Consider the following 55595-nt stretch of genomic DNA (forward strand, 5'->3'; position numbering starts at 1 on the left):
CGTCGTAGGGGATGCCCATCCGGTCATCGAAGCACGGCGGCACGCCCGGCGCGCACGGCATGCCGGGTCGGTCGTGCGTGGGACGATGGAGGCGTGGACCTGCAGCTCGACATCTTCGGCGACGAGGCGGTGCGGAACGCGCACACGAGCCGCATCGTCGCGCGGTCGAGCGACCGGATCGCGTGGCTGCGGGCCCGCTCGCGCGGCGTGACCGCGACCGACGCGGCGAGGCTCAGCACGGAGCGCTCGGTGCGCGCGGTCGCCGAGGAGAAGCGCGGGTTCGGCCCGCTCTTCGGCGGCAACCGCTTCACCGACCACGGCCGCGCACGCGAGCCGCACATCGCGCGCTGGGTGCACGACCACTTCTCGCTCGCGCCCTCCGACGCGCTCTTCCACTCCGTCGCGCAGCGGCTGCACCTCGCGACGCCCGACTGCATCAGCGACGACGGCGCGACGCTCGCCGAGATCAAGACGACCTCGAAGCCGTTCACGGGCATCCCGAAGCACTACCTGCGGCAGATCTGGTGGCAGCAGCACGTGCTCGGCGCCGAGCGCACCCTCTTCGTCTGGGAGCAGCACGTCGAGTTCGTGCCGATCGGCCGCCCCGAGCACGTGTGGGTCGAGCGCGACGAGCGCGAGATCGCGGCGCTCGTCGACCGCGCCGATCAGCTGCTCGAGCTGCTCGCCCGCTGATGCTGCTCGCGATCCACGGCCTCGGCGGCGACCGCGGCTCGATGCGCGCGTACCTCGAGGGGGCGGTGCCGCCCGGCGTGCAGGTGCTCGCGCCCGACCTGCGCGCCCACGGCGCGAGCCCGCTCGTGGGCGAGCCCGACGACTTCGCGCTCGAGGCGCTCGCCGCCGAGGTGGCGGACGAGCTGGTTCGGGTCGGCGACGGCTCGCCCGTGACGATCGTCGGCGTCTCGCTCGGCGCCGCGATCGCCACGTCCATCGCCCGCTCCGGGCGCTTCCCGCTCGACCGCGTCGCGCTCGTGCGGCCCGCCTTCACCGACGTCTCGCTGCCCGACCACCTGGGCGTCTTCCCGGTCATCGGTCGGCTCCTCGGCGAGCGCAGGCCCGCGCGCGCCTGGGAGGAGCTGCAGCGCACCGGCGCATGGCGGGCGATCGCGCACGAGTCGCTCGCCCACGCGAACGCCCTCGAGCTGCAGCTCACCCAGCCGCTCGCCGCGGATCGCCGCATCCGGCTCATCGAGGCGCCGCGGAACGCCGCCTATCGCCCGGGCGAGCTGCGCATCCCCGCCCCGACCGTCGTGCTCGCGAGCCCGCGCGACCCCATCCACCCACTCCACGTCGCCGAGGCGTGGCGCGACGAGCTCGGCTGCCGGATGCTCGTCTCGCCGCCGCGAGACGCGGGCGAGGAGGCCATGTACGCCTGGTTCCGGCAGCAGCTCGGCAGCTTCCTCGTCGGCATCCGCTGACGCCTCGGTCGTCCGCGACCTCTGTCCTCGCCGGCTCAGTCCTTCGCGGCGTCGGGAGCCAGCCCGAGGGCGGCGCCGCGCGGCAGTCCGCCGCCGGCCGCTGCGGCGCGGGGCCGCGCGGGCGCGGCGTGCGGGATGGCGTGCACGACGACCATCGCAAGCATCCACACCACCCCGAGGCCCGCGGCGACGTACTCGAGGGTCGAGCCGACGTCGGTGTTGCCGCGCGCGAGCGAGATGATGCCGCCGATCGCGGCGACGACGCCGACGACGACGCCGCCGACGGTGGAGAGCCGGGCGACCCAGCGGTCGCTCGCGGTCGCGAACTGCAGCATCGCGACGCAGCCGGCGACGAAGGCGAGCACCGCGGCGGCGATGTGCACGAGGTCGCGCCACTCGGCGCCGTCGGCGAGCAGCGACGGGCAGCCGGGGCTGCAGGGCACCGCCGCGGCGACCGCGAACAGCGCGGCCGCGACCACGAGCGAGGCGGCGGGCGCCCAGCGCCGCAGCAGCGGCAGCGTCGTGCGCTGGTCGCGCACGACGACCGCGACGAGCAGGATGCCGACCACCACCAGGCAGAAGCCCACCTGGAACAGCGGCGCCGACAGCATGTACTGCGCCCCGAGCTCCGAGATGTACAGGTAGCGGTCGACCATCGCCCGGGCGCGGCCGATGAGGGCGGCGCCCGCGACGAGCGTCGCGACGGCCAGCAGGGCGACGACCAGCTCGCCCGCACGGGGTCCGGTGCGCACGCGACGACGCTACCGCGCTTCGCCCGCGCATCCGCACCCGAGCCGTCGTCACATGTCTTCTCGCGGCAACCGGCCGGACACATCCCTGCGATAGCGTCGAGCAGGACGAGGAGGTGCCATGCAGGCAGTGCTGGTGCGGGCGTTCGGCCCGACAGACGGGGTCGAGGTCGGCGAGATCGAGCCGCCGCTGCGGCTGGGCACCGAGGTGATCGTCGACGTGCACGCCGCGGGCATGAACCCGATCGACTGGAAGACGGTCGCCGGGAAGGGCGCCGCGAAGGCCGTCGCACCGCTCCTGCCGTGGGTGCCGGGCGGCGACGTCGCCGGCGTCGTGGCGGAGGCGCCCTACGAGGCCCACGACCTCCAGGTCGGCGACGCCGTCTACGGCATCGCGAACCACTGGCGCACGCGCGGCTCCTTCGCCGAGCAGGTGACCGTGCCGAGCCTGGCGCTCGCGCCGAAGCCCGAGTCGCTGAGCTTCGAGCTCGCCGCGGCCGTGCCGTGCGCGGCGCTCACCGCCTGGGACGCCGTCGTGCGCATCGCCAAGGCGCGGGCCGGTCAGCGCATCCTCGTGCACGCCGGCGCGGGCGGCGTCGGGCACTTCGCCGTGCAGTTCGCGAAGTACTTCGGCGCGCACGTCGCCACCACCGTCTCCGGCCGCAACGTCGACTTCGCCCGATCGCTCGGCGCCGACGAGGTCGTCGACTACACGCGCGACCGCTTCGAGGACGTGCTGCAGAAGGTCGACGTGGTCGTCGACCTCGTCGGCAACGTCTCGGACGACACCGGCACCCGCTCGCTCGACGTGCTCAAGCACGGCGGCCTGTACCTCAACGTGCCCACGGGATCGTGGCCCGAGTACGCCGCCGCGAGCGCCGAGCGCGGCCTGCGCTCGTCGTCGGTGAAGGTCGAGGCCGACGGCTCGAACCTCGGCATCATCGGCCGGCTCATCGACGCCGGCGACGTGCGGGTCGAGCTGCAGCACGCGTACCGGATGGACGAGGTGCACGAGGCGTTTGCCGAGCTGCAGGGCGGCCACGTGCGCGGCAAGCTCGTGCTCAAGGTGCGCTGACGGCCCGAGCCGTGCAGGATGGGCGCATGAGCGACGCGACGAAGCCGCTGCTGGAGGTCCGAGGCCTGCAGGTGGAGTTCACCACGCAGGACGGCCCGGTCACCGCCGTGCACGAGGCGAGCCTCACGCTCGGCGCGGGCGAGACGCTCGCGATCGTGGGCGAGTCGGGATCCGGCAAGTCGACCACCGCCATGTCGATCATCGGCCTCCTCCCGGGCAACGGGCGCGTGACGGCCGGCTCGATCCGGCTCGACGGCCAGGAGCTCGTGGGCGCGAGCGAGTCGACGATGCGCGGCGTGCGCGGCCGGCGCATCGGCCTCGTGCCGCAGGACCCGATGTCGAACCTCAACCCCGTCGCGCGCATCGGCACGCAGGTCGCCGAGACGCTGCTCGCGCACGGCCTCGCCACCCGGAAGGACGTCGACGAGAAGGTCGTCGCGACGCTCGAGGCGGCCGGTCTGCCGGATGCGGCGGCGCGCGCCAAGCAGTACCCGCACGAGTTCTCGGGCGGCATGCGCCAACGCGCCCTCATCGCCATCGGCCTCGCCTGCCGGCCGCAGCTGCTCATCGCCGACGAGCCGACGAGCGCCCTCGACGTCACGGTGCAGCGCACCATCCTCGACCAGCTCGACGAGATGACGCGCGAGCTCGGCACCTCGGTGCTGCTCATCACGCATGACCTCGGCCTCGCCGCCGAGCGCGCCCAGCAGGTGGTCGTCATGCACCGCGGCCGCGTCGTCGAGCAGGGCCCCGCCCGGCAGATCCTCGAGGCGCCGCAGCACCCGTACACGCAATCGCTCGTGAAGGCCGCGCCGTCGGTCGCGATGGCGCGGCTGCGCCCCGAGGACTTCGCCGAGCGCGCCGCCGAGGGCGAGGAGCCCGCGGAGGTCGACGCGATCGTCGAGTTCGACGGGGTCTCGAAGCACTTCCCGGTGCGCGGCTCGAAGGACCCGTTCGTCGCCGTCGACGACCTCTCGCTCACGGTGCCGCGCGGCACGACCGTCTCGATCGTCGGCGAGTCCGGCTCGGGCAAGACCACGACCGCGCGGATGCTGCTCAAGGCCTTCGAGCCGACGAGCGGGCAGGTGCGCTGGGAGGGCAAGGACGTCTTCTCGCTCTCGCGCGTCGAGCAGCGCGAGTTCCGCCAGAAGGTGCAGCCGGTCTTCCAGGACCCGTACTCGTCGCTCAACCCGATGTTCACGATCGAGCGCATCATCGAGGAGCCGCTGTCGTTCTACGGCAAGGGCTCGCGCGGCGAGCGCCAGAAGCGGGTGCGCGAGCTGCTCGACCAGGTGGCGCTGCCGACCGACATGGCGCGCCGCTACCCCTCCGAGCTCTCGGGCGGCCAGCGCCAGCGCGTCGCGATCGCCCGCGCCCTCGCGCTCAATCCCGACGTGATCGTCTGCGACGAACCCGTCTCGGCGCTCGACGTGCTCGTGCAGGACCAGATCCTGCGGCTGCTCGGCGATCTGCAGCGGGACCTCGGCCTGTCGTACCTCTTCATCTCGCACGACCTCGCGGTCGTCCGCCTCATCTCCGACTACGTCGGCGTCATGAAGGACGGCCGGCTCGTCGAGGCCGCGACGAGCGAGGAGATCTTCACGAACCCGCGCGACCCGTACACGCGCGCGCTGCTCGCCTCGATCCCCGGCAACGAGCTGAAGATCGCCTAGCGCGCTGCGCACGACGAGGGCCCCGGATCCGCGGATCCGGGGCCCTCGTCGTCGCTCAGCGCTTGCGCGTGCGCGGATCCATCGCCTCGCGGAGGCTCTCGCCGAGCAGCGTGAACCCGAGCGCGGTGATCATGATGCAGATGCCCGGCAGGAACGCGAGGTGCGGCGCGATCGCCAGCTCGGTCTGCGCGTAGGTGAGCATGCGCCCCCACTCGGCCGTCTCCGGCCGGCCGCCGCCGAGGCCGAGGAACGACAGCGCCGCCGCGTCGATGACGGCGGTCGCGAGCGTCAGCGTGCCCTGCACGATGACCGGGCCCACCGAGTTCGGCAGCAGGTGCGTCATCGTGATGCGGCCCGTGCCGAGGCCGAGCGTGCGCGCTGCCAGCACGTAGTCCGACTCCCGCTGCTGCAGCATCGACGACCGCAGCAGGCGGGCGAAGATCGGGATCTGCGCGACGCCGATGGCGATCATGACGGCGAGCGGCGTGCGGCCCAGGATCGCGGCGATCGACACCGCGAGCAGCAGGTGCGGCACCGAGAGCAGGATGTCGACGACCCGCATGATGAGGGTGTCGACCCATCCGCCGAACGCGCCGGCGATCGCGCCGAGCACCATGCCGCCCAGCAGGCCGAACATCGTCGAGACGATGCCGATGACGAGCGAGGCGCGAGCGCCCCAGATGAGCTTCGAGACGACGTCGCCGCCGAAGCGGTCGATGCCGAGCGGGAACTGGGCGAGCTCGCCGATGCCCGGCAGCGCCGTCGGGCGCAGGAACTCGCGGCCGGGCGACGAGAGCTCCGGGTAGGGCGCGAGCCACGGCGCCAGCAGCGCCACGAGCACGAAGATGCCGACGACCACCGCGCCCGCCCACGCGGCGGGGTTGCGGCGGAGGCGGCGGAGGACGTCGCCCCAGAACGAGCCGGAGCGTGGCGCGGCCGTGGGGCTCTGGTTCGCGTCGCCCGGGCCGGAGGCCGGGGGCAGCACGTCTGCGGCGGTCACTGGACCCTCACTCTCGGATCGATGAAGCTGTACGAGACGTCGACGAGCAGGTTGATGAGCGCGTACGCGACGGCGATGAAGAGCACGAAGCCCTGCAGCACGGGGAAGTCGCGCGCGAAGATCGCGCTCGCCAGGAAGGCGCCGATGCCGGGGAAGGCGAACACCGTCTCGGTGAGCACCGCGCCGGAGATCAGCAGGCCCGCCTGCAGGCCGATGGTCGTGACGACGGGCAGCATCGCGTTCCGCAGCACGAAGCGGTTGCGGATGACGCCCTGCGAGACGCCCTTCGCGCGGCCGGTGCGCACGTAGTCGGCGTTCACGACCTCGAGCACCGAGGCGCGCGTGATGCGCACGATGATCGCGAGCGGGATCGTCGAGAGCGCGAGCGCCGGGAGGATGAGGTGCACGACCGCGTTGAGCGCCGCGTCGAGCTCGCCCGTGAGCAGCCCGTCGAGCACGTAGAACCCCGTCGCGTGCGTCGCGTCGACCGAGCGGTCCTGCCTGCCGGTGGTGGGCAGCCAGCCGAGCTGCACCGCGAACACGTACTTGAGGATGAACGCGAGGAAGAACACCGGGATGGTGATGCCCACGAGGCTGCCGCCGACCGAGAGGTGGTCGATGAGGCGGCCGTGGTTGCGCGCCGCCCAGTAGCCGAGCGGGATGCCGACGCCGACGGCGATGATGAGCGCCATGACGGCCAGCTCGACGGTGGCGGGGAAGCGGTTGGCGAACTCCTCCAGCACCGGCCGTCGGGTCTCGATGGAGTTGCCGAAGTCTCCCTGGATGAGGCGGCCGAGCCAGGTGACGTACTGCTCGGGCAGCGGCCGGTTGAAGCCGTAGGCCTCGTTGATGCGCTCGATCGCCTCCGGGGTCGCGCGCTCGCCGAGGAGCGCCGCGGCCGGCCCTCCCGGGAGCGCCCGCACCCAGAAGAAGAGCAGGACGGTCAAGCCGAACAGGGTCGGGATCAGCAGCAGCAGGCGCCTGCCGATGGTTCGCAGCACGTGGTCGTCTCTCGGGTCGGGGCGGGGGCGGCGCGCGCGGGTCGCGCGGGCGCCGGGGTCCGGACGGGGCGGATGCCGCGGGCCGGGTGGGCCCGCGGCATCCGCGATCGGCTCGCTACTCGCTGAGCTCGATCATGTTGAACACCTCGTCGTTCACCGGGCTGGCCGGGTAGGAGGTGACCCGCGGGTCGAACGCCAGGGAGGGCGCCGGGTGCGCGAGCGGGATGCCGGGGATGAACTCGGCGATCTGCTCGTTGATGGCCTCGTACGCGGTCGCGGCCTCCTCGGGGTCGGGGATCTGCCGCGCCTCGGTCAGCGCCGAGAACAGCTCCTCGTTCTCGAAGCCCCACTCGTTCGAGTAGCCGTTGAAGAAGACGCCGACGAAGTTGTCGGTGTCGTTGTAGTCGCCGGTCCAGCCGAGCAGGTGGATGCCGTGGTCGTCCGTGCCGCGCATCCGGTCGAGGTAGTCCGTCCACTCGTCCGAGACGGGCTCGACCGTGATGCCGACCTCCTCGAGCTGCGACGAGAGGGCCGAGAAGATCTCCTCGGGGTTCGGCATGTACGGGCGCGAGATGTTGACCGGGTAGTTGAACTGCAGCTCGAGGCCGTCCTCGTAGCCCGCCTCGGCGAGCAGCTCGCGGGCGCGCTCCGGGTCGTACTCGTAGTCGGTGACCGAGTCGTTGTAGCCGTTCACGACCGGCGGGATGAACTGCGACGCGACCTCGGTGCCCTCGGGGAGCACCTGCGTGACGAGCGCCTCGCGGTCGATCGCGTGGGCGATCGCCTCGCGCACGAGCGGGTCCTGCAGCTCCGGCACCGTCTGGTTCATGCCGAGGTAGAGGATCGTGAACGGGTCGCGCTGCATCACGTTGAAGCCGGCGTCCTCGAGGGCGGCGGTGTCGGCCGGCGCGACGAGGTCGTAGCCGTCGATGTCGCCCGCCTCGAGCGCCTGGCGGCGCGCGGTGGGCTCGTCGATCACGCGGAAGACGATCTCCTGCACCTGGCCCTGCTCGCCCCAGTAGTCGGGGTTCGCGGAGAGCACGACCTCGCTGCCGGGCGACCACGACTCGAACACGAACGGGCCGGTGCCCGTCGGGTGCGCCTCGCCGTACTCGCTGTACTCGGGGGCCTCCTCGCTGCCGCCGACGTCGTCGGCGCCGTACTCCTCGAGCGCCGTGGGCGACTGCATCGAGAACGCCGGGAGCGAGAGCGCGGCGATGAAGCCCGAGAACGGGCGGGTGAGGTTGACGGTCGCGGTGCTCGCGTCGTCGGCCGAGCACGACTCGTAGAGCGCGTTCTCGTCGCCGGCGAAGCCGCCGAAGAGCGAGCCGTAGTAGTACGAGAGGCTCTCGGTGGCGGTGAGGCCGGTCCAGTTGTACCAGCGGTCGAAGTTGGCGCAGACGGCCTCGGCGTTGAACTCGCTGCCGTCGTGGAAGGTCACGCCCTCCTGCAGGGTGAACGTGTACGAGGTGCCCTCGTCGTTCGAGGTCCACTCCGTCGCGAGCAGCGGCGCCGGGTCGGCGGAGCCGGGCTCGACGCCCACGAGGCCCTCGAAGATCTGCCGCGAGATGCGGAAGGTCTCGCCGTCGGAGGCGAAGGCCGGGTCGAGGCCCGAGGGGTCGGAGGAGGCGGCGAAGACGAACGTCGAGTCGACGTCGCTGGGCGCCGCGGAGTCGCCGCCGTCGTCGCTTCGCTGGCTCTGGATGCAGCCGGTGAGGGCGAGCGTCGCTGCGGATGCCGCCGCGACGCCGACGAGCATGCGCCGTCGTGCTGAGGTGTTCACGGTGCGTGGACCTTTCCTTCTGGGAGCAAGGACGCATGCCGCGCGGCTCGACCGTGAGGCTGCGTAGGGACAACCTAGCGACTTCCCGGAGGCCTGGACGCGTCGGGAGGGTTACGGATGTGTTGCGATGGCTCCGCCCGCCGGGCGGCCCGCCTCGTCCCCGAGGACGAGATCCGGTGGATCCTTGCGTGCGGGGGCATCGCGCGCCGTTAGCCTCCGAGCATGACCTCCTCGACGATCGTGCGGTTCCTGCGCTCCTGGTGGCCCGCTCCGGTCGCGGCCGCCGTGGCCCTGGTCCTGGCCGCCGTGCTCCCCGTCTACACCGCCCTGGTGCTCGTCGCGCTGCTGATCGTCGCCGGCGCCCTCGCGATCGCCGTGCGCTTCCCGCTGCCCGCGGCCGGTGCGGCGGCGGTCGGCGCGCTCGTCGCCGCGAACGCCGAGAGCGACCCGACCTGGGCGCTCCTGCTCGTCGCCTACGGGGCCCTGCTCGTGGCGACGTGGCGCTTCGAGCCCGCCCTGCTGCGGGCCCTGAGCGTCGTGCCGGTGGGGCTCCTGATGGGCATCGTGCTCGCCGCGTACTCGACCACGCAGGAGCGCAGCCCGTTCGGCTCGGCCTTCCAGAACACCGAGGGCCTCGTCGCCTGGATCGTGCTGATGATGGGCTGGGGCATCGTCATCGGCACGCGCGCCCTCCGCGACGCGGCGCGCGCCGAGCAGGTCACCGAGGTGGCGGTCGCGCGCACGACCGTCGTCGAGTCGGAGCTGCGCGACGAACGCCTCCGCGCCGACCTCACGCACGACTTCCACGACGTGATGGCGCACTCGCTCGCGGTGCTCGCCGCGCAGGCCGAGGGCCTCCGGCTCTCGTACGAGCGGCATCCCGAGCGCATCGGCCCGGTGCTCACGACCATCTCCGACACCGCGCGGCTCGCGCTCGTGGAGGTGCGGCAGCTGCTCGAGCGGGTCGACGACGACGCGCGGCGCCCCCAGCCGACGAGCGCCGACATCCCGGGCCTCGTCGCGCAGCTGCGCTCGGCCGGCCCGTCGGTCGTGCTGCACGACAGCGGCACGCACGGGCACCTGTCGCGCATCGCCGACATCGCCGCCTACCGGATCGTCCAGGAGAGCCTCACGAACGCCCTGCGCCACGGCGGGCCCGACGTCGACGTCGTGGTGGCGCTCACCTGGACCGGTCCCGGGCTCACGATCGCGGTCTCCTCCCCCATCGGCGAGCGCGAGGCGCTGCGGCCGGCCGGGCGCGGCATCGCGGGCATGCACGAGCGCGCCCGGGTCGCGGGCGGCTCGCTCGAGATCGACGCCGAGGGCGACCGCTTCGTCGTGAGCGCGCACCTGCCGTACGAGCCACTCCCGGCGGGGCCCACCGCGCCGCTCGGCGAGGACCAGCTGGCGACGCTGCCGGTGCCGGTGCAGCCGGAGGCCGTCGTCGCGCCCTGGATCGTGGAGGCGACGCGGCGGGCCGAGGAGCGCGCCCGCGCGCGCCGCCACGCCGACGCCGCCGGCTGGTCGACCGCGACCACGATCGACCTCGGCGAGGGGCTGCGGCCGCCGTCGGCACCGTCACCCGGCGGGACGTCGGCGCCGGGCCCGGACGGGCGCGTGCCGAACCCGATGGCTCCGCCGCGGCCGCCGCACGGGGCGGGGGGATGATCCGGGTCGCGCTCGTCGACGACCAGCCGCTGTTCCTCGAGGGCCTCGCGATGATCCTCGAGGCGCAGGACGGCATCGAGGTCGTGGGCACCGCCGCCGACGGCGCCGACGCGGTCGCGCTCGTGCGCGGCACCGCCCCCGACGTCGTCCTCATGGACATCCGCATGCCGGGCGTCGACGGGATCGCCGCGACGGCCGCCATCCGGCACCAGCTGCCGGCGCCGCCGCCGCACGTGGTGGTGCTCACCACCATCCGCCAGGACCGCGCCGTGGTGGATGCGCTGCGCGCGGGCGCGAGCGGGTTCCTGCTCAAGGACGCCCGGCCCGAGTTCCTCGTGCAGTCGATCCGCGCGGTCGTCGACGGGCAGCAGGTGATCGCGCCCGCCGAGACGTTCGACCTGCTGCGCGCCTTCGCGCCCGTGCGCGAGGCCCCCGACATGTCCGTGCTCGAGCCGCTCACCGAGCGCGAGCGCGAGCTGTTCCTGCTCGCCGCGCGGGGCCTGCCGAACGCCGAGATCGCGCAGCGGCTGTGGGTCGCCGAGACGACCGTGAAGACGCACATGCGCGCGATCCTCGCGAAGCTCGGCGTCGCGAGCCGCGTGCAGCTCGTGGCGCTCGCGCACGAGCACCGCCTCATCGAGCACTGACCCGCGGCGCGCGATCGCGGACCCCGTCGCGCATCCGGGACCCGCACGACGGGGTCGCGGATGCGCGGAGGGGTCCCGGATCCGTGCGCAAGGCGGACCCGATCGCACGGACCGGACCCCGCACGCGGGGTCCGGTCCGTGGCATCGGGTCCGGGAGGGGCTACGCGCGGCGCGCGCGCCGGGCCGCGATCGCACCGCCGCCGAGCAGCAGGAGCGCGAGCGCGAGCAGCAGCAGCGAGGGCGCCGCGCCCGTCTCCGGGAGCGAGCCGCCCGCCCCCGGCCCGGCCGCGTCGCCGCCGACGCCGCCGGCGTCGTCCGTCTCCACGGGATCCGTCTCGACGGGATCGGTCTCGGACGGGTCGGTCTCGACCGGGTCGGTGCCGGGCTCGCCCGGGTCGGGCGCCTCGTCGACGAGCGGCGTCGTCGTGAGCGTCCAGTTCACCTCTGCGAAGTCGCCCGGGTCGAGGACGCCGCGGTCCACCGAGTAGTCGATGAGCAGCTGCCGCAGCTCGAGCAGGCCGTTCCAGACGACCGGCGCGTCGACGACGTGCGGGTAGCCCGAGCCGCCGGACTGGCGGTAGTTGTTGATGCCCATGACGAACGCGTCGTCGTCGGCGATCGGCGTGCCGTCCGCCTGCTCGAAGCGCACGAGCCGCTCGCCGACCGGCTGCGAGATGTCGAACGCGTACTGGATGCCGTCGACCACGTCGTAGGAGTAGTCGGGGATCGGGCGGTTCGCCGCCGGGTCGAACGCGCCGGCGACGTCGGCGGTGATCGGGGCGCCCTCCTCCTGCTGGATGAAGTAGCGCGCCGAGTGCTCGAGGTAGTCGCGCAGCTGGGCGCCCGTCAGCTCGACCGCGAGCAGCGTGTTCTCGTAGATGTAGAGGGCTGCCATGTCGCGCACGGTGACCGGGCCCTCCTCGACGACCACGTCGCGGTTGAAGGGCGACGCCTGCGAGATGACCGTCGCGTCCTCCCACTCCGTGCCCGCGAGGCCCGCGCGCACCGTCTCGGTCTGGACGGCGTTGACGAAGTCGATGAGGGCCGTGTCCTCGTAGCGGCTCGTCGCGCCCGACATCGTCGCGGTCGCGGTCGCGATCTCGGTGTTCACGTACGCGACGGTCGCGTCGTGCTGCGCCTGCACGGCGGCGACGACTCCCGGGTGCTCGGCGACGTCGCCGGCGGTGTAGCGCTGCACCGCGGTCGGCGCCGCACCGTCGCTCCAGTCGACCTCGAAGCCGTCGCCCGAGGGCACGAGCGTGAGCTGCAGGTCCGAGACGCTGCGGCCCCAGTAGTACGGCTGGGTGATGATGGCGCGACCGCCGTCGGCCTGCTCGACGACCGTCTGCGGCTCGTCCTGGTGCGAGTGGCCCGCGACGACGACGTCGACGCCGGGGACGCGCGCGACGGAGGTCGCGAGGTTCTCCTGGAGCGCGGTCGGGTCGTAGGTCTGCGCCTCGGGGTCGAGTCCCGTGTGGGCGAGCACGACGACGAGGTCGGCGCCCGCCGCCTCGAGCTCGGGCACGTACCGCTCGACGGCCCGCACCTGGTCCTGGAACTCGAGGACGCCCTCGACGATCTGGCGGTCCCACACGCGCACGCCGGGGGTCACCACGCCGACGACGCCGATCTGCACGGTCTGGCCGTCGATGGTGCGCTCGAGCATCGTCGTCGGCGGCAGCACGGGCTCGCCCGTGGTCGCGTCGACGGCGTTCGCGCCGAGCAGCGGCGCCTCGAGCTGCCGGTCGTACGTCTCCAGCAGGTCGAGCCCGTAGTTGTACTCGTGATTGCCGACGACGGCGGCGTCGTAGCCGAGCTCGTTGAAGCCGGCCGCGATCGGATGGGTGTCGCCGGTCTCGGCGACGGGCTCGCGCACGCCCGTGAGGTACGTGAGCGGCGTGCCCTGGATGGCGTCGCCGTTGTCCATGAGGAGCACCGACTCCGCGCCGCGCTCGGCGCGCACGTCGTCGATGATCGTGCCGGCGCGGGCGAGGCCGAGCTCCTCGCCGGCCGGGTACGGCGCGTCGGCGAAGTAGTCCCAGTCGAGCAGGTGGCCGTGGATGTCGGTGGTGCTCAGGAGGGTGAGCTCGATCGGGTCGCCGGGCGCGGCGGTGGCGGCGGTCGTCGGCGCGATGAGCGCGGCGGCGACGACGAGCGCGCCGCCGGTGAGCGTGAGTGGTCTGCGTGCGGGCATGGCTGTGCTTCCTCGGTGTCGGGTACGGTCGCGCTCGTGGCGCGCCGATCCCACCCAACCGCAGATCGGTGTCGCGGACCAGCGTTCCGGATGAACGTCCTGTGACATCTGCGCAGACGACGAAGGCCCCGCCGTGCGGCGGGGCCTTCGTGGTGCGGGTCTCAGATCGCGGTCACGTCGACCGGGATGCCGGGGCCGAAGGTCGTCGAGACCGTGGCCTTCTGCACGTAGCGGCCCTTCGAGGACGACGGCTTGAGGCGGACGATCTCGTCGAGCGCGGCGCGGATGTTGTCGCCGAGCTGCTCCTCCGAGAACGAGGCCTTGCCGACGATGAAGTGCACGTTGGCGTGCTTGTCGACGCGGAACTCGATGCGGCCGCCCTTGATGTCCGTCACGGCCTGCGCGACGTTCGGGGTGACGGTGCCCGTCTTGGGGTTGGGCATGAGGCCGCGCGGGCCGAGCACCTTGCCGAGACGACCGACCTTGCCCATGAGCTCGGGGCTCGCGACGGCGGCGTCGAACTGGGTCCAGCCCGCCGCCACCTTCTCGATGAGCTCGTCGGAGCCGACCTCGTCGGCGCCCGCCGCGATGGCGGCCTCGGCCGCGGGGCCCTGCGCGAAGACGATGACGCGAGCGGTCTTGCCGGTGCCGTGAGGAAGAGAAACGGTACCGCGGACCATCTGGTCAGCCTTGCGGGGGTCGACGCCGAGCTTGAGCGCGACCTCGACCGTGGCGTCGGTCTTCGCCGAGCCGGTCTCGCGCGCGAGGGCCACGGCCTCGGCGGGGGTGTACTGCTTGCCGGCCTCGAGCTTCTCAGCTGCGGCGCGGTAGGCCTTGGACTTCTGTGCCATGTTCTTCTCCTTGTCAGAGTTCGCGGTGCGCGCCTGGCTGGCGCTCCCACTGGTGAGCCCTGGGGCTCGGATGCTGCGGTGCAGCGTCGAGGTCAGCCCTCGACCGTGATGCCCATGGAGCGGGCGGTGCCGGCGACGATCTTCTTCGCGCCCTCGATGTCGTTCGCGTTGAGGTCGGGCATCTTCTGCTGCGCGATCTCCTCGACCTGCGCCATCGTCAGCTTGCCGACCTTCGTCGTGTGCGGGACGCCGGAGCCCTTCTTGACGCCGGCGGCCTTCTTGATGAGCTCGGCGGCCGGCGGGGTCTTCAGCACGAAGTCGAACGAGCGGTCCTCGTAGACCGTGATCTCGACCGGGATGACGTTGCCGCGCTGCGACTCCGTCGCGGCGTTGTACGCCTTGCAGAACTCCATGATGTTGACGCCGTGCTGACCGAGCGCCGGGCCGACAGGCGGGGCGGGGTTCGCGGCGCCGGCCTGGATCTGCAGCTTGATCAGACCCGTGACCTTCTTCTTGGGTGCCATGTCTCTTCCTTCTCGATGTTCGCGGCGCGCGACAGCGCGCGCACCGCTCCTAGCCCCTGGCGGGGACTAGAGCTTGCTGACCTGACCGAAGCCGAGCTCGACCGGAGTCTCGCGCTCGAACAGGCTCACCAGGACCGTGAGCTTGCGGCTCGCCGGCTGGATCTCGCTGATGGTGCCGGGGAAGCCCGCGAACGAGCCCTCGGTGATGGTGATCGTCTCGCCGACCTCGAAGTCGACCTCGACGGCCACCTGGTTCGGCTGCGGCGACGGCGAGGCCTTCTGCGCCTCGGCGAGCTGCTCGTCGGCGATGGGCTTCAGCATCGTGAAGGCCTCGTCGAAGCGGAGCGGCGCGGGGTTGTGGGCGTTGCCGACGAAGCCGGTGACGCCGGGCGTGTGGCGCACGACCGACCAGGTGTCCTCGTCGAGGTGCATGCGGACGAGCACGTAGCCGGGCACGCGGACGCGGTTGACGCGCTTCGCCTGGCCGTTCTTCGTCTCGAGCACGTCCTCGGTGGGCACCTGGATCTCGTAGATGCCGTCGACCTGCATGTTCTCGGCGCGCGAGGCGATGTTCGCCTTGACCTTCTTCTCGTAGCCCGCGTACGAGTGGATGACGTACCAGCGGCCCGGCTTCGAACGCAGCTCGCGCTTGAAGTCCTCGTAGGGGTCGGCCGCGGGCTCGGTCTCGCTCTCGTCGACAGGCACGAGCTTGTCGAGCGCCTCGTTCAGCTCGATGTCGAGGTCGTTGACGTCAGACACAGTCCACCTTCTCCTTCAGTCGCCGGGTCGGGCTCAGCCGCCGAGGCCGAACATCGGCAGGTCGCCGAAGACCCAGCCCACGAACGAGCCGAACAGGAGGTCGAGGCCGGACACCAGCAGCATCATGATCACGACGAACACGAGCACGACGAGGGTGTAGCGGATGAGCTCGCGGCGCGTCGGCGTGACGACCTTGCGGAGCTCCACAAGGACCTCGCGCAGGAACGTCATGAGGCGCACGAACGGGTTGCGAGACGCACCCTCGCGCGTGCGGGGTGCCTCCTCGATCGCGTTCTCAGCCACGGTGACCCTTCGATTCGTTCGGCCCGGCGTGCGCCAGGGCCCATCAGGCGCCCTTCCGGGCGCCTCGAGCAGGGCGGACAGGACTCGAACCTGCAACCTGCGGTTTTGGAGACCGCTGCGCTACCAATTGCGCCACCGCCCTGGGCGGGTGGAAGCCATCCCGACCTGCCCTCGTCGGGCATGGGTCAGCATGGCGGTTGTCAACCACCAAGGGTCAAGACTACGCCGTCCGGGCACCTGCTGTCCACCTGGCGGCGCGCCCCTCCCCCACGGGGCCAGGATCCGCCTCCCGGCGCGCGTCGCTCACTACGCTGAGCACCGTGAACCGCATCGCCGCTCGCATCGCCGCCATCAACGAGTCCGCCACCCTGAAGGTCGACGCCAAGGCCAAGGCCCTCAAGGCCGAGGGCCGCGACGTCATCTCGTACGCCGCCGGCGAGCCCGACTTCGCGACGCCGCCGAACATCGTCGAGGCGGCGCAGCGCGCCCTGGCCGACCCCAAGAACTACCGCTACACGCCCGCCGCCGGCCTGCCGGAGCTGCGCGAGGCGATCGCCGCGAAGACGCTGCGCGACTCCGGCCTCGAGGTCGCGCCGAGCCAGGTGCTCGTGACGAACGGCGGCAAGCAGTCGGTGTACCAGGCGTTCCAGACGATCCTCGACCCGGGCGACGAGGTGCTCGTGCCGACGCCGTACTGGACGACCTACCCCGAGGCGATCGCGCTCACCGGCGCCCGCCAGGTCGACGTGTTCGCCGGCGCCGAGCAGCGCTACCTCGTCACGGTCGACCAGCTCGAGGCGGCCCGCACCGAGCGCACGAAGGCGCTCCTCATGGTGAGCCCCTCGAACCCCACCGGCGCCGTCTACTCCGCCGAGCAGGTGCGCGAGATCGCCGAGTGGGCCGACGCGAACGGCCTGTGGGTCGTGAGCGACGAGATCTACCAGAACCTCGTCTACGACGGCGCCCGCGCGGTATCGGTCGTGGAGGCCGTGCCGGCGCTCGCCGACCGCACCATCCTCGTGAACGGCGTCGCGAAGACCTACGCGATGACCGGCTGGCGCGTGGGCTGGATGGTCGGCCCGGCCGACGTCATCAAGGCCGCCGGCAACCTCCAGTCGCACCTGACGAGCAACGTCAACAACGTCGCGCAGCGCGGCGCGATCGAGGCGCTCACCGGCCCGCAGGACGCGGTCGCCGACATGCTCGGCGCCTTCGACCGCCGCCGCAGGACGATCGTCGAGGAGCTCTCGCGCATCCCCGGCGTCTCGGTGCCGACGCCCGAGGGCGCGTTCTACGCCTACGCCGACGTCACGGGCCTCCTCGGCCGCGAGTGGCACGGGGTGACGCCGACGACAAGCCTCGAGCTCGCCGACCTCATCCTCGAGCAGGCGGAGGTCGCGGCGGTGCCCGGCGAGGCCTTCGGCCCCTCCGGCTACCTGCGCCTGTCGTACGCGCTCGGCGACGACCAGCTGCTCGAGGGCGTGCAGCGCCTGCAGCGGCTCTTCGGCACGGCCTGATCGCAGCGGCCTGATCGTGGACGCGGAGCGCATCGACCCGACGCTCCGCTCGCTGCTGGGCGGGCCACGGCTCGACCTCTCGCGACGCGCGGTGCGCATCGCGGGGCGCATCGGGCCGCGACTCATGCGGGCGCCGCGCGTGACGGGCGTGCGCATCCGCGGCGGCCGGCTCGGCGGCGTGCGCGTGCGCCGGTACGAGCCGGCGACGCGGCGCTCCGAGGCGCGGCTGCTGTGGGCGCACGGCGGCGGGATGGTGATCGGCGCGCCCCGCATGGACGACCTGCTGCTCGGCGAGCTCGCCGCGGAGCTCGGCATCCGCGTCGTGAGCGTCGACTACCGGCTGGCGCCCGAGCACCCGTTCCCCGCGCCGCTCGACGACCTCGCGGCGGCCTGGACGGGGCTCGTGGCCGAGGCGGCGGGCGCGCCCGTCGCGATCGGCGGGCAGAGCGCCGGCGGCGGCCTGGCGGCGGCGCTCGCGCAGCGGGTGCTGGCGGAGGGCGGCCCGCAGCCGGCGGCGCAGCTGCTGCTGTGCCCGATGCTCGACGACCGCACGGCCGCCGACCGCTCGCTCGACGCGGTCGACCACGCGGTCTGGCGCAACTCGAGCAACCTGCTGGGCTGGCGCGCGCTGCTCGGCCACGAGCCCGGCGCCGAGCGCACGGCACCGTTCGCCGTGCCGGCACGCGCCGACGACCTCGCGGGCCTGCCGCCGACGTGGATCGGCGTCGGCGACGTCGACCTGTTCCACGACGAGGACGTCGCGTACGCCGAGCGGCTGCGCGCCGCGGGCGTCGAGGCGGAGCTCGTCGTCGTGCCGGGCGCGCCGCACGGCTTCGAGACGCTCGTGGCCGACGCGCCGCTCGCGGTGGCCCAGCGGGCGGCCGCGCGCGCGTGGCTCGCCGCGCGCCTCGGCCTCGCCTGACCCCGCGCCGCCCGGCTCCCGCATCCGAACCCACCGATCGGTGGATGCCGCGGCGCCCGCGCGGGACGAGCCTGGAGGCATGGAACAGGCACCCGCGGTCGTCGTCGACCGCCTCACGAAGCGCTACGGCGCACGCACCGCCGTCGACGGCGTCTCGTTCGAGATCGCGCGCGGCGAGACCTTCGCGCTGCTCGGCCCGAACGGCGCCGGCAAGTCGACCACCGTCGAGATGCTCGAGGGCTTCCGCACCCCCACGAGCGGCACCGCCAGCGTGCTCGGCGTCGACCCCGCCCGCGCCGACCGCGCCTGGCGCAGCCGCATCGGCGTCGTGCTGCAGACCACCGGGCAGGCCGGCGCGCTCACCGTGCGCGAGGTCGTCGCGCACTTCGCACGCATCTTCCCGGACGCGCGCGACGTCGACGAGACCATCGAGGCCGTCGGCCTCACCGAGCACGCCGGCCGCCGGGTCGCGAAGCTCTCCGGCGGCCAGCAGCGCCGCGTCGACGTCGCGCTCGGCATCATCGGCCGCCCGGAGGTGCTCTTCCTCGACGAGCCGACCACGGGCTTCGACCCGCAGGCGCGCAGGGCCTTCTGGGACCTCATCCGCGGCGTCGCCGCCGACGGCACGACCATCCTGCTCACCACCCACTACCTCGAGGAGGCGGAGCAGCTCGCCGACCGCGCCGGCATCATCGCCGGCGGCCGCCTGCTCGCCCTCGACGCCGTCGCCCGCATCGGCGGCGCGGCGGCGCGCACGCCCATCGTCCGCTGGACGGATGCAGGCGGCCGCCACGAGGTGCGCACCGACGAGCCCGCCGCGGTCGTCCGCGCCATCGCCGGCGAGCCCGCCGACCTGGAGGTCGTGCGCCCCTCCCTCGAGGACGTCTACCTCTCCCTCATCGCCGACACCGAGCCCGAGGAGGCCGCAGCATGAGCGCCACCGCCGTCCGCCAGGACACACGTCCGCGCAGCCTGCCCGCCGGGCACGTGCTGCGCTGCGCCGCCGATCGCGTGCGCGTCGAGCTGCTGCAGTACGTGCGGCGCAGCGACGCGCTCGTGTTCACGTTCCTCTTCCCCGTGCTGCTGTTCTCGATCTTCGCGAGCGCCTTCAGCGCCGTGCCGCCGCTCATCGAGATGGGCGGCGAGGCGGTGACGCAGCCGGAGAGCTACCTGCCGGCCATGCTCGCCGCGGGCGTCTTCCTCTCGGGCGTGCAGAACCTCGGCGTCGAGATCGCGGTGGAGCGCAACGACGGCACGCTCCAGCGGCTCGCGGCGACGCCGCTGCCGGTGCTGTCGTACTTCCTGGGCAAGGTGGGGCAGCTGCTCGTCACCTCGCTCGTGCAGGCGGGGCTGCTGCTGCTCGTCGCGACGACCGTGTTCGGCATGGCGCTGCCGACGGAGCCGGGGCGCTGGCTGACGCTCGCGTGGGTCTTCCTCGCCGGGCTCGTCTGCTTCGCGGTGCTGGGCGTCGCCGTCGCGCAGCTGCCGCGCACGGTCGCGAGCGCCTCGGCCGTGATCATCCCCATCGCGCTCGTGCTGCAGTTCATCTCCGGCATCTACGTGCCCTTCGTGGCGCTCCCCGACTGGCTGCAGACGGTCGCGAACCTCCTCCCGCTCGCCTGGGTCGGGCACGGGATGCGCGCGGCGCTGCTGCCCGACATCGCCCGCCACCTCGAGGTGGGCGGGGTCTGGGACCTGCAGACCGCAGCGATCGCCCTCGGCGGCTGGGCGCTCGTGGGTACCGTGGTGGCGGCGGCGACGTTCCGCTGGATCAAGCGCAGCTGAGGCTGCCCGACGAGGAGCGAGCATGAGCGACGCCGCCGTGCGCCGGCCGCCGACGGAGGACCCGCGGATGTGGGACGCCTTCGTCGGCATCGGCCTGGCCGTGCTCGCGGTCGTCGCGTGCTTCGCGGCGGCGCCGCTGCCGACCGCGCTCGGCATCGGGGCGGTCGCCGTGCTCGCCGCCGCGTACGTCGGGCTCGCGCGCCGCGCGATGCTGCACGACGTGCCGAGCACGGCCTTCCAGGTGGTCGCGGTGCTCGCCGCGGGCGTCGCCGCGTGGGCCTACGGGCCGATGGGCGCCGTGCAGGCGCTCGTCGCGCCGCTGCTGTGGGCGACGTCGGGGCCGAGCATCCGCCGCGCGGTGGTCGCGAACGTCGGGCTCTTCGGCGCGGTGTTCGCGGCGTTCGCGCTCGAGGGCGCGGCGGTGTGGCTGCTCGCCACCACGCAGGCGCTCAGCTTCGCGTTCAGCATGGTCATCGGGCTGTGGATCTCGGGGCTCGCGCGCGCCAACGAGGAGCGCGCGAGCCTCATCGCCGCGCTCGAGCGCGCCCAGGCGTCCGTCGCGCGGCTCAGCGGCGAGCAGGCGACGGCGGCCGAGCGCGCCCGCATCGCGCGCGACCTCCACGACACCATCGCGCAGGACCTCGCCGCCATCGCCATGCTCGCGCAGCGCGGCACGCCGGACGCCGCCGTGCTCGCCGCCATCGAGGAGACCGCGCAGCGCTCGCTCGCCGAGGTCCGCGGCCTGGTCGCGGCGAGCGCGGGCGTGGGGCTCGACGACGGCCTCGCCGTCGCGCTCCAGCGGCTCGGGGCGCGCTTCGAGGCCGAGACGAGCATCCCCGTCGCCGTCGAGGCGGCCGCGGTCGACCTGCCCGTCGACGCCGAGGTGGCGCTGCTGCGCACTGCGCAGGAGGCGCTCGCGAACGTGCGGAAGCACGCCGAGGCGGCCGGCGTGCGGCTCTCGCTCGCCGCCGAAGGGCCGGATGCGGTGCTCGTCGTCGCCGACGACGGCCGCGGCTTCGACCGCGCCACCGTCACGCGCGGCCTCGGACTCGTCGGGCTCGACGAGCGCGTCTCGCTCGCGGGCGGCACGCTCGAGATCCGCTCCTCCGCCGCCGGCACCACCGTGACGGCACGCATCGCGGGCGCGGAGGCGGCCCCGTGATCCGCGTCGTCGTCGCAGACGACCACCCCGTGGTGCGGGGCGGCCTCGTGGCGCTGCTGCGCGAGGCGCCCGACCTGGAGGTGGTGGGCGAGGCCGCCGACGGCGAGGCGCTCGTCGAGGTCGCCCTGCGGCTCGCGCCCGACGTCGTGCTCACCGACCTGCGGATGCCGCGCGCGGGCGGCGCCGAGGCCACCCGGCGCATCCTCGCCGCGCTGCCCTCGATCCGCGTGCTCGTGCTGACGACCTACGACACCGACGCCGACATCCTCGCCGCGACCGAGGCGGGCGCCACCGGCTACCTGCTCAAGGCGGCGCCGCCGCTCGAGATCTATGCGGCCGTGCGCGCCGTCGCGCGCGGCGAGCGCGCGATGGCGCCGAGCGTCGCGCGGGCGCTCGCGGAGCGCGCCGCCGCGCCGTCGCCGGCCGCGCTGTCGACCCGGGAGCTCGAGGTGCTCGCTCGGATGCGCGCGGGCGAGACGAACGCCGCCATCGGCCGCGCCCTGCACATCGGCGAGGCGACGGTGAAGACGCACCTGCAGTCGATCTTCGCGAAGCTCGGCGTGCGCGACCGCACGAGCGCGGTGGCGCTCGCGATGGAGCGCGGGCTGCTCTGAGCGGCGGCTCGCCGAGCTTCCACGCGTCCGTGAGCGGTCGCGCCCGCCGGCTCCCCCGCCCGAGCGGTCAGCTGCGGCTGCTCCAGTGCGCCCGCGGCAGCCGCACGTGACCGCTGACGGACCGGCGCTCGCCTCGCGGCCGTGGTCAGCGGATGTCGGTCGACGGGTCGAGCGCAGCCCGCAGCGTCGCGCGAGCACGCGCATAGCGGCTGCGGATCGTGCCGGCTGGCCGCCTGAGGTGCCTGGCGACGTCGGCGAGCGAGAAGCCGTCCCAGTGGACGAGGCGGATGATCTCGCCGTCGATCGGATCGAGGTTCGCGAGGGCATCGGCGAGCGACGGATCGTGCGGCTCGGCGACACCGGGCCGCACGAGCGCCTCGGCGCGAAGGCGGTCGGCGAGCGCGTGCCGTCGCACAGCGCCGCGTCGGCTCGTCGCGAGCACGCGCCGCGCCACGCCGAACATCCACATCCGAGCCTGCTCGTCGTCCTGGGGGAGCGAGATCGCCCGGCGCCATACGACGAGCAGCGTCTCGCCCAGCAAGTCGGCGGCGTCCGCTCGGTCGGCGCGGCGCTCGAAGTACGCGAGCAGCGCCGCCGCCTCGCGCCGCACGGCGTCCTCGACGCGCCTGCGCACGGGATCCTCGACGCGCGCCGCTTCGGCAGCGTCGGCTCGATCTGCCTCGCCGATCATCCGATGCCCGGCACGCAGGTGACGGCCCACCCGTGGAGCGACGGCGAGCCCTCTGCCCAGCGGATGCCGGGAAGGGCCGGGTCGAGCTCCGCGAGCAGCTGCACTTGGATGGCGGTCGACTCCGCCGCTTCGGTCTCCGCCGTCATGCGGGCGACGACCGCCGAGGCGAAGGCCGTCGGATCCGTGGCTTCCCAGACGGCATCGACCGCAGCTGCCTCCGCGGCGCTCGCGCCGCCGAGCTCGACGTACAGCCGGCAGTCCTCCCCGCGATCCGCGCCCATCAGCGGCGAGTACGGCAGGCCGTGCGATGTGCGGCTGGTGCCGACGTCGAGGGTCATGAACGGCGGCTGCGAGAGCAGGTACGCCTCGATGTCCGTCGCGGCGACCGCGACGCCGACGACCGCGACGGCGGTGCCGAGCGCCGCGAGCGGCATCCAGCGACGGCCGCGGGGCCGCCGCGGCTGAGCGATGAGCGTGTCGATCGTGGCCTCGAGCGTGCGCGGCTGCGCCCCGGCAGGGTCGTTCGCGCGCAGCCGTCGGTCGAGCTCGGTGTCGTCCATGGTGGTCCTCCAAGGGTTCCTACCAGGGACATGGCCGGATGGCCGCGGACCGTTGCGCGACGCGCGCAGCTGTCCTCGAGATCGACCGCGCGATGCACATGTGCAGGAAGTGGCCGTTCTGGCGCGCGCGGAGCAACCACTTCCTGCACATGTGCGACCAGGGGCCTCGGTGCGGCGGCGCGGGGCGCGGGTCAGACGTGCGTGGCGTACGAGCGGTAGCGCTCGAGCAGCATCGGCCAGTCGGCGTGGGCGCCGCGGCCGTGCTCGTTGGAGTCGTCCCAGCCGCCGTGCTGCAGCAGCACCCGGGTGCCGCCGTGCGGCAGGTCGGCGAACGTGAGCGTCACGCGCGACGGGCTGCCGTCGTGCGAGCGCGACAGCGTGTGGCTGAAGCGCGAGCCGGCCTCGGCCTCCAGCACCTCGCCCCACACGATCTCGCGCCCGTCGCGGGCGTGCTCGACGATCCGGCCGCCGACGTGCGGCTCCAGGTCGATGCGGTCGAGGCCCGTGCCGCTCGCGGTCGAGCCCTGCGGCCACCACTCGCCGAGCCCCAGCACGTAGGCGTCGTAGGCGCGGGCCCGGCTGACGGGCACGTCGACGACGTGCTCGATGGGCGCTCTCGGGTCGTCGTGCAGGCCGACGCCCTGCGAGTCGTGCGGCGCGAGCGGCGCCTGCTCGTGCGGATCGGTGTGCGGCTGGTCGTCCATGTCGTCCCCCATCACCTCGACCATCCCACTCGCGCCTGGGAGGTTCAACCGTGCGCGGCAGATCCCTCGCCCCGAGCGCCGCTCGTACCGAAGCCCTCCTGCCCGGATCGCGCATCCGCGGTCTCGAGCTCCTGGAAGAGCGTCAGCGTCAGCCCTGCCGGCGCCTCGAGCCGGGCGTTCCTCGAGCGCCACGGCGTCTCGCGCGGCTCGGCGACGACGGTCGCGCCGGCGGCCTCCAGCCTGCGGGTCGTGCCGTCGGCGTCGGCCACCTCGAAGGCGACGCGGATGCGCGGGCTCTCGAGGCCGTCGGTCTCGACCCGGTCGATGAGGCGGCGCTGCGCGGGGTTCGCGAGCTCGAGCGTGGCGCGGCCGGCGTCGAGGATGACGACCCGCGCATCCCCCTCGCCCTCGTACGCCTCCTGCTCGGGCAGGCCCAGGGCGTCGCGGTAGAACGCGAGCGCGGCCTCGAAGTCCTCGGCCTCGACGACGAGGCGGAGCTGGACGGGGGCGTCGGCTGCCATGGGGAGCGCAACGCCGCCCGTCCGCGCGCCATTCCGGCGCGCCGCGGCGCAGCGGGCGGGCGTCAGCGAGCGGCGCCCATGGCCGCGAGCATCGCGCGGGCGATGCCGTGCTCGATCTCGACGGGCACGCCCTGCGGGCCCGGCTCCAGCCCGCCGGCCGCGACGCGCTCGAGCGAGCGCGCCTGCAGCAGGAAGCCCAGATCCATCGACTGGATCGAGTTGCCCTTCGGGTTCGGCCCGGCGAGGTTGAACATGCGGCCCTCGGCGAGCAGGATCGCGTGCTTCCCGCCGCGCTCGATGCGCTCGATCGCGGGCGCGACCTGCGTCGTGCGGGCGCCCGCGCGCAGCGCATCCACGTCGATCTCCCACGGGAAGTGGCCGATGTTGGCGAGCACCGCGCCGTCGGCGACGTGCTCGAGGGCGGATGCGGGCAGCGCGTCGGGGCGGCCGGTGGCGGTGACGACGACCTCCGCCCACGGCAGCAGCTCCTCGAGCGTGCCGACGCGGTGCCCGTCGAACGCGGCCTCGAGCGCCGTGACGGGATCGCGCTCGACGACGCCGACCTTGCCGCCGAGGGCGGCGAGGTACTGCGCGACGCCGCGGCCGCACCAGCCGTAGCCGATCACGAGGAAGCGGCTGCCGGGCACCTGCAGGTTCGTGATGCGCATGAGCGACTCCACGGCGCTCTGGCCGACCGCGTGGCGGTTCTCGCCGATCGCCTTGATGCGGGAGTCGTTGATGACGATGACCGGGAACGGCACGGCGACGCCCTCCTCGCGCAGCCGGAAGCCGCCGGAGGTGGTCTCCTCGGTGCCGCCGACCACCTCGTGGGCGAAGCCGTGCGCGACGGTGCCGAGCGCGAGGTCGGCGCCGTTGTCGAGCAGCATGTCGGGGCGGGCGGCGAGGGTGCGCTCGAGGTTGGCGCGGTGGTCGTCGAGCGTATCGTCGCGGCGGCCGAAGAGCTCGATGCCGGATGCCTGCAGCGCGGCGACCACGTCGTCCTGCGTGGAGCCGTGGTTGCCGGTGCCGACGATGCGGGCGCCGCCGGCGGCGAGCGTCTCGACGAGCACGGCCGTCTTCGGCTCGAGGTGCAGCGAGACGCCGATGGTGCGGCCCGCGAACGGCTGCGTCGTGGCGAGCTCGTCGCGGAGGGCAGCGAGCAGCGGCATGCGCGAGCGGATCCAGGCGATGCGGGCGGCGCCCTCGGCGGCCGGCCCCGCGGCGGCGTCCGGCCCGGCGCCAGCGGTCGAGGTGTCAGGTTCGACGGCCGGGTCGATGGTGGGGTCGATCATGGGGTGGCCCTTCCGCCGCGAGCGCGGCGCTCGGGTCGTCGCGCGGCGGGGCGTCCCGCGTCGGTCGCGACGGATGCGCATCGTCGCATCCCGGAGGAGCGGATGTCCCGCACCTGGCGTCGATCCTGCCACGCGGCGCGGCGTCTCCGCGCCGCGCTCAGGCGCCGTCGCTAGACGACGAGCCCGACGAGCACCGGCTCGGGCACGAGGTGCACGCCGAACTGGTTCTCGACCCGCATCTGCACGTAGCGCGCGAGCTCGGCGACCTCCTCGCCGGTGGCGCCGCCGCGGTTCGTGAGCGCGAGCGTGTGCTTCGACGAGACGGCAGCGCGCGAGCCGGGCAGCGTGAACCCGCGCTCGATGCCCGCCTGCTCGATGAGCCAGGCGGCCGAGAGCTTCACGCGCGGCACGGGGCGGTCGAGCGACGGGACAGGCGTGTCGGCGTCGAGCGGCAGCACGGTGGCCGACGGCTCGGGCGCCACCGACCATCGGGGTGCGTCCTTCGGCAGCTCGCCCGCGAAGCGCGCCGAGACGACGGGGTTCGTGAAGAACGAGCCGGCGCTCACGGAGTCGGGGTCGTCCGAGAGCACCATGCCCTTCGCGGTGCGCAGCGCCAGCACCGAGGCACGCACGTCGTCGAGCGGCACGCGCGTGCCGAGGTCGACGCCGAGCGCGGTCGCGAGCTGCTGGTACGCGACCGGCTGGCTGCGGCGGTCGGCGCTGCGCCGCAGGCGCAGGTCGACCGACAGCACGACGCCGCGGAGGTCGCCGCGCTTCAGCGCGGAGTCGCGGTAGCCCAGGCGCAGCTCGGCGGCGGGCACGTGCCGCACCTCGAGCGTCTCGGCGTCGAGCAGCTCGATCGCATGCAGCGTCGAGGCGAGCTCCTGCCCGTACGCGCCGATGTTCTGGATGGGCGCGGCGCCCACCGAGCCCGGGATGCCGCTGAGCGCCTCGAGCCCGGCGAGGCCGTCGGCGACGGTGCGGGCGACGAGGGCGTCCCAGCCCTCGCCGGCCTCCACGCGCAGCACGACCGACTCGTCGGCCGGCGGCTCCTCGCCCTCGGGGCGGTGGGGCGCGGGCGGGGCGGGCAGCTCCTGGATGCCGCGGGTGGCGATGCGCAGCACGGTGCCGTCGAAGTCGTCGCTCGAGGCGACCGTGTTCGACCCGCCGCCGAGCAGCACGTGCGGCTCGTCGGTCGCGAGCAGCTCTGCGTACGCCTCGACCGCCTCCTCGCGGGTGGTGGCGTCGATCCAGCGCGCGGCCTCGCCGCCGACGCGCATCGTCGTCGCGTCGGCGAGCGCGCGCCGCTCGCTCATCGGTCGGTCGCCACGACGACCTGGGCCTTGCCGAGCACCGTCTGCTCGCCCGCGGTCACGGTGAGGTCGATGCGCGCCGTGCCCTCCTCGACCTTGCCGACGGTGGCGACGACGCGCAGCGCGGCCCCCGCCTCCGGGTCGACCACGACGGGGCGGGTGAAGCGCACCTGGTAGTCGAGCACGCGGCCGGGGCCGGCCCAGTCGACGACCGGCTGCACTGCGGCGCCCATGGTGAGCATCCCGTGCGCGAGCACGCCCGGCAGGCCGACGGCCTCGGCGACGTCGTCGCGGTAGTGGATGGGGTTGAAGTCGCCGGATGCGCCCGCGTACCGGACGAGCGTCTCGCGCGTGAAGGCGAGCTCGCGCTCGGCGACCACCTGGCCGACCTCGAGGTCCTGCAGCTGCGCCATCACGCGTCCCCTCCCACGACGAGCGACGACGTGGCCGTGACCACGTGGGCGCCCTCCGCATCCGTCACGACCGTCTCGCAGGTCACCATGTCGTTGCCGCCGAGCGAGCGCACGCGCGTCACCGTGAGCTGCGCGGTGAGCTCGTCGCCCGCGACGATCGGCCGCGTGGCGGTGAAGCGCTGGTCGCCGTGGACGATGCGCGAGAGCACGATGCCCGCCTCCGGGTCGTCGAGCAGCTGGTTCCAGGTGAGCTGCTGGATGACGATCGGGAAGGTGGGCGGCGCGACCACGTCGGCGTGGCCGGCGGCGCGGGCCGCCTCGACGTCGTGGTGCTCCGGGTGGGTCGCCTGCACGGCGCGCGCGAACTCGCGCACCTTCTCGCGGCCGACCAGGTACGGGGCCGTCGGAGGGTACTGGCGGCCCTGGATCTCGGGGTTCACTGGCACGCGCCAAGCCTAGCCACCGGCTCGCGCCGCGCGGTCAGTGACCGTCGTCGCCGGAGCAGTCGTGCGCGACCGCGATGCCCATCGTCGACGAGCTCACGCCCCGGACCGCGCCGGACTCGTTCGCGACGTCCCATCCGACTGCCGTGCCGTCCGCCGCGGCGTCGATCGGCCGGACGCGGACGACGACCATCACCGTCTCGCCCGCGGGGACGGTCGCCCCTGCGGCCGGGACGCGCTCCCAGGAGCGTCCCGACGCCCACGGATCGGTCACCGCGCCGATGGCGTCCTCCGTCCCGGTGACGACGGCCTCGACCAGCTCGAGGTTGTCAGCGCCGCGCAGCGCGACGCCACGGATCACGGCGTCGTCGGCGCCGTCGTTCGTGTGCGCGTTGCCGAACCAGAAGTCGGATCCCTCGTCGAGGGCGGCGGGGATGCACGCGCGCGACCCGCTCGATGCCTCGGCCCAGGGGACCCCCGGCGGGGCCTGCTGCTCGCCGCCTGCGGTCAGCGGACCGCGCGGCGCAGCGCAGCCGATGAGCACGAGGCCCGCGCAGGCGGCGACGACGAGCGCCGACGCGGCTCGCCCGATGGACCGTCGCATGCGCCCTCCCCCGTGGCCGCATCGGCACGGCACAGCCAGAGGATCGCATGCGCGCCTTCGCAGGCGCGACGACGCTCCGGACATGCAGAGGACCCCCGGAGCCTGACGGCGTCCGGGGGTCCTGCGGCGGTAGCGAGGGCGGGGTTCGAACCCGCGACCTCACGATTATGAGTCGTGCGCTCTCACCAACTGAGCTACCCCGCCGCGACGCCCGCCCAGGCGCGAAGCACCAAGCGGACGAGAGCCCCGAGCGAGGATTGAACTCGCGACCCCTTCCTTACCATGGAAGTGCTCTACCACTGAGCTATCGGGGCGCTGCCGTGCGACGGCAACCGGACGATCATAGCACCGCGCCGCGGCCCGCTTCGACCTCACCGGCGCGGCGCGGGAGCGATCTCGGCGGCGCACGCGCGCAGCGCCTCGAGCGCGTGGCGCACCACCGCGCGCTCCGCCACCTCCGGCCGCGCGAGCGCGCTGATGACGCGCCCAGTGGCGACGCCGCGCAGCGGCAGGAGGCGCACCCCGGTCGACGGACGGGTGCTGAACCGCGGCAGGATCCCCATCCCGAACCCGGCCTCGACGAGCGCCTCGACCAGCCGGTTGTCGCGCATCCGCTGCACGATGCGGAACGGCTCGCCCGCCGCGGCCTCGATCGCGAGCCGCAGGTCGTCGAAGGGGTAGCCCTCGGGCACCCCGATCCACCGCTCCCCCGCGATGTCGGCCGGCGTCACGGCCTCGCGCGCGGCGAGCGGATGCGCGGCGGGCAGCGCGATGTCGAGCGGCTCGCGCAGCAGGTCGACGACCCGCAGGTGCTGCCAGTCGCGCCGGGGCTCGGGCGACATCCGGTGCCCGATGACGAGGTCGTGGTCGCGCGCGAGCGCCGCGTAGTCGGCCTCGGCCACGTCGTGGTCGTGCACGCGCACCTCCACCTCGGCGCCGAGGCGCCCGAGCAGCGCCGGCAGCAGCACGACGCCCGCGCTCGGCAGCGCCGCCACGTCGATCCGACCCGCGATGCCGCCCTGGAACGCGGCGAGCCGCGCCTCGACGCTCGCGACGACCGCTGCGACCTCCACCGCCCCGGTGGCGAGCAGCCGCCCCGGCTCCGTGAGCCGGACACCCCGGCCCACCGGCTCGGTGAGCGGCAGGCCGAGGGTGCGCTCGAGGGCGCGGAGGCGCTGGGAGACGGCGGAGGGCGTCACCGACAGGGCGCGAGCGACGGCCGTGAGGCTGCCCCGCTCGTCGAGCTCCCGCAGCAGCACCAGGTCGCGCAGCTCCATGCAGCAACGCTACACAGATGGTCAAGCAACGTTCGCTTGTGCTGCATGATCGTTGTCTGATCTCCTCTCGGCATGATCCAGCGCGCGATGTCCACCCGGGAGCGGCTGCTGGCGATCCTGGTGGCGGTGCTGTGGGGGCTCAACTTCCTCGCGATCCACCTCTCGCTCGAGCAGTTCCCGCCGTTCTTCCTCGTCGCGCTCCGCTTCGCGCTGCTCGCGGTGCCGACCGTGCTGCTCATCCCCCGCCCCGACGTGCCGCTGCGCTGGCTGCTCGGCTACGGCCTCGGCTTCGGCACGCTGCAGTTCCTCTTCCTGTACTGGGCGATGGCGACCGGCATGCCGACGGGCCTCGCCTCGCTCGTCCTGCAGTCGTCGGCGCCGATGACGGTGCTGCTCGGCGCCACGCTGCTGCGCGAGCGCCTCGACCGCGGCCAGGTGATCGGCATCCTGCTCGCCGTCGCGGGCCTCACCGCGATCGGCTGGCAGCAGCTCGGCACCGCGGCGCTCGGACCGTTCCTGCTCACGCTGCTCGGCGCGCTTGGCTGGGCGCTCGGCAACCTCTCGAACAAGCTGGCCCGGCCGTCGAAGCCGATGCACCTGACGCTCTGGATGTCGGTCGTGCCCGTGCTGCCGATGCTCGCGGTCTCGCTCTGGGTCGAGGGCCCCACGGCGATCGGCGCCTCGTTCGTCGGGCTCGAGACCCAGACAGGCCTCCTCGCGCTCGCCGGCCTCGGCTACACGATGCTCTTCGGCACCGTCGTCGGCAGCGGCATCTGGACCTGGCTGCTCACCCGCCACCCCTCGTCGCGCATCGCGCCGTTCTCGATGCTCGTGCCCGTCGTCGGGCTGCTCACGGCGTGGGCGGTGCTCGGCGAGACGCTCACCGCGGGCGAGCTCGCCGGGGCGGGCGTCGTGGTGCTCGGCGTGCTGCTGGGCTCGGGCGCCGTGCCGCTGGGGCGTCGACGACCCGACCCCGAGGCGGCGCTCGCGGAGCCCGCGCCGCTCCGCGACGAGGCCGGCACCGAGCCGATCGGCGTCGTCGGCGCGCGCTGACCCCGCGACGCGGAGCCTGCGGCACGGCCTACGCCTCGGGCATCCGACCCGTCCGGCGCCAGCCGTCGCCGTCGCGCTCGATCGCGCCCGCCGCCGCGAACGCCTCGAGCCAGCCGCCCATCGGCCACCACCCCCACCGCTCGGCGAAGCGCGCACCGTTGCGGAGGATGTCGTCGAGGTGCTGCCACGGGGGGCTCGAGACCGGATGGTGCTGGTGGTACGCGTGCGCGCCGCCCACCCACGCGAGCGGCACGCCGGCGGCCTGCGCGCGCATCGCGAAGTCGGTGTCCTCGCCGCCGTAGCCGACGTAGCCCTCGTCGAAGCCGCCGATCCGACGCCACGTCTCGGCGGTGGTCGCGAACGACAGCGACCAGAAGAGCACCTGCTCGTCGGGACGCGCCACCACCACCTCGCCGTCGGGCGGCGACGGCCGGGCGGGATGCGGCGCGGTGCGCGCGGCGAGGTCGGTGCCGGTCGAGACGAGGTCGCCCTCGCGGAGGTACGTGACCGGTCCCGCGAGCAGCGCACCCGGGTGCGCGCGCAGCGCCGACGCGTAGCGGTCGAGGAGGGCCGGGCCGGGCACGCAGTCCGCGTCGAGCAGCACGACCCCCGTCGCGCCGGCCGCGAGCGCCGCGGCGGCGCCTGCGTTGCGGGCGGCGGCGAGCCGCATGCCCTCGGCGGCAGGCGGCACGTGCAGCACGGCGGTGCCGGGGACGTCGACGGGCGGCGCCGCATCGAGCCAGACGACGACCCGCTCGAGGCCCCGCACCGGAGCGAGCCGCTCCTGCTGCCGCGCGAGGTGGTCGCGCCGCGCCTCGGAGGCGAGGGTGACGGTCGCGAGCGTCATGCCGCGACCCGCCCGGTGCGCGCGACGCGCGCGACGACGGCGGCCAGCCGCGCGGCCGCGCCCTCCACGCCCCAGCCCGTCCAGTCGGGCTCGAGCGCCGCGGCCGCGTCGACGAGGCGCTCGAGCCCGCCGGCGTCCGGGAGGTCGTCGGCCACGACAGCGAGGCCGAGCCCGCCGAGCAGCGTCGCGGTCGCACGCTGCTCGGCGAACGGCCGCGGCCTCGGCAGCACGACGGCGCGCGCGCCCGCGGCGGCGACGTCGGCGATCGCGTTCTGGCCCGCCGCGGTGACCACCACCTCCGCCTCGCACAGCGCGGTCCACGGGTCGTCGAGCCAGGCGCCCGCGCCCGCGATGCGCCAGGTGCGCCCGCTGGCGCCTGCCGCGGCCGCGACGAGCGCCGTCCACTCGGGGTCGTGAGCGCCGCCGCCGAGGGCGAGCACCGTGCCGGGCCGCGCCGCGGCGGTGCGCGGGCGCCCGGCGTGGCGGGAGATGCCGCCGACGTGCTCGAACGGCGAGCCGGTCGGATCGCCGGCGGGCGTCGGCCAGGGTGCGACGATCGCCTCCGCGAGTCGGCGGCCGAGCGCGTGCGGCGCGTCGGTGCGCTCGCCCGGCTGGGCGACGAGCACCACCGGGAGGCCGAGGAGCCGGGCGAGCGCCGTCACCTCGACCGAGACGTCGACGACCATCGCGTCGAGCTCGGGGGCGAGCGCCGCGATCGCGGCCAGCCGACGCGCGTGCCCGCGATGGCGCAGGGGCGCCCAGTGCAGCGAACCTCCTGCTGTCGGCGAGGCCAGCGCCGGGGCGCCCTCGCCCTCGTCGTGGTCGTCCCGCGGCAGCTCGATCCACTCCGCGCCGGCGGGCAGCCCGGTCGGCCGTGGGAGCGAGCTGAGCGCGACGACGCGGGCGTCGAGGTGGGGGCGGACGGCCAGGAACCGCGCGAGGTGGCCGTGCCCGTGGTGGTGCACGTACCAGCCGATCGCGGTCACGCGCCCGCCTCCGCCCCGTCGCCGGGATCCACGATGCGCAGCAGCCGCGGGGCGAGCGAGGCCGGCACGGGCGGTGCTGCCGCACGGGTCGGGGCTGCGGCGACGCCCGCCTGGGCGACGAGCCGCGCGATGCGGCCGGCGCTCGAGAACCGCTCGAGCGCGCGCTCGCGGATCCGCGCGCGCTCGGCGGCGCCGGGCGATCCCAGCCGCAGCGCCGCGGCGGCGAGCGCGCCGACGTCGCCGGGCGGCACGAGCGCCGCGCCGGGCAGGTCGCCGACCACCTCCCGGATGCCGCCGCGGTCGAACGCGACGACCGGCGTGCCGGTCGTGAGCGCCTCCGCCACGACGAGCCCGAACGGCTCGTCCCAGCACGGCGTCACGAGCGCGCATCCGCTGGCGCCGACGAGCCGCGCGAGCCGCCGGCGCCGCAGCGGCCCCACGTGCCGCACGGCACGGCCGAGGCGCGGCGCGATGGCGCGCTCGTGGTACTCGACGTCGCCCACCCGCCCCGCCAGCACGAGCCGCCGGCCGAGCGCCTCCGCGGCCTCGATCGCGAGGTGCGGCCCCTTCTCGGGCACGATCCGGCCGAACCACACGAGCCTCGTGCCGCCGCGACCGAGCGGCCAGGCCTCCGCGTCGACGACGTTGGGCTCCACGGTCGACGCGACGCCGCTGCGCCGCCACTCGCTCGCGGTATGCGCGCTCACCGAGACGAAGGCGTGCCCGGGGCCTGCGGCGACCGCCGCCTCGACGAGCTCGGGCAGCGGCGGCGTGTGCAGCGTCGTGCGCATGGGGATGCCGTGCTCGGCCGACCGCGCGATCGGGATCGGGTGAAGGCTGTGGTTGTCGATGAGGTCGAACGCGCCGGGATCGGCGGCGAGCCGGTCCATGAGCTCGTCGAGCACGCGGGCGACGCCGTCGAGGTAGCCGGGCGGGTAGACGGCATCCGACGAGCGCGTCGCGCCCCAGACGACGGCGGGCATCCGCAGCGCGTCGGGCGTACGGTCGAGGAAGTCGGAGCCGTGCGAGGCGACGAGGACCGCGTCGTGGCCCGCGGCCCGCAGCGCGCGCACCCGGTCCCAGACGGCCGCCTCGAGGCCGCCCGCGTGCGGCTGCCGGATCGGGTGGCGGGAGGGCGCGATGACGAGCACCCGCAGCCGCCGGCCGGCCGCAGCGGTCACCGGCGGCCTCCGGCGACGACGCGGCGGTAGAGCTCGAGGTGCGCGTGCGCGACGAGCTCGCGCTCCGCCGCGCGCCTCCGCGCGCGATGCGCGACGAGCCGCGCGCGCTCGGGGGTACCCGCGGGCGGGGCCGCGGCGAGCGCCGCGAGGGCCGCCGCGCCCGCGCCGTCCCAGCCCTCGAACCCTGCGTAGTCGCCCGGGTGCTGGCGCGCCATCGGCAGCCCGGCGGGCCCGAGCACCGGGATGCCGCGGTCGTGGCACAGCTCGACCCAGCCGGAGTGGGTGCCGTGGCCGTACGGCAGCAGCGCGAGGTCGAGCGCGTCGAGCTCGGCGAGGAGGGCCGCGTCGTCGGGCCGGGGCCGCACGACCACCTCGCACCACGGCCTGTCGGCGAGGTCGTCGACGAGGCGTGCCGCGCGGGCGTCGTCGCGGGTGCGCTCGTTGAGGTGCAGGCGCGCGATCGCGGGCGTGCCGGCGGCGCGGAGCGCCGAGACGGCCGCGAGCAGGCCTCGTGCCGCGCCCTCGGCGTCGATGCTGGGGCGCAGGTCGCGCAGGTGGGTGCCGACGACCACCTGGTCGCCCGTGCGACGTGGCGCCGGGGCGGCGGTCGCGAGCAGGGTCGGGTGCGGCAGCACGAGCGCCTCCCGGCCCCAGGCGTCCCGGATGCGCCGGGCCGCCTCGTCGGTGAGCGTCACGAGCGCGTCGGCCCGCGGCACGATGCGGTCGAGGTCCGCGCGATGCGAGCGCTGGTCGTGCAGCTGCGGGTTGTCGAGGTCGTGCACGGTGTGCACGAGCGGCACACCGGCTGCCTCGAGCGCGTCGAGCGCCGCGTCGAGCCGGCCCGGCGGCAGCGACTCCATGCCGAAGTGCACGTGCACGAGGTCGAGGGCGTCCGCGTGCTCGGCGATCCACTCCGGCTCGAGGACCGCCGGCGGCCACCAGCGCTCGGGATGCGCGGGGTCGACCACGGGATCCGGCAGCACCTCGATGCCCGACGCGGCCGTGACCGCGCGCACGTAGGGATGCGCGGCGGGCACGGCGGCGATCCGCACGGGGTCGCGGTCCTCGAGCAGGAGCGCGCGGCTGGTCGTCGCAGGGTCTCGATCCAAGGCGTGCTCCTCCAGGCAGGCGTCAGCTGGGACACCGGCGTGGGGCACCGTCGATGCGCTCAGGGCGTCTGGGGCCGCCCGCGCCTACAGTAGCCAGCACGACCCTGGATGTCCCCCGAATCCGGGGGACGGATCCGGCCCGAGACGGAGGAGGCCCCGTGGCCGACGAGGACGGCAGGCGCCGCCACTACGCCGACCTGTACGAGCCGTCGGCCGACGACGGGCCGGTCGGCGTCGTGCTCGGCAACTGCCAGGCGGAGTCGCTGCGGCAGGCGCTCGAGGGCATCGACGTGCGCCTGCTCCGGGTGCCGCCCGTCCACGAGCTCGTCGCGGACGACGTGCCGCACCTGCAGCGGGCGCTCGCCCGGGCCGCGGTCGTGGTGGCGCAGCCCATCCGCGACGACTACCACGGGCTGCCGCTCGGCACCCGGCAGCTGTTCGCCGCCGCACCCGCGGGTGCCCGCACCGCCGTGCTGCCGGTCATCCGCGATGCGAGCGCCTACCCCTGGCACGCGATCGTGCGCCCACCCTCGGATCCCGGCGCGACGCCGCCCGTCGTCGCCTACCACGACCTCCGCACGCTGAGCGCGGCGGCGGGGCGCCCCGCGGCACCGCTGCCGAGCGCCGACGCCCTCCGGGCGATCGGCGCCGCCTCGCTCGAGGAGCTGCGCTCGCGCGAGCAGCGGCACGGCACCGTGCCGGTCTCCGACCTGCTCGCCGAGCCGAGCTTCGAGCGCATGCGCACCATCAACCATCCGGGCAACGCGGTCTGGGAGCCGGTGGCGCTGCGGGTGCACGAGGTCCTCGGCACGGGCGGCGAGCCCCGCCGGCTCTCGCGCCCGCTGCTCGACGCCGTGCACGCGCCACGGGAGGCCGCCGTGATCGACCTCCTCGGCATCGACGCCGAGCCCCGCGACCACTGGATCGTCGACGGCCGCAGCGTGGACCGCGGCGAGGTGCGGGAGGCGCACCTCGCCTGGTACCGCGAGCACCCGGATGCCGTGCGCGCGGGGCTCGAGCGGCACGCGGCCGCGCTCGGGGCGCTCGGCCTGTGAGCGCCCCGCCGCTCCTCGTGCACCTCGGGCAGCCCGAGCACGGCGTCGACCGCTGCGCGCGGGCGATCGGCGCCGCCGCGGCGGCCCTCGACGGGCGCGCGACGCTGGTCGAGGCGAGCGCCGACGCCCTCGGCGCGGCGCGCCTGCACCTCCACTTCACCGACCGGTTGTGGGGGCCCGATCCGGATGCGGCCGCCGCGGCGGTCGAGCGGTTCGCGCGCCGCGCCCGGGTGTCGGTCACGCTCCACGACCTGCCGCAGCCCTCCGACGGCGCTGCCTCGATGGCCCGGCGCGCTGCGGCGTACCGGAGGGTCGTCGAGGCCGCCGAGGTCGTCGTCTGCAGCAGCGAGCACGAGCGGCGCCTGCTCGACGCGCTGCTGCCCTCGTCCCGCGTCGTCGACGTCATCCCGCTGCCGGCGGCCGCGCCCGACCTGACGCCCGCGCCGGAGCCGCTCCGGGAGCTCGCCGTGCTCGGCTTCTTCTACCCCGGCAAGGGGCACGCGGAGGCCGTCGAAGCCGCCGCGGCCTTCCACCCGCCGCTCGCGGTGACGGCGATCGGCAGGCCCTCGCCGGGCCACGAGGCCGAGCTGGAGGCGCTCCGCGCGCACGCCGCCTCCCGGGGCGTCGCGCTCGCAGCGACCGGCTTCCTCGACGACGCGGCGCTGCTCGAGCGCGCCCGCCGGGCCGCGGTGCCGCTCGTCGCGCATCGGCACGTGTCGGCGTCCGGATCGCTCAACGACTGGCTCGCGGCGGGCCGCCGTGCGGTCGTCGTCGAGAACGACTACTTCGCCGAGATGGCGGCGCTGCGCCCGGGCACCATGACGCTCGTGCCCGTCGAGGGGCTGCGGGGCGCCGTGGAGGCAGCCCTCGAGGACCCGGGGAGCACCTGGCTCGGCCCCGACGCACGCACCGAGCCGCACCTGGCGCAGACGGCCGCCGCCTACCTCGAGCGCTGGAGCCGCTGGTGACCGCGCCGTTCGGCGCACCGCTCGTCGGCAACGACTGGTCGGCGGCGCTGGTCGACCCGCCGGCGCCGCGGCGCGTCTCGGTGGTCGTCGCGCACTTCGATCAGCAGGCGCAGCTCGAGCGGACCCTCGCGGCGCTCGCGCGGCAGACGCATCCGGCCGACCTGCTGGAGGTGGTCGTCGCGGACGACGGCTCGCCCGAGCCGCCGCGGGTGCCGGACGGCGTGCGGCTCGTGCGGCAGGAGGACCGCGGGTTCCGCCTGTCGGCGGTGCGCAACCTCGGCGCGCGCGCCGCGACGGGCGACGTGCTCTGCTTCCTCGACGCCGACACCGCGCCGGAGCCCGCGTACGTCGCGCGGCTCGCGGCCATCCCGTCCGCCCTGCCCGACGTCGTCGCGGTCGGCCGGCGACGGCACGCCGAGCTGGACCGCGCCGGCCCCGCGGAGCCCGTCGAGGCGGCCGGCCCGCGGCTCGAGCTGCCCGAGCCGGCCTGGCTCGCCGACGCCTACCGCGGCTCGCGCGACCTCCTCGACGCCGACGCGCGCTCCTACCGCTTCGCGATCGGCGCGGTGCTGGCCTGCTCGCGGTGGCTGCTCGACGACGTCGGCGGCTTCGACGAGTCGTTCGACGCCTACGGCGGCGAGGACTGGGAATGGGCGCACCGGGCGTGGCTCGGAGGCGCGGGCCTGGCGCACGTGCCGGGCGCCGTCGCGTGGCACGACGGCCCCGACTGGGCCGGCCGCGACGAGGCGGAGCGCGTGGAGCGCAAGAACGCCGAGACCGCGCGGCTGTGGGCCGCGATCGGCGCGCCCGGCGGCATGGGCGGCTCTCTGCTGGGCGCGGCTGCCGACGTCGTCGTGCGCCTCGAGCGCGCCGCGACGCCCGCCGCTGGCGCGGTCTGCGTCGACGCCGTGCTCCGCGCGATGCCGACGGCCCGCGTCGTCGCCCCCGACCACGTGCGCGCAGCGCTGCCCCCGGATCCGCGCGTCGTCGCCGCCTGGCCCGGCCCGGCGCGGGTCGTGCTCGCGCTGCGCTCGCCCGTCGCGCTGAGCGCGGCGGGCGCCGCGGCGGTCGCGGATGCGGTCGGCGCGGTCGGCGTCGGCGACCTCGGCGTCGTGCGGCTCGGCGACGCGGCCACCGCGACGGCCGTGCGCGCGACCGCGCGCGATCGGCGCTGGGGCGGGCCGACGGGCTGGCGCACCGAGCAGCGCGGGGACGCAGGCCTCGTGGCCGTGCCGGACGCGGCCGACCTCGAGGCGTACCTCGGCGGCTGGTGGCCGGGCGGCTGACACCGCCGCCATCGCGCGAGCACCGCTGCCGCCGTCGGCGCCGGCCCCGCCGACGGACCCCGACGCACGAACCGGACCCGGCACACGGGGTCCGGTCCGCGGGATCGGGTCCGCGAGGCAGGCGGAGGCTCAGCCCTCGCCGTGCACGTCCTTGCTCCAGGCGGCCGTCTCGGTGGGCGCGGCGGGCTCGCCGTGGGCGAGCGCCGAGTCCTGCGCCGCGTTCTGGTCGAGCAGCTCGCGCTCGGCGAGCTCGGCCGCCTCGTCGGCGACGGGCACCGCGACGCCCGGCAGCGACCACGCGCTGAACGACGGGCCGGATCCCGTGAGCCGCAGGCCACCGGCACCGAAGGCCGTCGCGCCGCCCTCGCCCCACAGGAGCGCGGGCTCGCCGTCGACGACGACGTCGCCCTCCTCCACCACCACGTCGTAGAACCCGCGCGCCGCGACGCACAGCACCGACGACGCCGCGGCCTCGCGCACCCAGACGAGCACCTCCTCGCCCACGTGCAGCCAGCGCATCCCGCCGCCGCGGAGCGCCGGCTGCCCGGCCCGCAGCGCGAGCAGCTCGCGGTGCACCGCGATCGTGCCCTGGTGCTGGTCGATCGCGTCCCACGGCATCGGCGTGCGGGAGTCCTCGCCGTTGGCGCCCGTGAGCCCCAGCTCGTCGCCGGCCCACACGACCGGGATGCCGGGCATCGAGACGGCCATGCCGAGCGCGACCGGCACGGCGCCCGGCAGCGCGTTCGTCGCGAACCGCGGGGTGTCGTGGGTGTCGAGCGCGTTCATGTTGTGGAGGCGCGTGCGCCACGGGATGCCGGCCACGAAGCGCTGGTGCTGCTGGTGCACGTCGACGCCCGTGTACGAGGGGATGACGGAGCGGGCCATGCCGAGGCCGCCGAACGCCGCGGAGCCCGGCACCGACAGCCAGCCCCACACGGGCCGGGTGAAGTTCGCGTACGTCATCGCGCCGTGCCAGGCGTCGCCCTGGAAGTCGTCGGTCGCGTCGTTCGTCGACTCGCCCAGCAGCAGCGTGTCGGGGTTGATCTCGACCATGGTGCGGCGGATGATCTGCCGCACCTCGGCGTTGAGGTCATCGCCCTCGTACCGCCCGGTCATGTTGGCCACGTCGATCCGCCACCCGTCGAGCGAGAAGGGCGGCCGCAGCCAGCGGCCGACGACGGAGTCGGGGCCCTCGATGAAGCGGTCGCGCAGCTCCTGGCTGTTCCAGTTGAGCTTCGGCAGCGAGGCGTGGCCGAGCCAGGAGGCGTAGGTGCCGCCCTCGTGGAAGTAGTAGAAGGCGCGCTCGGGCGCGTCCTCGGAGGCCTGCGCCGCGAGGAACCACGCGTGCGTGTCGCCCGTGTGGTTGCTCGTGAGGTCGCCGAGCACCTTGAGGCCCTTCGCGTGCGCGGACTCCACGAGCGAGACGAGCGCCTCGTCGCCGCCGAGCAGGGGGTCGACCTCGTCGAAGGTGGAGGCGTTGTAGCGGTGGTTCGACTCGCCGGGGAAGACGGGCGTGAGGTAGAGCACCGTCGCGCCGAGCCCGACGAGGTGGTCGAGGTGCGCCTCGACGCCCGCGAGGTCGCCGCCGTAGTACTGCTCCGAGACGCCGGGGCCGGAGCCGACGACGGGCTCGTCCCAGCCGGCCGCGACCGCCCAGGCGGGCGTCGGTCGCGCATCGGCGGCCTCGGAGCGCGCGAAGCGGTCCGGGAACACCTGGTAGAGCACGGCGTCGGTCGCCCAGGCGGGCGGCGGCTCGTGCGCGACGAGCGCGAAGTCGGCGTCGTCGCGGGTCTCGATGCGGTGCACGCCCTCCTGGTTGATCCAGTGCGTCAGGCCCGACTCGTAGTGCACGAGCCAGCGGTAGCGGTGCACCGGGTTCGCCACCCGGATCTCAGCCTCCCACCAGTCGTGGCCGCCGGCGGTGCCGAGGTGCACCGCCTTGTTGAAGAACGGCTCGCGGTCGGGGCACGACCGCACGAGCACCTCGAGCGGCGCGTCGGCGCCGACGGGGATGCGCAGGCGGACGGCGACGACGTCGCCGAGCGCGGGCGCGAGGGTGGAGACGTGGAGGGCGGAGCCGTCGTGGTGGGGCTGGAGCACGAGGCGAGACTAGGGCATCTCGCGAGGGGCGCCCACGGCGCGCCGCGGCGCCCGTCCGCGCCGGGCGCCGGCGCGTCGCGCGCCGCCGCTCAGCGCGGCGTCGGCGCCATGTCGTACGTGACCCACCGGGTCTCGGCCGCCTCGCGGTCGTAGAGCGAGCGGGCGTCGGCGTTGTCGCTCGCGGTGATCCACCGCACGACCGAGCGCCCCTGCGCCGCGGCGTCCTCCCGCAGCCGCGCCAGGAGCGCGGTCGCGGCGCCCGAGCGGCGCACCGAGGGGTCGACGAAGAGGTCGTCGAGGTAGGTGCCGATGGTGCCGGTCGACGGCCGGTGGAACGCGCGGTGGTTGGCGAGGCCGACGAGCTGCCCGTCGCGCTCCGCGACGATGCCCTCGACCACGGTGGTCGCATCCTGGATCCACGCCCACACCCGGTCGACGACCGCGTCGTCCGGGTCGAGCCGGTAGAAGTCGCGGTAGCCGCGGTAGAGCGCCTTCCAGGCCGCCTCGTCGGTCGCCTCGACCGCCCGCACCGTCACCGTCGCGTCGCCCATGCCCGCTCCCCTCGTCGTCGTGCCCACGCTACGCGACGAGGGCCGCCCGGCGCCGCGCGCGGCGACCGGACGGCCCTCGGGCGATGCGGGTCAGTGCTCGCTGGCCTTCTCGGCACCGGCACCCGTGAACGAGCGCACCTCCATCTCGGCCTGCTTCACCGCGTGGTCAGCCGACGGCTTCGTCACGAGCGTGCCGACGATGCCGAGCACGAACGCGAGCGGGATCGACACGATGCCCGGGTTGGACAGCGGGAAGATCGCGAAGTCGGCGTCCGGGAACATCGACGTCTCGCGCCCCGAGACGGCGGGCGAGAGCACGATGAGCAGCACGCACGAGATGAGCCCGCCGTACATCGACCACAGCGCCCCGCCGGTGTTGAAGCGGCGCCAGAACAGCGAGTAGAGGATGGTCGGCAGGTTCGCCGAGGCGGCCACCGCGAACGCGAGCGCCACGAGGAACGCGACGTTCTGGTTCTGCGCGACGATGCCGCCGACGATCGCGATGATGCCGATGACGACCACCGTGATGCGCGCCACCTTCACCTCGGCACCCGGCGCGACGTCGCCGCGCTTGATGATCGAGGCGTAGATGTCGTGCGCGAACGAGGTGGCCGCCGTGATCGCGAGGCCCGCGACCACCGCGAGGATCGTCGCGAACGCGATCGCCGAGATCACCGCCATGAGCACCGGCCCGCCGAGCGCGAGCGCGAGCAGCGGCGCCGCCGCGTTCTCGCCGCCCGCCGCCCCGGCGATCGTCTCCGGGCCCACGAGGGCGCCGGCGCCGAAGCCGAGCACGAGCGTGAAGAGGTAGAAGATGCCGATGAGCCAGATGGCCCACACGACGCTGCGCCGCGCCTCCTTGGCGCTCGGCACCGTGTAGAAGCGCATGAGCACGTGCGGGAGGCCCGCGGTGCCGAGCACGAGCGCGAGGCCGAGCGAGAGGAAGTCGATCGGGTTCGTGTACTTCAGGCCCGGCGCGAGGATCGCCTCGCCCTCGGGCGACTGGTCGATCGCCCGCTGCAGCAGCTCGTTGAAGTCGAACTGCACGATGAACAGCACCATCAGAGTGAGGATGCCGGCGCCGGCGATGAGCAGCACGGCCTTGATGATCTGCACCCAGGTGGTGCCCTTCATGCCGCCGAAGATGACGTAGACGATCATGAGGCCGCCGACGATCGCGATCGTGATGTCCTTCGCGATCGGGTCGGTGAACCCCATGAGCAGCGCCACGAGGTTGCCCGCGCCCGCCATCTGCGCCACGAGGTAGAAGAAGCAGACCGTGAGCGTCGCGAGCGCCGCCGCCATGCGCACCGGGCGCTGCTTGAGGCGGAAGCTCAGCACGTCGGCCATCGTGAAGCGGCCGGTGTTGCGCAGCAGCTCGGCGACGAGCAGCAGCGCCACGAGCCACGCGACCAGGAAGCCGATCGAGTAGAGGAAGCCGTCGTACCCGGCCACGGCGATCGCGCCGCAGATGCCGAGGAAGCTCGCGGCCGAGAGGTAGTCGCCCGCGATCGCGATGCCGTTCTGGCGGCCCGAGAACGACCGCCCGGCGGCGTAGAACTCGTTCTCGGTCGCCTTCCGGCGCGAGACGCGGAACACGATGAAGAGCGTGACCGCGACGAACGCCGCGAACACGACCATGTTGATGACGGGGTCGACCTGCTGCAGGTCCGGCGTCGCCGCGGACGCGAGCTCCGCGCTCATCGGGCCGCCTCCGCCCGCTCCATCTCGTGCGCGAGCGGCTCGGCGATGGGGTCGTAGGTGCGGTTCGCCCACCGGCTGTAGAGCATCGTGATCGCGAACGTCGTCACGAACTGGCCGAGCCCGAAGAGCAGGCCGAGGTTGATGTTGGAGCCGCCGATGCGGATGGCGAAGAAGTCGGGCGCGAAGCCCGCGATGAGCACGTACGCGAGGTACCAGGCCAGGAAGACGATCGTCATCGGCAGGATGAAGGTCATGAACGTGCGCCGTAGGCGCTGGAACTCGGGCGAGCGCTGCATGGCGACGCTGCGCTCGGCGATCGGATCGGACTCGGGCATCGGGACGCTCCTCTTCCCAGGCGCGACGCTGCGCCTGCTTCACCGTCGAAGTGGGGCCACACTATCCGCGCGCGCCGGAACGGCCGCGCGACCCGCCCACAGGCCGGATCGCGGATCCGCTTCCGTCGGCTACTTGACGGCGCCGGCCGTGAGGCCGCTCACGATGTACTTCTGGAGGTACAGGAACAGCAGCACGACCGGGATGGCGGCGAGCACCGCGCCGGCCGCGAAGACCGGGTAGTTGGTGTTCGTCTCCTCCGAGACGTAGCGGAACAGGCCCACCGCGAGCGTCAGCCTCTCGGGGCTCGTGAGGATGACCGAGGAGATCACGAAGTCGTTGGTCGTGCCGATGAACGACAGCAGCCCGATGACCGCGAGGATCGGCGCGACGAGGCGCAGGATGATCGTGAAGAAGATGCGCGCGTGGCCCGCCCCGTCGAGCTTCGCCGCCTCGTCGATCGACGACGGCACGGTGTTGAAGAAGCCGTACATGAGGTACGTGTTCACGCCGAGCGCGCCGCCGAGGTACACCATGATGAGGCCGAGCAGGCTGTCGAGGCCGATGGCCGGGAACACCTCGCCGATGCCGCGCATGAGCACGTAGATCGCGACGACCGCGAGCAGCTGCGGGAACATCTGCACGAGGATGAGGCTCAGCAGGCCCGCGCGGCGGCCCGTGAACCGCATCCGCGAGAACGAGTAGGCGGCGAGCGCGCCGAGGAAGACCGTGCCGATCGACGTGGCGATGCCGACGATCATCGTGTTGCCGAACCAGGCCGCGTAGGGGCGGTTCGGATCCGAGAGCAGCTTCACGTAGTTGTCGAGCGAGAGCGCGCGGAAGAGCTGGTTCGAGCCCGTGAGCGTGCCCGTGGGGTTGAACGAGGCGCTCAGCACGTAGATGAGCGGGAACGTGGCGAAGATCGCGACGGCGATGCCCACGAGGTGCCGCCAGCCGAGCGTGCGCACCCACCGGCCGAAGGGCATGCGCGGCTGCGGGGCGGGCTTCGGCTCCTTGGCCTCGGGCGTGGCCGCGGCGGCGTCGAGGGCGCGGGGGTCGATGGGAGTGCTCATCAGTGCAGGTCCTCCAGCGCCTTGGTGCGGCGGAACGCGATCGCCGAGACGGTCGCGACGATGATGAAGATGAGGATCGAGAGCGCCGACGCGAGGCCGTAGTCGCGGCCCGTGCCCGCCTCGAACGCCGTCTTGTAGACGAGCGTGATGAGGAGGTCGGTGTGGCCGACGTTCTCGTCGACGCCCGACATGCGCGGCCCTCCGCGGGTGAGCATGTAGATCGTGTTGAAGTTGTTGAAGTTGAACGCGAACGACGAGATGAGCAGCGGTGCCGTCGAGACGAGCAGCAGCGGCAGCTTGATGAGCCGGAAGACGTCCCAGCCCTTCGCGCCGTCGACCGTCGCGGCCTCCGTCAGCTCCTCGGGGATCGACTGCAGCGCACCCAGGCAGATGAGGAACATGTAGGGGAAGCCGAGCCACACGTTCACGAGCAGCACCGAGACCTTCGCGAGCACCGGGTCGGTGAGCCACGGGATGTCGGCCGAGCCGAACAGCACCTCGTTGACGAAGCCGAACTGCGTGTTGAGCAGGCCCAGCCAGACGAGCGCCGAGAGGAACGACGGGAAGGCGTACGGGAGGATGATCAGCACCCGGTAGACCTTGCGCGAGCGCATCCTCGGGTCGTTGAGCGCGATCGCGAGGAACAGGCCGAGGATGAACGACAGGCCCACCGTGAGGATCGCGAACGCGAACGTCCAGATCGTCACCGAGACCAGCGCCGCGCCGAACTGCTGGTTCTGGAACGGGTAGAGGAAGTTGTCGAGGCCGACGAGGATCTGCCAGCCGGTGCCGAGCACCTGGCCGTCGTCCGACTCGAACTGCCCGTTGCCGCGGTCGGTGTAGACCGTGCCGGTGGCCGAGTCGGTCATCGTGCCGGCCGCCTCGTCGTAGACGAAGGTCGACTGGAAGACGAAGGCGTTCACCGCGTCCGTCGTGCGCAGGAAGCCCTCGGAGAGGTCGTCGCCGAGCGGCACCTGGAGCGCCGCGACCTCCTGCTGGCGCTGCAGGATCTGCTGCTGCGGGAGGCTCGTCCAGCCCTCGGCGGCGGTGGCGCGGCCGGCCTCCTGGGTGACGGAGGCGGGGTCGAGCGGCTCGAGCGGCTGCTCGGCCGTGCCGACGAGGAACTCGCCGTCGGGCGAGGTGGCGAGCAGGCCCAGGCCGCCCGCGCCCTCGACCACCGTCACGCGGTAGGCGGGCGAGCCCTCGACGCGCTGCGTGTTCTGGAGGACGATCGCCGCGACCGCGTCCTCCTTCGTGGAGTTGTGGCCGTCGCCGTAGTTCGTGAACGCGATGTAGCAGGAGTAGACGACGACGAAGACCTGGAAGATCGCGAGGAAGATGAGGCCCGGCGTCAGGTACTTCGCCGGGAGCAGGCCCGGGTGCAGGTAGACGACGTTCACGAGCAGCGTGCCGAGCAGCAGGATGCCGAGCACGAGCCAGCTGCCCTGGAAGAAGAGGATGCTCGCCGCGAAGACGGCGATGGCGTCGACGATCGCGAGGAGCGCGATCTTCACCAGGATGACGCGCAGGCTGGGCGGCGCGGAGGCGAGGCTGCGGCGGCGCGCAGGGGCGGGGGACGTCGTCGTCACGTGGGCTCCGGTCTGGAGGCGGATCGGGATGCCGAAGCAGGGGTGCCCGCGGGCCGGGGGATCGCTCCCCCGGCCCGCGGGCGACGGCTCAGCCGTCGAGCGTGGACTGGATCTTCTCCGCCATGGCGGTCCAGGCGGCGCCCGGGTCGGAGGCCTGGCCGCCGATGATCTGCGCCTGCGTGGTGCCCCAGTCGGCCCAGAGGGCGTCCATCTCGGGGATGTTCGGCATCGGCACGCCCTCGGCGCCGACCGCGCCGAAGCCGGCCACGTCCGGGTTCTCCTGGGCCGCCTCGAACGCCGACGAGAGCGCGGGCGCGCGCTGGCCGGTCTCGTAGATCGCGGTCTGCGCCTCCTCGCTCGCGATGTAGTCGGTGAGGAACTGCGTCGCGACGATCGGGTTGTTCGCGTAGGCCGAGACCATGAAGCCCTGCACGCCCACGAACGGCGTGGCGGGCTCGCCGCCGGCCGACGGGATCGGGTCGATCGCATACTCGACGCCCGCCTCCTGGAAGTCGGCGAGGTTCCACGGACCGGTGATCGTGTACGGCGAGGCGCCGTTCGCGAACTGCTCCTTGGCGATGTCCTGCGAGATGTTGAGGTTGATGATGCCGTCGGCGCCCCACTGCGCGAGCGCGCCGGCGAACTCGACGTTGCCCTCGTTGCCGATCTCGAGCTCGTCGGCGTTGTAGGAGCCGTCCTCGTTGATGCCGAAGACCGGGCCGCCGTAGGAGGCCTGCAGCGGGTACAGGTGGTACGGGTCCGACGTGTTCGGGTCGATGCCGACGAGCAGCGGGAACTCGGCGTCGCCCGACTCCACGGCCGCCTGGCCGGTCGAGACGAGGTCGTCCCACGTGGCCGGCGCCTCCGGCGCGAGCGCGGTGTTGCGGACGAGCGCGATGTTCTCGATCGAGACCGGCACGCCGTAGACGGAGCCCTCGTAGGTCATGGCGCTGATCGAGACGTCCTCGAAGTCGCCGGCGATGTCGCCGAGCTCGACGGGCGCGACGACGCCGTTCTGCACGAGCTTGCCGATCCAGTCGTGGGCGCCGACGACGACGTCGGGGCCCTCGCCCGAGGGGGCCTGGGTGGTGAGGTCGTCGCGGATCGCGCCGAAGTCCTTCACGACCACCTCGACCGTGGTGCCGGTCTCGGACTGGAACGTCTCGATGACGTCGGCGAGCGCATCCGCGCGGTTCTGGTCCATCCAGATGACGAGCTCGCCGCCGCCGGCCGCCTCCGACTCGCTCTCGGCCGGTGCGGGCGTGCCGCCTCCGGCGCACGCCGCGAGCGTGAGCGACAGCGCCCCGACCCCGGCGATCTTCATGACGCTGCTGCGCTGCATGGTGCCTACTCTCCGTTGAGCGGCCCTCGCGCCGACGTCCCTCGTCGGCTGGGCCTGGCACATCGTGGCCGGGCGCCGTCCCCCGCCGCAACCGGCGCACGGGTCCGGATCGCGATCGTTGGCATTTCGTGACCTTCTCGGCCGCATCCCCATAGCCTTGGTCGCATGACCGACGCCTCGACGCAGTCCGCAGCGCACGCGACCGCCGGCCACGACAGCCGTGGCGGCGAGTGGTGGCGCACCGCCGTGATCTACCAGATCTACCCCCGCTCGTTCGCCGACGCCTCGGGCGACGGCGTCGGCGACCTCGCCGGCATCACCGGCCGGCTGCCGCAGGTCGCCGAGCTCGGCGTCGACGCGATCTGGCTGAGCCCCTTCTACACCTCGCCGCAGAAGGACGGCGGCTACGACGTCGCCGACTACCGCGACATCGACCCGCTCTTCGGCACCCTCGACGACTTCGACCGGATGCTCGACGCGGCCCACGGCCTCGGCCTCAAGGTGATCGTCGACCTCGTGCCGAACCACTCCTCCGACCAGCACGAGTGGTTCCAGGCGGCGCTCGCCGCCGCGCCCGGCTCGCACGAGCGCTCGCGCTACATCTTCCGCGACGGCAAGGGCTCCGAGGGCAGCCTGCCGCCCAACAACTGGCAGTCGGTGTTCGGCGGCCCCGCATGGACGCGCGTGCCCGACGGCCAGTGGTACCTGCACCTGTTCGACTCCTCGCAGCCCGACTTCGACTGGGCGAACCCGGAGGTCGGCGACATGTTCGTCGACGTGCTGCGGTTCTGGCTCGACCGCGGCGTCGACGGCTTCCGCGTCGATGTCGCCCACGGCAACGTCAAGGCCGTCGGCCTGCCGGACGTCGACGCCGAGATGGTCGAGGCAGGCTCGATGGAGTCGCCCTTCTTCGGCCAGGAGGACGTGCACGAGATCTACCGCCGCTGGCACGAGGTGCTCGCCGCCTACGACGGCGACCGCGTGCTGTGCGCCGAGGCCTGGGTGTCGCCGCTCGAGAAGATGGCCCGCTACGTGCGCCCCGACGAGATGCACCAGGCGTTCAACTTCGTCTACCTCGAGACGCCGTGGGACGCCGCGCGGCTGCGAGACGTGATCGACCACTCGATCCGCGCCTTCGGGGAGGTGGGGGCCCCGAGCACGTGGGTGCTCTCGAACCACGACACGATCCGCCACCGCACGCGCCTCGCGCTCGTGCCGCCGCCCACGCACGGCGCCGGCATCGGCCCGACCTCGGCGTCGAAGGCCGACCCGACCGTGTCGCTCCGCCGCGGCCGCGCCGCGACGGCGCTCATGCTCGCGCTGCCGGGCAGCGCCTACGTCTACCAGGGCGAGGAGCTGGGCCTGCCGGAGGTGACCGCCATCGAGGCGCACCAGCGGCAGGACCCGACCTTCCACCGCACCGCGGGCGAGCTGTGGGGCCGCGACGGCTGCCGCGTGCCGATCCCGTGGGAGGCGGACGCCCCGGCGTACGGCTTCAGCGAGGCCGGCGCCTCGTGGCTGCCGCAGCCGCCGCTGTGGGCCGAGCTCGCGCGCGACCGCCAGGAGGGCGACGCGGGCTCGACCCTCGAGCTGTACCGGAGCGCGCTCGCGCTGCGAGCCGAGCACTCGCTCGGCTCGGGCGAGCTCGAGTGGCTCGACGTGGGCCGCACCGCCCTCGCGTTCCGCAACGGCGACATCACCGTGGTCGCGAACCTCGGCCACGACGCGGTCGACGTGCCGCGCGGCGAGATCGTGCTCGCGTCCTCACCGCTCGACTCGGCCTCGCTCGCGGCCGACGAGGTGGTCTGGGTCAGGACGCACTGAGCGCTCCCCCGCTGGTCGAGGAGCGCGGCCGCTCCCCCGCTGGTCGAGGAGCGCGCGGCCGCTCCCCCCGCTGGTCGAGGAGCGCGCGGCCGCAGGCCGCTCGCGTCTCGAGACCACCACCCCGACACGACGAAGGGCCCCGCCTCCCGGCGGGGCCCTTCGTCATGCGTCAGTACGGGCGGTGCTCCAGGTTCTGCTCGCGCGTCTGCAGCCAGAGCACCGGGTCGAACGACACGTAGTCGCTGTTCTTCAGCTCGAGGTGCAGGTGCGGTCCGGTCGAGCGGCCCGAGTTGCCGACCTGGCCGACGACGGTGGTGATGTCGACGACCTGGCCGACCTCCACCTGGATCGAGCCGGGCAGCATGTGCGCGTACCACGACTGGAAGAACTCGCCGTCGATGTTGTGGTCGATGAAGACCGCGTAGCCGCCGCCGCCCGGGTTGTTGCCCTGCCAGACGGCCGACACGACGCCGTTCGCGATCGGGCGGATCTCGGTGCCGAGGCCGGGGGTGAAGTCGGAGCCGCCGTGGAAGCCGCCCGGCCGGTAGCCGAAGCCGCTCGAGACGGGCACCTGGTCCATGTGGGGCAGCGGCGTCTGCACGTAGCTCGTCTCGAGCATCCCCCACACCTGCGGGAACGCCGGGTCGCCCGTGTACGACGGGCCGGGTGCCTCGCCGTCGGCGACGGCCTGGTACGCGGCCAGCTCGCCGGGTGCCATGCGCGCGGAGGCGATCTGGTCGTTGACCACGACGTCGTCGCGGGCGAGGAACTGCGTGGTGCCGTTCGCGGAGCCCTCGAGCGTCTGCGCCTCGGCGGCGCCCTCGATCTGCGCGACCTCGGGGTCGAGGCCGCCCGGCGACTGCACGGCCTGCGCCGGCAGCGACGTGACCACGACGAGCGAGCCGATGAAGAGCAGGGCGCCGGCCGCGGTGATGCGCTGCGCGAGGCGTCGCGCGGCGCGGGGTGCGCGCGGCGGCGCCGCGGGGGCCGAGGAGAGCACGCGCGGCGAGAAGGCGCGCGGCTGGCGCACGCCCAGGCTCTCGATGCGGATGCTCTCGCCCGCCCCGAGCGCAGGGGCGTCCACGGTGAGGCGCGGCGCCACGTAGGTGGCCTCCGCCATCTGCACGGGCAGGTCCTCGGCGGCGCGGGTGGCCGACTCGCGCATCGCGCGGCGGCTCGTGTACAGGGGTGCGGAGCCCTCGATCAGGGTGACGCGCTCGGCGGCGCGTGCCTCGGAGGTCGTGACCGCGATCGACTCGGCTGCCCGCTCGCGCTCGCGCAGCTCGCGGCGCGTCGGCTGGGCCTCCGGGCTCGTGACACCGTCAGCTGACGAGCCCAGGGCTCGTCGGGTGGGGTGTGTCACAGGGATGGCCGTCCTTCTGGATCTCGTTCAGGTCGTCTCGAGCGGGTCGAGGACGCCGATCGGAATCGAGACCGATCGTCGCATGGACCCGCGTCGGAGGGCAAAGGCGCGCGGGGTGCGCGGCGGCTGCTCGCTCCAGCGCACCAATGTAACGGAACGGTAACGCTGTGGCAAGGGCTATCAGACTTCGTTGGCCCGCAGGGGCTCGAGGATGGCGGCCAGGTCGTCGGCGAGCGCAGGGGCCGCGGCGAGCAGGAAGCCGGTGCCCGCAGGCTCGCCGCGCCAGCCGCGCACGGCGCCGCCCGCCTCCTCGACGACGAGCGCGCCCGCCGCCATGTCCCACGGGTTGAGGCCGGTCTCGTAGTAGGCGTTGAGCCGCCCTGCTGCCACGAAGCAGAGATCGAGCGCGGCCGATCCGCCGCGGCGCACATCGCGCACCTCGCCGATGAGGCCCTGGAGCACCGCGCCCTGCCGACTGCGGCGCGCCGCGTCGTAGCCGAAGCCGGTGCCGACGAGCGCGACCGCCGGATCCACCGCATCCGCGACCCGCATCTCGCGGCCGTCGAGCCGCGCGCCGTGGCCGCGCAGCGCCTCGAACCGCTCCCCCGTCGCGCCGTTGACGACGGCGCCCGACAGCCCGCGCCAGGTGGCCGGATCCGGGTCGCCCTCGACGAGCGCGATCGAGACGGCGTAAGCGGGGATGTCGTAGAGGTAGTTGACGGTGCCGTCGATGGGGTCGATCACCCACGTGAGGCCGCTCGTGCCGGCGACGCTCGTGCCCTCCTCGCCGAGCACGCCGTCGTTCGGGCGGGCGGCGAGGATGCGGTCGACCACGAGCCGCTCGACCTCGCGGTCGGCCTCGGTGACGATGTCGACGATGCTCGTCTTGCTGGCGGCGATGTCGACGCCCGCGGCGCGGCGCGTGCGCGCCAGGTCGGCGGCCTCGACCGCCAGGCCGACGACCAGGTCGTGGAGCTCGCGCATGCTGCGAACCTATCGCGGATGCGCGCGCGGCCTCGCCGCTGCGGCGGGTGCCGGTGGACGGCGCCCGACCCCGGAGGAATCGGCCGCCTGCGCGCACATGGCTGCGATATGCGGTCATGCGGCCACAGGGAGCCGATTCCTCCGGGCTTCGGCCGACGACCGCCGCGACGCGCGGTCGTCGGAGGCGGACGGCGGCGGATGTTAGGATCGTCCTCGGCCCTCGGGCCACGGCGAGTTACCCAAGCGGCCAAAGGGATCTGACTGTAAATCAGCTGTCATCGACTTCGGGGGTTCGAATCCCTCACTCGCCACCATCGCGAAGCCCCGCCTCGGCGGGGCTTCCGGCGTCTTGGGGCGAGCCCGGGCGTCGGAGCGCGCGCCGGATCTCGGCGGCAGCCTCCGACGGATCGCCGTCGGCGACGACGCGGATCCGCTCCTCGCCCCAGGTCGCGAAGCCGTCGCGGCGGCCCTCGACCGACGCCCAGGTGGGCTCCGGGAAGCCCGGCAGGTCGCGGGTCCGGGCCGCGAGGCGCGCGCGGTGGGTGCCATCGTCGGGGGCGAACACCTCGACGAAGCGGAGGTCGACGCCCTCCCCCGCCGCGAGGTCGCGCCACTGCTGGCGCGCGGCCCCCGCGTCGTTGACCGCGTCGACCACGACGTGGTGCCCGAGCCGCAGCTGCTCGCGCGCCACCGCCTCGGCCGCCACGTAGGCCGCGAGACCCGTCGGCTGGTCGGCAGCGATGCCCGCGCGGTGCATCGCCGCCTCGATCGGGTCGACGGCGATGACCGCGCAGCCGATGCTGCGCGCGAGCGCCGCGGCGATCGTGCTCTTGCCGCTCCCGGGCAGCCCCGCCATGACGATCAGCATGCGGCCACGCTACGGGAGCGCCGCGGGGAGCTCAGTCTTGGAGGCTGTCCTCTACGAGCCGTCGGAGGCTCCGTAGACGAAGCTCGCCGCGAAGCCCTCCGCCGCCGCGAGCCGGGCGACCTCTCGCTCCGCGGCCGCGACGCGATCGTCATCGAGCGCGTCGCGCTCGGCGTAGACGCTCACCACGAGCACGGCCCGGTCGTCGGGGCTCGGCCCGTTGCCGCTCCCCGAACCGAGGGTGCGCCGCACCTCGTCGATCACCGAGCGCTGCAGCGCTTCTGACGGCGCGGCGGCGGCCTCGGCGGTCGTGGGCGCGACGTCAGCGGTCGCGGTGGGCCCCGCATCCACGGACGACGAGTCGGCGGGCTCCGTGCCGGCCGAGCATCCGGTCGTGACCACGATCGCGGCGGCAGCGAGGACGAGGGCGAGGCGCTCCATGGCCAGAGCATGCCGGACGCGTGTGGCTGCCGGCGAGCGGCGCGCGAGGAACCTGACTCCTGCTCGCCTTCTCGCGCGATCGGTGCCACGCTGGCCGCGTGACCTCGATCCCCCGCACCGGCGCGGCCGTGACCGCGGCTGCAGCCGTCTCGGCGCTGGTCGCGTGCTCGTCCATCGATCCATTCCGGGGCGCGCCCGATCGGACCGACTCGGTCGCGACGGACGAGCAGGACGCGATCTGGAGCGTGCCGGCCGACGCGTGCGACGACGACGTGGTGCGCACCACCGTCGAGGACGCGCTCGCCTCCGGCGCCGAGGGTCCGGGGAGCTCGCTGCTCGCGACCCCGGACGAGGTGCCGCGCGACGCCCGCGAGCGCCAGGCCCGCGCCTGGCACGACCTCGATGCCGAGGCGCTCGCGTTCCAGCTGTGCCTGCGCGCGCTGCAGAACGGCGACGTGTTGGACCGGTGAGCCCGCGCCGACCGGGCAGCGCGCGGCCTCCTGCTCGCGACTGCGAGACTGGATCGCGTGGCGGGCTTCCATCATGTCGAGGTGTGGGTCGCGGACTTCGCGCAGGCGAGCGGCGAGTGGGGCTGGTTGCTCCGCGAGCTCGGCTTCGAGCGCTCGAGCCAGTGGCCCGGCGGCGAGTCCTGGGCGGCCGGTGGCGCGTACCTCACGCTCACCACGTCGCCGAACCTCGCTGGCGAGGCGCACGACCGACGGCTGCCCGGCGTGAACCACCTCGCGTTCAAGGCAGGCGCGCGCGCTCGAGTGGACGAGGTCATCGCTGCCGCCGAGCAGCACGGATGGCGGCCGCTGTACCAGGAGCGCTACCCGCACGCCGGAGGGCCGGATCACTACGCGGGCTGGTTGGAGAACTCCGCGGGCTTCAAGGCCGAGCTCGTCGCGGACGAGTCGTGATGACGGGGCCGCGGCGGCCTTGAGCGCACGACGGGCGCCGTGCAGGGAACCCGCATAGGATCTGCGCATGGCAGATTCCAGCTTCGACGTGGTCAGCAAGGTCGACAAGATGGAGGCCGACAACGCGGTCAACCAGGCGCGCAAGGAGGTCGAGCAGCGCTACGACTTCAAGGGCGTCGGCGCCGACGTCTCCTGGAGCGGCGAGAAGGTGCTGCTCAAGGCCAGCACCGAGGAGCGGGTCAAGGCCGTGCTCGACGTGCTGCAGACGAAGTTCATCAAGCGCGGCATCGACCTCAAGATGCTCGACCAGGGCGACCCCTACCCCTCCGGCAAGGAGTACCGCATCGAGGTCGGCATCAAGGACGGCATCTCGAGCGAGAACGCCAAGAAGGTGTCGAAGCTCATCCGCGACGAGGCGCCCAAGACGGTCAAGAGCCAGATCCAGGGCGACGAGGTGCGCGTCACCTCGAAGAGCCGCGACGACCTGCAGGCGACCATCGCGCTGCTCAAGGGCGCCGACCTGGACATCGACCTGCAGTTCGTCAACTTCCGCTGAGCCGGCGCAGACGCCTGCCGTGATCCAGGAAGTCGCCCAGGCGCTGTACTGGCCCTGGATCATCCTCGACGTCGCCCTGCGACTCCTCGCGCTCGCCGTCGTCCCCTACAACCGCCGGCCCGCGGCCGCGATCGCGTGGCTGCTGGTCATCCAGCTGCAGCCGATCCTGGGATGGATCGTGTTCGGGATGCTCGGCAACAACCGGCTCCCGCGAGGCAGGTTCGCGAAGATGGCCGCCATCCGCGACCTCATCGCCGAGAGCACCTCCGACATCGACGACGCGCCCGCCCGCCGCGACCGGCCCGAGTGGCTGCCCGGCGTGCTCGAGCTCAACCGCGCCCTCTCGTCGATGCCGCACGCCGGACCCGCCGACGCGATCGTGTGGGGCGAGTTCGACGCGCAGCTGGAGGCGATGGCGCGGCGGATCGACGAGGCCGAGTCGTTCGTGCATGTCGAGTTCTACCTCATCGTCGCCTCGGAGCGCACCGAGCCGTTCTTCGCCGCGCTCGAGCGCGCCGCGGCGCGCGGCGTGACGGTGCGCGTGCTCGTCGACCACCTCACGAGCGTGCGCTACCCGCGCCGCAAGGAGACCGTCGCCCGCCTCGAGGCGATGGGCGCCGAGCTGTGCGACATGCTGCCGCTGCGGCCCTGGCGCGGGCAGTGGCAGCGGCCCGACCTGCGCAACCACCGCAAGCTCGTCGTCATCGACGGCAGCGTCGGCTTCACCGGCTCGCTCAACCTCGTCGACCCCTCCTACCTGATGAAGAAGAACATCCGCCGCGGGCTGCAGTGGCGCGACACCTGGGTGGAGCTCACCGGCCCGCCCGTGCGCGAGCTCGACGTGCTGTTCTGGTCGGACTGGTGGGCCGAGTCGAACGAGCTCGTCGAGCAGTCGGCGGCCGAGCCGGAGCCCGGCGGCGACCTGCTCGCGTCGATCGTGCCCTCCGGCCCCGGCTTCGAGGGCGAGCTGAACCTCCGCGTCTTCCTCGAGCTCGTGCACGCGGCCGAGGAGCGCATCATCATCGTCTCGCCGTACTTCGTGCCCGACGACTCGATGCGGTACGCCATCACCTCCGCCGCGCTGCGCGGCGTCGACGTGGAGCTGTTCGCAAGCGAGATCGGCGACCAGTTCTGGACGCACCACGCGCAGCGCTCGTACTACGAGGAGCTGCTCGAGGCGGGGGTCAAGATCACGCTCTTCTCGCCCCCGACGGTGCTGCACTCCAAGTTCATGGTCTTCGACGACCAGGTGTCGGTGATCGGCTCGTCGAACATCGACCTGCGCTCCTTCAGCCTCAACTTCGAGGTGTCGATGCTCGTCGAGGGCCGCGGCATGGTCACGCAGCTCGACGGCATCGCAGAGGGCTACCGGCGGCAGTCGACCACCCTGACGCTCGAGGACTGGATGGCGCGCCCGCGGGTGGCGCAGCTGTTCGACTCGATCGCGCGCCTCACCTCCGCGCTGCAGTAGCGCGGCGGCTCAGCCGAGGAGCATCGAGAGGGCGACCGCGAGCGCGAAGCCGATCACGACGACGCGCAGCACCCAGCTCGGGATGCGGCGGGCCACCCGGCCGCCGATGATGCCGCCGAGCAGCGACCCGGCGAGCATGATGCCCGCGACGCCCCAGTGCACGAGCGGCGAGAACGCGAGCACCAGCACCCCCGAGCCGTTCACGACGAGCGCCGTGAGGTTCTTGAGGCCGTTGTGGTGCTGCAGGGTGTCGTGGATGACGACGCCCAGCACCGCGAGCATCATGATGCCGATGCCGGCGCCGAAGTACGCGCCGTAGACGCCGATGCCGAGGAACGCGATCCGCACGCCCCAACCGCCCGTGGCCTCCGGATCCGGCTCCCCCGCCGAGCGCTCGCGCACGACGCGGGTGACGAGCGGCTGCAGCGCGAAGAGCGCCGCCGCGGTGAGCACGAGCCACGGCACGATCGCGGTGAAGGAGTCGGAGGGCGTCACGAGCAGCAGGATCGCGCC

The 55595-nt window shown here is 73.9% G+C and carries 56 protein-coding genes, 4 tRNA genes and 1 pseudogene (2 of these 61 running past the window's edge); 22 read left to right on the forward strand and 39 right to left on the reverse strand.

Annotation, left to right across the window (positions count from 1 at the left end; all coding sequences use genetic code 11):
- Positions 1-19, reverse strand: partial view of a phosphotransferase enzyme family protein gene (locus tag IEW90_RS11685; protein WP_188718458.1) — the 5' portion only. The gene continues 977 nt to the left of window position 1, outside the view; only the first 19 of its 996 coding nucleotides appear in the window; it begins with the start codon at positions 17-19; its stop codon lies off the left edge, out of view.
- Between the two features lie 74 nt (positions 20-93).
- Between IEW90_RS11685 and IEW90_RS11690 the strand changes: the two genes are divergently transcribed.
- Complete coding sequence (locus IEW90_RS11690) at positions 94-693, forward strand: YqaJ viral recombinase family protein (protein WP_188718459.1); 600 nt, start codon at positions 94-96, stop codon at positions 691-693.
- On the forward strand, positions 693-1436 hold the full coding sequence (locus tag IEW90_RS11695; RefSeq protein WP_188718460.1) for an alpha/beta fold hydrolase: 744 nt from the start codon (positions 693-695) through the stop codon (positions 1434-1436). Before IEW90_RS11690 ends, IEW90_RS11695 begins: the two co-directional genes overlap by 1 nt.
- A 35-nt stretch (positions 1437-1471) precedes the next feature.
- Here the strand turns inward: IEW90_RS11695 and IEW90_RS11700 are convergent, their stop codons facing one another.
- Entirely contained in the window at positions 1472-2188 is a 717-nt protein-coding gene (locus IEW90_RS11700) for a DUF998 domain-containing protein (protein ID WP_188718461.1), read from the reverse strand.
- Positions 2189-2306: 118 nt separating this feature from the next.
- Here IEW90_RS11700 and IEW90_RS11705 point away from each other — a divergent pair, with 118 nt between their 5' ends.
- Positions 2307-3260: an NADP-dependent oxidoreductase gene (locus IEW90_RS11705; protein WP_188718462.1), complete on the forward strand. Its 954-nt coding sequence runs from the start codon at positions 2307-2309 to the stop codon at positions 3258-3260.
- A gap of 26 nt (positions 3261-3286) precedes the next feature.
- On the forward strand, positions 3287-4933 hold the full coding sequence (locus tag IEW90_RS11710; protein ID WP_188718463.1) for an ABC transporter ATP-binding protein: 1647 nt from the start codon (positions 3287-3289) through the stop codon (positions 4931-4933).
- A 55-nt stretch (positions 4934-4988) separates the two neighbouring features.
- Here the strand turns inward: IEW90_RS11710 and IEW90_RS11715 are convergent, their stop codons facing one another.
- From IEW90_RS11715 to IEW90_RS11725, 3 genes are all read right to left on the reverse strand, one after another.
- Positions 4989-5933 carry an ABC transporter permease gene (locus IEW90_RS11715; RefSeq protein ID WP_188718464.1) on the reverse strand — a complete coding sequence of 315 codons (945 nt, stop codon included), beginning with the start codon at positions 5931-5933 and terminating at the stop codon, positions 4989-4991.
- Positions 5930-6934, reverse strand: coding sequence for an ABC transporter permease (locus IEW90_RS11720; RefSeq protein WP_188718465.1), 1005 nt, complete (start codon positions 6932-6934; stop codon positions 5930-5932). The genes IEW90_RS11715 and IEW90_RS11720 overlap by 4 nt, the downstream gene beginning before the upstream one ends.
- Before the next feature lie 115 nt (positions 6935-7049).
- Positions 7050-8693: an ABC transporter substrate-binding protein gene (locus IEW90_RS11725; RefSeq protein WP_188718847.1), complete on the reverse strand. Its 1644-nt coding sequence runs from the start codon at positions 8691-8693 to the stop codon at positions 7050-7052.
- Between the two features lie 246 nt (positions 8694-8939).
- Between IEW90_RS11725 and IEW90_RS11730 the strand changes: the two genes are divergently transcribed.
- Positions 8940-10385, forward strand: a complete 1446-nt coding sequence (locus IEW90_RS11730) for a sensor histidine kinase (RefSeq protein WP_188718466.1) — start codon at positions 8940-8942, stop codon at positions 10383-10385.
- The gene (locus IEW90_RS11735; protein ID WP_188718467.1) at positions 10382-11032 is read left to right on the forward strand and encodes a response regulator; all 651 of its coding nucleotides are present in this window, start codon (positions 10382-10384) and stop codon (positions 11030-11032) included. The genes IEW90_RS11730 and IEW90_RS11735 overlap by 4 nt, the downstream gene beginning before the upstream one ends.
- Positions 11033-11192: 160 nt before the next feature.
- Here IEW90_RS11735 and IEW90_RS11740 read toward each other — a convergent pair whose 3' ends face one another.
- From IEW90_RS11740 to IEW90_RS11765, 6 genes and pseudogenes are all read right to left on the reverse strand, one after another.
- On the reverse strand, positions 11193-13226 hold the full coding sequence (locus IEW90_RS11740) for a bifunctional metallophosphatase/5'-nucleotidase (protein ID WP_188718468.1): 2034 nt from the start codon (positions 13224-13226) through the stop codon (positions 11193-11195).
- Between the two features lie 161 nt (positions 13227-13387).
- Positions 13388-14077: a 50S ribosomal protein L1 gene (gene rplA / locus IEW90_RS11745; RefSeq protein ID WP_188718469.1), complete on the reverse strand. Its 690-nt coding sequence runs from the start codon at positions 14075-14077 to the stop codon at positions 13388-13390.
- 92 nt (positions 14078-14169) lie between these two features.
- Positions 14170-14601 carry a 50S ribosomal protein L11 gene (gene rplK / locus IEW90_RS11750; RefSeq protein WP_188718470.1) on the reverse strand — a complete coding sequence of 144 codons (432 nt, stop codon included), beginning with the start codon at positions 14599-14601 and terminating at the stop codon, positions 14170-14172.
- Positions 14602-14667: 66 nt separating this feature from the next.
- A pseudogene (nusG, locus tag IEW90_RS11755) lies at positions 14668-15270 on the reverse strand (transcription termination/antitermination protein NusG); the annotation flags it as partial.
- Between the two features lie 123 nt (positions 15271-15393).
- The gene (gene secE / locus IEW90_RS11760) at positions 15394-15591 is read right to left on the reverse strand and encodes a preprotein translocase subunit SecE (protein WP_229679698.1); all 198 of its coding nucleotides are present in this window, start codon (positions 15589-15591) and stop codon (positions 15394-15396) included.
- Positions 15592-15732: 141 nt separating this feature from the next.
- Positions 15733-15805, reverse strand: a tRNA-Trp gene (locus tag IEW90_RS11765).
- A 169-nt stretch (positions 15806-15974) separates the two neighbouring features.
- On the opposite strand from IEW90_RS11765, the gene IEW90_RS11770 reads away from it, so the two are divergent.
- The 6 genes from IEW90_RS11770 to IEW90_RS11795 all read left to right on the forward strand — a co-directional run bounded on the left by IEW90_RS11770 (position 15975) and on the right by IEW90_RS11795 (position 21663).
- Positions 15975-17180, forward strand: coding sequence for a pyridoxal phosphate-dependent aminotransferase (locus IEW90_RS11770; protein ID WP_188718848.1), 1206 nt, complete (start codon positions 15975-15977; stop codon positions 17178-17180).
- A 16-nt stretch (positions 17181-17196) separates the two neighbouring features.
- A complete protein-coding gene (locus tag IEW90_RS11775) occupies positions 17197-18102 on the forward strand; it encodes an alpha/beta hydrolase (RefSeq protein WP_188718473.1) in 906 nt (301 codons plus the stop codon).
- 79 nt (positions 18103-18181) lie between these two features.
- On the forward strand, positions 18182-19036 hold the full coding sequence (locus IEW90_RS11780; RefSeq protein ID WP_188718474.1) for an ABC transporter ATP-binding protein: 855 nt from the start codon (positions 18182-18184) through the stop codon (positions 19034-19036).
- Positions 19033-19887: an ABC transporter permease gene (locus tag IEW90_RS11785; RefSeq protein ID WP_188718475.1), complete on the forward strand. Its 855-nt coding sequence runs from the start codon at positions 19033-19035 to the stop codon at positions 19885-19887. Before IEW90_RS11780 ends, IEW90_RS11785 begins: the two co-directional genes overlap by 4 nt.
- Before the next feature lie 22 nt (positions 19888-19909).
- Positions 19910-21049, forward strand: a complete 1140-nt coding sequence (locus IEW90_RS11790; RefSeq protein WP_188718476.1) for a sensor histidine kinase — start codon at positions 19910-19912, stop codon at positions 21047-21049.
- Positions 21046-21663, forward strand: a complete 618-nt coding sequence (locus IEW90_RS11795; RefSeq protein WP_188718477.1) for a response regulator transcription factor — start codon at positions 21046-21048, stop codon at positions 21661-21663. Before IEW90_RS11790 ends, IEW90_RS11795 begins: the two co-directional genes overlap by 4 nt.
- A gap of 145 nt (positions 21664-21808) precedes the next feature.
- On the opposite strand, the gene IEW90_RS11800 is transcribed toward IEW90_RS11795, so the two are convergent.
- The 12 genes from IEW90_RS11800 to IEW90_RS11855 all read right to left on the reverse strand — a co-directional run bounded on the left by IEW90_RS11800 (position 21809) and on the right by IEW90_RS11855 (position 29481).
- Positions 21809-22297, reverse strand: a complete 489-nt coding sequence (locus IEW90_RS11800) for an RNA polymerase sigma factor (protein ID WP_229679652.1) — start codon at positions 22295-22297, stop codon at positions 21809-21811.
- A gap of 53 nt (positions 22298-22350) precedes the next feature.
- Entirely contained in the window at positions 22351-22914 is a 564-nt protein-coding gene (locus IEW90_RS11805) for a hypothetical protein (RefSeq protein WP_188718479.1), read from the reverse strand.
- A 191-nt stretch (positions 22915-23105) separates the two neighbouring features.
- Entirely contained in the window at positions 23106-23630 is a 525-nt protein-coding gene (locus IEW90_RS11810; RefSeq protein WP_188718480.1) for an SRPBCC domain-containing protein, read from the reverse strand.
- A 32-nt stretch (positions 23631-23662) separates the two neighbouring features.
- Entirely contained in the window at positions 23663-24139 is a 477-nt protein-coding gene (locus IEW90_RS11815) for a VOC family protein (RefSeq protein WP_188718481.1), read from the reverse strand.
- A gap of 62 nt (positions 24140-24201) precedes the next feature.
- Positions 24202-25431: an adenosylhomocysteinase gene (locus IEW90_RS11820; protein ID WP_188718482.1), complete on the reverse strand. Its 1230-nt coding sequence runs from the start codon at positions 25429-25431 to the stop codon at positions 24202-24204.
- Positions 25432-25601: 170 nt separating this feature from the next.
- Complete coding sequence (locus IEW90_RS11825) at positions 25602-26747, reverse strand: UDP-N-acetylmuramate dehydrogenase (RefSeq protein WP_188718483.1); 1146 nt, start codon at positions 26745-26747, stop codon at positions 25602-25604.
- Positions 26744-27157: a MaoC/PaaZ C-terminal domain-containing protein gene (locus tag IEW90_RS11830; protein WP_188718484.1), complete on the reverse strand. Its 414-nt coding sequence runs from the start codon at positions 27155-27157 to the stop codon at positions 26744-26746. The genes IEW90_RS11825 and IEW90_RS11830 overlap by 4 nt, the downstream gene beginning before the upstream one ends.
- Positions 27157-27603 carry a MaoC family dehydratase N-terminal domain-containing protein gene (locus tag IEW90_RS11835; RefSeq protein WP_188718485.1) on the reverse strand — a complete coding sequence of 149 codons (447 nt, stop codon included), beginning with the start codon at positions 27601-27603 and terminating at the stop codon, positions 27157-27159. The genes IEW90_RS11830 and IEW90_RS11835 overlap by 1 nt, the downstream gene beginning before the upstream one ends.
- 34 nt (positions 27604-27637) lie before the next feature.
- Positions 27638-28204, reverse strand: coding sequence for a hypothetical protein (locus IEW90_RS11840; RefSeq protein WP_188718486.1), 567 nt, complete (start codon positions 28202-28204; stop codon positions 27638-27640).
- A 130-nt stretch (positions 28205-28334) separates the two neighbouring features.
- Positions 28335-28408, reverse strand: a tRNA-Met gene (locus tag IEW90_RS11845).
- Positions 28409-28446: 38 nt separating this feature from the next.
- Positions 28447-28518: transfer RNA gene (locus IEW90_RS11850), tRNA-Thr, on the reverse strand.
- 57 nt (positions 28519-28575) lie between these two features.
- Positions 28576-29481, reverse strand: coding sequence for a LysR family transcriptional regulator (locus IEW90_RS11855; protein ID WP_188718487.1), 906 nt, complete (start codon positions 29479-29481; stop codon positions 28576-28578).
- Positions 29482-29568: 87 nt separating this feature from the next.
- On the opposite strand from IEW90_RS11855, the gene IEW90_RS11860 reads away from it, so the two are divergent.
- Positions 29569-30534 carry an EamA family transporter gene (locus IEW90_RS11860; RefSeq protein ID WP_188718849.1) on the forward strand — a complete coding sequence of 322 codons (966 nt, stop codon included), beginning with the start codon at positions 29569-29571 and terminating at the stop codon, positions 30532-30534.
- A 28-nt stretch (positions 30535-30562) separates the two neighbouring features.
- On the opposite strand, the gene IEW90_RS11865 is transcribed toward IEW90_RS11860, so the two are convergent.
- The 4 genes from IEW90_RS11865 to IEW90_RS11880 are packed head-to-tail and all read right to left on the reverse strand — an operon-like array spanning position 30563 to position 34657.
- The gene (locus IEW90_RS11865; protein ID WP_188718488.1) at positions 30563-31381 is read right to left on the reverse strand and encodes a glycosyltransferase family 2 protein; all 819 of its coding nucleotides are present in this window, start codon (positions 31379-31381) and stop codon (positions 30563-30565) included.
- On the reverse strand, positions 31378-32367 hold the full coding sequence (locus IEW90_RS11870; RefSeq protein ID WP_188718489.1) for a hypothetical protein: 990 nt from the start codon (positions 32365-32367) through the stop codon (positions 31378-31380). Before IEW90_RS11870 ends, IEW90_RS11865 begins: the two co-directional genes overlap by 4 nt.
- Positions 32364-33548: a glycosyltransferase gene (locus IEW90_RS11875; RefSeq protein ID WP_188718490.1), complete on the reverse strand. Its 1185-nt coding sequence runs from the start codon at positions 33546-33548 to the stop codon at positions 32364-32366. Before IEW90_RS11875 ends, IEW90_RS11870 begins: the two co-directional genes overlap by 4 nt.
- Complete coding sequence (locus IEW90_RS11880) at positions 33545-34657, reverse strand: glycosyltransferase (RefSeq protein WP_188718491.1); 1113 nt, start codon at positions 34655-34657, stop codon at positions 33545-33547. Before IEW90_RS11880 ends, IEW90_RS11875 begins: the two co-directional genes overlap by 4 nt.
- Positions 34658-34815: 158 nt before the next feature.
- Between IEW90_RS11880 and IEW90_RS11885 the strand changes: the two genes are divergently transcribed.
- Genes IEW90_RS11885 through IEW90_RS11895 form a run of 3 tightly spaced genes read left to right on the forward strand, consistent with a single transcriptional unit; the run spans position 34816 to position 37966 of the window.
- Positions 34816-35712, forward strand: coding sequence for a WcbI family polysaccharide biosynthesis putative acetyltransferase (locus tag IEW90_RS11885; protein ID WP_188718492.1), 897 nt, complete (start codon positions 34816-34818; stop codon positions 35710-35712).
- Positions 35709-36680: a hypothetical protein gene (locus tag IEW90_RS11890; protein WP_188718493.1), complete on the forward strand. Its 972-nt coding sequence runs from the start codon at positions 35709-35711 to the stop codon at positions 36678-36680. The genes IEW90_RS11885 and IEW90_RS11890 overlap by 4 nt, the downstream gene beginning before the upstream one ends.
- A complete protein-coding gene (locus IEW90_RS11895; protein WP_229679654.1) occupies positions 36677-37966 on the forward strand; it encodes a glycosyltransferase family 2 protein in 1290 nt (429 codons plus the stop codon). The genes IEW90_RS11890 and IEW90_RS11895 overlap by 4 nt, the downstream gene beginning before the upstream one ends.
- A 129-nt stretch (positions 37967-38095) precedes the next feature.
- Here IEW90_RS11895 and IEW90_RS11900 read toward each other — a convergent pair whose 3' ends face one another.
- From IEW90_RS11900 to IEW90_RS11930, 7 genes are all read right to left on the reverse strand, one after another.
- Positions 38096-40066: a glycoside hydrolase family 13 protein gene (locus IEW90_RS11900; protein WP_188718494.1), complete on the reverse strand. Its 1971-nt coding sequence runs from the start codon at positions 40064-40066 to the stop codon at positions 38096-38098.
- Between the two features lie 89 nt (positions 40067-40155).
- The gene (locus IEW90_RS11905) at positions 40156-40617 is read right to left on the reverse strand and encodes a GNAT family N-acetyltransferase (protein WP_188718495.1); all 462 of its coding nucleotides are present in this window, start codon (positions 40615-40617) and stop codon (positions 40156-40158) included.
- A gap of 90 nt (positions 40618-40707) precedes the next feature.
- Positions 40708-42321: a monocarboxylic acid transporter gene (locus IEW90_RS11910; RefSeq protein ID WP_188718496.1), complete on the reverse strand. Its 1614-nt coding sequence runs from the start codon at positions 42319-42321 to the stop codon at positions 40708-40710.
- The gene (locus tag IEW90_RS11915) at positions 42318-42656 is read right to left on the reverse strand and encodes a DUF485 domain-containing protein (RefSeq protein ID WP_188718497.1); all 339 of its coding nucleotides are present in this window, start codon (positions 42654-42656) and stop codon (positions 42318-42320) included. The genes IEW90_RS11910 and IEW90_RS11915 overlap by 4 nt, the downstream gene beginning before the upstream one ends.
- A gap of 129 nt (positions 42657-42785) precedes the next feature.
- Complete coding sequence (locus IEW90_RS11920; RefSeq protein ID WP_188718498.1) at positions 42786-43727, reverse strand: sugar ABC transporter permease; 942 nt, start codon at positions 43725-43727, stop codon at positions 42786-42788.
- Complete coding sequence (locus IEW90_RS11925; RefSeq protein ID WP_188718499.1) at positions 43727-45316, reverse strand: ABC transporter permease subunit; 1590 nt, start codon at positions 45314-45316, stop codon at positions 43727-43729. Before IEW90_RS11925 ends, IEW90_RS11920 begins: the two co-directional genes overlap by 1 nt.
- 88 nt (positions 45317-45404) lie before the next feature.
- Positions 45405-46658 (reverse strand): sugar ABC transporter substrate-binding protein, encoded by a 1254-nt coding sequence (locus IEW90_RS11930; protein ID WP_188718500.1) that lies wholly within the window; start codon positions 46656-46658, stop codon positions 45405-45407.
- Between the two features lie 165 nt (positions 46659-46823).
- Between IEW90_RS11930 and IEW90_RS11935 the strand changes: the two genes are divergently transcribed.
- Entirely contained in the window at positions 46824-48482 is a 1659-nt protein-coding gene (locus tag IEW90_RS11935; protein WP_188718501.1) for a glycoside hydrolase family 13 protein, read from the forward strand.
- A gap of 169 nt (positions 48483-48651) precedes the next feature.
- On the opposite strand, the gene IEW90_RS11940 is transcribed toward IEW90_RS11935, so the two are convergent.
- Both IEW90_RS11940 and IEW90_RS11945 read right to left on the reverse strand, forming a co-directional pair.
- The gene (locus IEW90_RS11940) at positions 48652-49845 is read right to left on the reverse strand and encodes a M23 family metallopeptidase (RefSeq protein WP_188718502.1); all 1194 of its coding nucleotides are present in this window, start codon (positions 49843-49845) and stop codon (positions 48652-48654) included.
- 180 nt (positions 49846-50025) lie between these two features.
- Positions 50026-50829 (reverse strand): inositol monophosphatase family protein, encoded by an 804-nt coding sequence (locus tag IEW90_RS11945; RefSeq protein ID WP_188718503.1) that lies wholly within the window; start codon positions 50827-50829, stop codon positions 50026-50028.
- A 229-nt stretch (positions 50830-51058) separates the two neighbouring features.
- Here IEW90_RS11945 and IEW90_RS11950 point away from each other — a divergent pair.
- Positions 51059-51143: transfer RNA gene (locus IEW90_RS11950), tRNA-Tyr, on the forward strand.
- Here IEW90_RS11950 and IEW90_RS11955 read toward each other — a convergent pair.
- Positions 51131-51697 (reverse strand): P-loop nucleotide/nucleoside kinase family protein, encoded by a 567-nt coding sequence (locus tag IEW90_RS11955; protein WP_188718504.1) that lies wholly within the window; start codon positions 51695-51697, stop codon positions 51131-51133. The two genes, IEW90_RS11950 and IEW90_RS11955, sit on opposite strands and share 13 nt — an antisense overlap.
- A gap of 51 nt (positions 51698-51748) precedes the next feature.
- Positions 51749-52135 (reverse strand): hypothetical protein, encoded by a 387-nt coding sequence (locus tag IEW90_RS11960; protein ID WP_188718505.1) that lies wholly within the window; start codon positions 52133-52135, stop codon positions 51749-51751.
- A 98-nt stretch (positions 52136-52233) separates the two neighbouring features.
- On the opposite strand from IEW90_RS11960, the gene IEW90_RS11965 reads away from it, so the two are divergent.
- From IEW90_RS11965 to IEW90_RS11980, 4 genes are all read left to right on the forward strand, one after another.
- Positions 52234-52605 carry a hypothetical protein gene (locus tag IEW90_RS11965; RefSeq protein WP_188718506.1) on the forward strand — a complete coding sequence of 124 codons (372 nt, stop codon included), beginning with the start codon at positions 52234-52236 and terminating at the stop codon, positions 52603-52605.
- 57 nt (positions 52606-52662) lie between these two features.
- Positions 52663-53055, forward strand: a complete 393-nt coding sequence (locus IEW90_RS11970) for a VOC family protein (protein WP_188718507.1) — start codon at positions 52663-52665, stop codon at positions 53053-53055.
- Between the two features lie 67 nt (positions 53056-53122).
- Positions 53123-53611, forward strand: a complete 489-nt coding sequence (locus tag IEW90_RS11975; protein ID WP_188718508.1) for a YajQ family cyclic di-GMP-binding protein — start codon at positions 53123-53125, stop codon at positions 53609-53611.
- Positions 53612-53630: 19 nt separating this feature from the next.
- On the forward strand, positions 53631-55082 hold the full coding sequence (locus IEW90_RS11980; protein ID WP_188718509.1) for a phospholipase D-like domain-containing protein: 1452 nt from the start codon (positions 53631-53633) through the stop codon (positions 55080-55082).
- Between the two features lie 9 nt (positions 55083-55091).
- Here IEW90_RS11980 and IEW90_RS11985 read toward each other — a convergent pair whose 3' ends face one another.
- On the reverse strand, positions 55092-55595 hold the 3' portion of the coding sequence (locus IEW90_RS11985; protein WP_188718510.1) for a sulfite exporter TauE/SafE family protein. Its footprint extends 261 nt past the window's final position; the window shows 504 of its 765 coding nt (coding positions 262-765); its start codon lies off the right edge, out of view — the gene reads right to left on this strand; it ends in the stop codon at positions 55092-55094.

It is taken from the genome of Agrococcus terreus, from assembly GCF_014645235.1.
Taxonomy (GTDB): Bacteria; Actinomycetota; Actinomycetes; order Actinomycetales; family Microbacteriaceae; genus Agrococcus; species Agrococcus terreus.

Coding starts and splice junctions, on each gene's coding strand:
- IEW90_RS11915 (WP_188718497.1), bottom strand. CDS start 42,656: ATGCCCGAGTCCGATCCGATCGCCGAGCGCAGCGTCGCCATGCAGCGC.
- rplK (WP_188718470.1), bottom strand. CDS start 14,601: ATGGCACCCAAGAAGAAGGTCACGGGTCTGATCAAGCTGCAGATCCAG.
- IEW90_RS11785 (WP_188718475.1), top strand. CDS start 19,033: ATGAGCGCCACCGCCGTCCGCCAGGACACACGTCCGCGCAGCCTGCCC.
- IEW90_RS11710 (WP_188718463.1), top strand. CDS start 3,287: ATGAGCGACGCGACGAAGCCGCTGCTGGAGGTCCGAGGCCTGCAGGTG.
- IEW90_RS11735 (WP_188718467.1), top strand. CDS start 10,382: ATGATCCGGGTCGCGCTCGTCGACGACCAGCCGCTGTTCCTCGAGGGC.
- IEW90_RS11725 (WP_188718847.1), bottom strand. CDS start 8,693: ATGCTCGTCGGCGTCGCGGCGGCATCCGCAGCGACGCTCGCCCTCACC.
- IEW90_RS11905 (WP_188718495.1), bottom strand. CDS start 40,617: ATGGGCGACGCGACGGTGACGGTGCGGGCGGTCGAGGCGACCGACGAG.
- IEW90_RS11830 (WP_188718484.1), bottom strand. CDS start 27,157: ATGGCGCAGCTGCAGGACCTCGAGGTCGGCCAGGTGGTCGCCGAGCGC.
- IEW90_RS11920 (WP_188718498.1), bottom strand. CDS start 43,727: ATGAGCACTCCCATCGACCCCCGCGCCCTCGACGCCGCCGCGGCCACG.
- IEW90_RS11790 (WP_188718476.1), top strand. CDS start 19,910: ATGAGCGACGCCGCCGTGCGCCGGCCGCCGACGGAGGACCCGCGGATG.
- IEW90_RS11695 (WP_188718460.1), top strand. CDS start 693: ATGCTGCTCGCGATCCACGGCCTCGGCGGCGACCGCGGCTCGATGCGC.
- IEW90_RS11815 (WP_188718481.1), bottom strand. CDS start 24,139: ATGGCAGCCGACGCCCCCGTCCAGCTCCGCCTCGTCGTCGAGGCCGAG.
- IEW90_RS11955 (WP_188718504.1), bottom strand. CDS start 51,697: ATGCTGATCGTCATGGCGGGGCTGCCCGGGAGCGGCAAGAGCACGATC.
- IEW90_RS11705 (WP_188718462.1), top strand. CDS start 2,307: ATGCAGGCAGTGCTGGTGCGGGCGTTCGGCCCGACAGACGGGGTCGAG.
- IEW90_RS11865 (WP_188718488.1), bottom strand. CDS start 31,381: ATGACGCTCGCGACCGTCACCCTCGCCTCCGAGGCGCGGCGCGACCAC.
- IEW90_RS11860 (WP_188718849.1), top strand. CDS start 29,569: ATGTCCACCCGGGAGCGGCTGCTGGCGATCCTGGTGGCGGTGCTGTGG.
- IEW90_RS11780 (WP_188718474.1), top strand. CDS start 18,182: ATGGAACAGGCACCCGCGGTCGTCGTCGACCGCCTCACGAAGCGCTAC.
- IEW90_RS11740 (WP_188718468.1), bottom strand. CDS start 13,226: ATGCCCGCACGCAGACCACTCACGCTCACCGGCGGCGCGCTCGTCGTC.
- IEW90_RS11825 (WP_188718483.1), bottom strand. CDS start 26,747: ATGAGCGAGCGGCGCGCGCTCGCCGACGCGACGACGATGCGCGTCGGC.
- IEW90_RS11930 (WP_188718500.1), bottom strand. CDS start 46,658: ATGCAGCGCAGCAGCGTCATGAAGATCGCCGGGGTCGGGGCGCTGTCG.
- IEW90_RS11805 (WP_188718479.1), bottom strand. CDS start 22,914: ATGGACGACACCGAGCTCGACCGACGGCTGCGCGCGAACGACCCTGCC.
- IEW90_RS11730 (WP_188718466.1), top strand. CDS start 8,940: ATGACCTCCTCGACGATCGTGCGGTTCCTGCGCTCCTGGTGGCCCGCT.
- IEW90_RS11810 (WP_188718480.1), bottom strand. CDS start 23,630: ATGGGGGACGACATGGACGACCAGCCGCACACCGATCCGCACGAGCAG.
- rplA (WP_188718469.1), bottom strand. CDS start 14,077: ATGGCACAGAAGTCCAAGGCCTACCGCGCCGCAGCTGAGAAGCTCGAG.
- IEW90_RS11935 (WP_188718501.1), top strand. CDS start 46,824: ATGACCGACGCCTCGACGCAGTCCGCAGCGCACGCGACCGCCGGCCAC.
- IEW90_RS11945 (WP_188718503.1), bottom strand. CDS start 50,829: ATGCGCGAGCTCCACGACCTGGTCGTCGGCCTGGCGGTCGAGGCCGCC.
- IEW90_RS11855 (WP_188718487.1), bottom strand. CDS start 29,481: ATGGAGCTGCGCGACCTGGTGCTGCTGCGGGAGCTCGACGAGCGGGGC.
- IEW90_RS11840 (WP_188718486.1), bottom strand. CDS start 28,204: ATGCGACGGTCCATCGGGCGAGCCGCGTCGGCGCTCGTCGTCGCCGCC.
- IEW90_RS11910 (WP_188718496.1), bottom strand. CDS start 42,321: ATGAGCGCGGAGCTCGCGTCCGCGGCGACGCCGGACCTGCAGCAGGTC.
- secE (WP_229679698.1), bottom strand. CDS start 15,591: ATGACGTTCCTGCGCGAGGTCCTTGTGGAGCTCCGCAAGGTCGTCACG.
- IEW90_RS11975 (WP_188718508.1), top strand. CDS start 53,123: ATGGCAGATTCCAGCTTCGACGTGGTCAGCAAGGTCGACAAGATGGAG.
- IEW90_RS11820 (WP_188718482.1), bottom strand. CDS start 25,431: ATGATCGACCCCACCATCGACCCGGCCGTCGAACCTGACACCTCGACC.
- IEW90_RS11960 (WP_188718505.1), bottom strand. CDS start 52,135: ATGGAGCGCCTCGCCCTCGTCCTCGCTGCCGCCGCGATCGTGGTCACG.